Annotated in this window: 53 protein-coding genes and 1 pseudogene (1 of these 54 running past the window's edge); 27 read left to right on the top strand and 27 right to left on the bottom strand. The window is 72.6% G+C overall.

The genetic code is table 11. The annotated features are described in order from the left end of the window. Window positions 1-323 precede the first annotated feature (323 nt). The 3 genes from BMX74_RS15915 to dnaG all read right to left on the bottom strand — a co-directional run bounded on the left by BMX74_RS15915 (window position 324) and on the right by dnaG (window position 4,342). The gene (locus BMX74_RS15915; protein WP_143078672.1) at window positions 324-1,262 is read right to left on the bottom strand and encodes a YncE family protein; all 939 of its coding nucleotides are present in this window, start codon (window positions 1,260-1,262) and stop codon (window positions 324-326) included. Continuing rightward, complete coding sequence (locus BMX74_RS15910) at window positions 1,259-2,272, bottom strand: TolB-like translocation protein (protein ID WP_091101069.1); 1,014 nt, start codon at window positions 2,270-2,272, stop codon at window positions 1,259-1,261. Before BMX74_RS15910 ends, BMX74_RS15915 begins: the two co-directional genes overlap by 4 nt. 228 nt (window positions 2,273-2,500) lie before the next feature. Then, window positions 2,501-4,342: a DNA primase gene (dnaG, locus tag BMX74_RS15905; protein WP_055503419.1), complete on the bottom strand. Its 1,842-nt coding sequence runs from the start codon at window positions 4,340-4,342 to the stop codon at window positions 2,501-2,503. Between the two features lie 180 nt (window positions 4,343-4,522). On the opposite strand from dnaG, the gene BMX74_RS15900 reads away from it, so the two are divergent. Beyond that, window positions 4,523-5,398, top strand: a complete 876-nt coding sequence (locus BMX74_RS15900) for a M23 family metallopeptidase (protein WP_055504085.1) — start codon at window positions 4,523-4,525, stop codon at window positions 5,396-5,398. On the opposite strand, the gene BMX74_RS15895 is transcribed toward BMX74_RS15900, so the two are convergent. Both BMX74_RS15895 and BMX74_RS15890 read right to left on the bottom strand, forming a co-directional pair. Further along, window positions 5,361-6,524, bottom strand: a complete 1,164-nt coding sequence (locus BMX74_RS15895) for an NAD(P)/FAD-dependent oxidoreductase (protein WP_091101066.1) — start codon at window positions 6,522-6,524, stop codon at window positions 5,361-5,363. The genes BMX74_RS15900 and BMX74_RS15895 overlap by 38 nt on opposite strands. A gap of 24 nt (window positions 6,525-6,548) precedes the next feature. Continuing rightward, a complete protein-coding gene (locus BMX74_RS15890; protein WP_091101064.1) occupies window positions 6,549-7,769 on the bottom strand; it encodes a deoxyguanosinetriphosphate triphosphohydrolase in 1,221 nt (406 codons plus the stop codon). 82 nt (window positions 7,770-7,851) lie between these two features. Here BMX74_RS15890 and BMX74_RS15885 point away from each other — a divergent pair, with 82 nt between their 5' ends. Next, window positions 7,852-9,393, top strand: a complete 1,542-nt coding sequence (locus BMX74_RS15885; protein WP_091101062.1) for a M48 family metallopeptidase — start codon at window positions 7,852-7,854, stop codon at window positions 9,391-9,393. A 26-nt stretch (window positions 9,394-9,419) separates the two neighbouring features. On the opposite strand, the gene ppdK is transcribed toward BMX74_RS15885, so the two are convergent. Together ppdK and BMX74_RS15875 are read right to left on the bottom strand one after the other, a co-directional pair. Beyond that, window positions 9,420-12,053 carry a pyruvate, phosphate dikinase gene (gene ppdK, locus BMX74_RS15880; RefSeq protein ID WP_091101059.1) on the bottom strand — a complete coding sequence of 878 codons (2,634 nt, stop codon included), beginning with the start codon at window positions 12,051-12,053 and terminating at the stop codon, window positions 9,420-9,422. An 841-nt stretch (window positions 12,054-12,894) separates the two neighbouring features. After that, a complete protein-coding gene (locus BMX74_RS15875; RefSeq protein ID WP_055503422.1) occupies window positions 12,895-13,752 on the bottom strand; it encodes an SDR family oxidoreductase in 858 nt (285 codons plus the stop codon). A gap of 15 nt (window positions 13,753-13,767) precedes the next feature. Here BMX74_RS15875 and BMX74_RS15870 point away from each other — a divergent pair, with 15 nt between their 5' ends. Next, complete coding sequence (locus tag BMX74_RS15870) at window positions 13,768-14,187, top strand: hypothetical protein (protein WP_143078671.1); 420 nt, start codon at window positions 13,768-13,770, stop codon at window positions 14,185-14,187. Here BMX74_RS15870 and BMX74_RS46640 read toward each other — a convergent pair. The 3 genes and pseudogenes from BMX74_RS46640 to BMX74_RS15855 form a co-directional block, all read right to left on the bottom strand. After that, window positions 14,112-14,459: pseudogene (locus BMX74_RS46640) on the bottom strand (hypothetical protein); the annotation flags it as partial. The gene BMX74_RS15870 and the pseudogene BMX74_RS46640 sit on opposite strands and share 76 nt — an antisense overlap. 76 nt (window positions 14,460-14,535) lie before the next feature. Continuing rightward, on the bottom strand, window positions 14,536-15,921 hold the full coding sequence (locus BMX74_RS15860; protein WP_055503424.1) for a glycine--tRNA ligase: 1,386 nt from the start codon (window positions 15,919-15,921) through the stop codon (window positions 14,536-14,538). An 88-nt stretch (window positions 15,922-16,009) separates the two neighbouring features. After that, entirely contained in the window at window positions 16,010-16,303 is a 294-nt protein-coding gene (locus tag BMX74_RS15855; protein ID WP_091101055.1) for an antibiotic biosynthesis monooxygenase family protein, read from the bottom strand. 199 nt (window positions 16,304-16,502) lie between these two features. Between BMX74_RS15855 and BMX74_RS15850 the strand changes: the two genes are divergently transcribed. The 5 genes from BMX74_RS15850 (at window position 16,503) to BMX74_RS15830 (ending at window position 20,081) form a co-directional block, all read left to right on the top strand. Then, window positions 16,503-16,862 (top strand): DUF6703 family protein, encoded by a 360-nt coding sequence (locus tag BMX74_RS15850; protein WP_055503426.1) that lies wholly within the window; start codon window positions 16,503-16,505, stop codon window positions 16,860-16,862. Between the two features lie 279 nt (window positions 16,863-17,141). Beyond that, window positions 17,142-18,053, top strand: a complete 912-nt coding sequence (locus BMX74_RS15845) for a metal ABC transporter substrate-binding protein (RefSeq protein ID WP_055503427.1) — start codon at window positions 17,142-17,144, stop codon at window positions 18,051-18,053. Continuing rightward, entirely contained in the window at window positions 18,041-18,829 is a 789-nt protein-coding gene (locus BMX74_RS15840; RefSeq protein ID WP_082534906.1) for a metal ABC transporter ATP-binding protein, read from the top strand. Before BMX74_RS15845 ends, BMX74_RS15840 begins: the two co-directional genes overlap by 13 nt. Beyond that, window positions 18,826-19,698: a metal ABC transporter permease gene (locus BMX74_RS15835; RefSeq protein WP_055503429.1), complete on the top strand. Its 873-nt coding sequence runs from the start codon at window positions 18,826-18,828 to the stop codon at window positions 19,696-19,698. The genes BMX74_RS15840 and BMX74_RS15835 overlap by 4 nt, the downstream gene beginning before the upstream one ends. Continuing rightward, window positions 19,695-20,081: a Fur family transcriptional regulator gene (locus BMX74_RS15830; protein WP_055503430.1), complete on the top strand. Its 387-nt coding sequence runs from the start codon at window positions 19,695-19,697 to the stop codon at window positions 20,079-20,081. The genes BMX74_RS15835 and BMX74_RS15830 overlap by 4 nt, the downstream gene beginning before the upstream one ends. On the opposite strand, the gene BMX74_RS15825 is transcribed toward BMX74_RS15830, so the two are convergent. Then, window positions 20,024-20,917 (bottom strand): DMT family transporter, encoded by an 894-nt coding sequence (locus tag BMX74_RS15825; RefSeq protein WP_256256968.1) that lies wholly within the window; start codon window positions 20,915-20,917, stop codon window positions 20,024-20,026. The two genes, BMX74_RS15830 and BMX74_RS15825, sit on opposite strands and share 58 nt — an antisense overlap. Window positions 20,918-21,009: 92 nt before the next feature. Between BMX74_RS15825 and BMX74_RS15820 the strand changes: the two genes are divergently transcribed. Then, window positions 21,010-21,558, top strand: coding sequence for a CGNR zinc finger domain-containing protein (locus BMX74_RS15820; RefSeq protein WP_055503432.1), 549 nt, complete (start codon window positions 21,010-21,012; stop codon window positions 21,556-21,558). Window positions 21,559-21,685: 127 nt separating this feature from the next. Here the strand turns inward: BMX74_RS15820 and BMX74_RS15815 are convergent, their stop codons facing one another. Both BMX74_RS15815 and recO read right to left on the bottom strand, forming a co-directional pair. Next, entirely contained in the window at window positions 21,686-22,459 is a 774-nt protein-coding gene (locus tag BMX74_RS15815) for an isoprenyl transferase (protein ID WP_055503433.1), read from the bottom strand. Then, window positions 22,456-23,190 (bottom strand): DNA repair protein RecO, encoded by a 735-nt coding sequence (gene recO, locus BMX74_RS15810; protein WP_055503434.1) that lies wholly within the window; start codon window positions 23,188-23,190, stop codon window positions 22,456-22,458. The genes BMX74_RS15815 and recO overlap by 4 nt, the downstream gene beginning before the upstream one ends. 140 nt (window positions 23,191-23,330) lie before the next feature. On the opposite strand from recO, the gene BMX74_RS15805 reads away from it, so the two are divergent. Then, the gene (locus tag BMX74_RS15805; protein ID WP_055503435.1) at window positions 23,331-24,839 is read left to right on the top strand and encodes a CDP-alcohol phosphatidyltransferase family protein; all 1,509 of its coding nucleotides are present in this window, start codon (window positions 23,331-23,333) and stop codon (window positions 24,837-24,839) included. Next, entirely contained in the window at window positions 24,836-25,555 is a 720-nt protein-coding gene (locus BMX74_RS15800; protein WP_055503436.1) for a DUF5941 domain-containing protein, read from the top strand. Before BMX74_RS15805 ends, BMX74_RS15800 begins: the two co-directional genes overlap by 4 nt. 157 nt (window positions 25,556-25,712) lie before the next feature. On the opposite strand, the gene BMX74_RS15795 is transcribed toward BMX74_RS15800, so the two are convergent. Next, the gene (locus BMX74_RS15795) at window positions 25,713-26,165 is read right to left on the bottom strand and encodes a GNAT family N-acetyltransferase (RefSeq protein WP_091101050.1); all 453 of its coding nucleotides are present in this window, start codon (window positions 26,163-26,165) and stop codon (window positions 25,713-25,715) included. A 52-nt stretch (window positions 26,166-26,217) separates the two neighbouring features. Further along, window positions 26,218-28,569, bottom strand: a complete 2,352-nt coding sequence (locus BMX74_RS46490; protein ID WP_091101047.1) for a GH1 family beta-glucosidase — start codon at window positions 28,567-28,569, stop codon at window positions 26,218-26,220. 92 nt (window positions 28,570-28,661) lie between these two features. On the opposite strand from BMX74_RS46490, the gene BMX74_RS15785 reads away from it, so the two are divergent. From BMX74_RS15785 to rocD, 3 genes are all read left to right on the top strand, one after another. Further along, the gene (locus BMX74_RS15785) at window positions 28,662-29,147 is read left to right on the top strand and encodes an Lrp/AsnC family transcriptional regulator (RefSeq protein WP_055503438.1); all 486 of its coding nucleotides are present in this window, start codon (window positions 28,662-28,664) and stop codon (window positions 29,145-29,147) included. Window positions 29,148-29,269: 122 nt separating this feature from the next. After that, window positions 29,270-30,070: a dimethylargininase gene (gene ddaH / locus BMX74_RS15780; RefSeq protein WP_055503439.1), complete on the top strand. Its 801-nt coding sequence runs from the start codon at window positions 29,270-29,272 to the stop codon at window positions 30,068-30,070. Next, complete coding sequence (gene rocD / locus BMX74_RS15775; RefSeq protein ID WP_055503440.1) at window positions 30,067-31,278, top strand: ornithine--oxo-acid transaminase; 1,212 nt, start codon at window positions 30,067-30,069, stop codon at window positions 31,276-31,278. Before ddaH (BMX74_RS15780) ends, rocD begins: the two co-directional genes overlap by 4 nt. Before the next feature lie 63 nt (window positions 31,279-31,341). Here rocD and BMX74_RS15770 read toward each other — a convergent pair whose 3' ends face one another. The 4 genes from BMX74_RS15770 to BMX74_RS15755 form a co-directional block, all read right to left on the bottom strand. Further along, window positions 31,342-32,616: a CU044_5270 family protein gene (locus BMX74_RS15770; RefSeq protein ID WP_091101045.1), complete on the bottom strand. Its 1,275-nt coding sequence runs from the start codon at window positions 32,614-32,616 to the stop codon at window positions 31,342-31,344. Next, window positions 32,609-33,199, bottom strand: coding sequence for an RNA polymerase sigma factor (locus BMX74_RS15765; protein ID WP_236714710.1), 591 nt, complete (start codon window positions 33,197-33,199; stop codon window positions 32,609-32,611). The genes BMX74_RS15770 and BMX74_RS15765 overlap by 8 nt, the downstream gene beginning before the upstream one ends. An 83-nt stretch (window positions 33,200-33,282) precedes the next feature. After that, a complete protein-coding gene (locus tag BMX74_RS15760; protein ID WP_055503443.1) occupies window positions 33,283-34,002 on the bottom strand; it encodes a class I SAM-dependent methyltransferase in 720 nt (239 codons plus the stop codon). Between the two features lie 22 nt (window positions 34,003-34,024). Then, entirely contained in the window at window positions 34,025-35,596 is a 1,572-nt protein-coding gene (locus tag BMX74_RS15755; protein ID WP_063792019.1) for an alkaline phosphatase D family protein, read from the bottom strand. 245 nt (window positions 35,597-35,841) lie between these two features. On the opposite strand from BMX74_RS15755, the gene BMX74_RS15750 reads away from it, so the two are divergent. Both BMX74_RS15750 and BMX74_RS15745 read left to right on the top strand, forming a co-directional pair. Further along, entirely contained in the window at window positions 35,842-37,119 is a 1,278-nt protein-coding gene (locus BMX74_RS15750) for a Glu/Leu/Phe/Val family dehydrogenase (RefSeq protein WP_082534908.1), read from the top strand. Between the two features lie 48 nt (window positions 37,120-37,167). Further along, window positions 37,168-37,650: a cupin domain-containing protein gene (locus BMX74_RS15745; protein ID WP_091101043.1), complete on the top strand. Its 483-nt coding sequence runs from the start codon at window positions 37,168-37,170 to the stop codon at window positions 37,648-37,650. A gap of 13 nt (window positions 37,651-37,663) precedes the next feature. Here BMX74_RS15745 and BMX74_RS15740 read toward each other — a convergent pair whose 3' ends face one another. Further along, a complete protein-coding gene (locus BMX74_RS15740; RefSeq protein ID WP_055503445.1) occupies window positions 37,664-38,092 on the bottom strand; it encodes a MarR family winged helix-turn-helix transcriptional regulator in 429 nt (142 codons plus the stop codon). 51 nt (window positions 38,093-38,143) lie between these two features. Here BMX74_RS15740 and BMX74_RS15735 point away from each other — a divergent pair, with 51 nt between their 5' ends. The 4 genes from BMX74_RS15735 to BMX74_RS15720 are packed head-to-tail and all read left to right on the top strand — an operon-like array spanning window position 38,144 to window position 42,577. Further along, window positions 38,144-39,241, top strand: coding sequence for a substrate-binding domain-containing protein (locus tag BMX74_RS15735; RefSeq protein ID WP_236714711.1), 1,098 nt, complete (start codon window positions 38,144-38,146; stop codon window positions 39,239-39,241). Window positions 39,242-39,294: 53 nt separating this feature from the next. Beyond that, the gene (locus BMX74_RS15730) at window positions 39,295-40,659 is read left to right on the top strand and encodes an APC family permease (protein WP_055503446.1); all 1,365 of its coding nucleotides are present in this window, start codon (window positions 39,295-39,297) and stop codon (window positions 40,657-40,659) included. Next, entirely contained in the window at window positions 40,656-41,660 is a 1,005-nt protein-coding gene (locus BMX74_RS15725; RefSeq protein WP_091101040.1) for an acetamidase/formamidase family protein, read from the top strand. Before BMX74_RS15730 ends, BMX74_RS15725 begins: the two co-directional genes overlap by 4 nt. Before the next feature lie 56 nt (window positions 41,661-41,716). After that, window positions 41,717-42,577, top strand: a complete 861-nt coding sequence (locus BMX74_RS15720; protein ID WP_055503448.1) for a trypsin-like serine peptidase — start codon at window positions 41,717-41,719, stop codon at window positions 42,575-42,577. On the opposite strand, the gene BMX74_RS15715 is transcribed toward BMX74_RS15720, so the two are convergent. The 3 genes from BMX74_RS15715 to BMX74_RS15705 are packed head-to-tail and all read right to left on the bottom strand — an operon-like array spanning window position 42,531 to window position 44,712. Continuing rightward, the gene (locus BMX74_RS15715) at window positions 42,531-43,448 is read right to left on the bottom strand and encodes a Gfo/Idh/MocA family protein (protein WP_091101036.1); all 918 of its coding nucleotides are present in this window, start codon (window positions 43,446-43,448) and stop codon (window positions 42,531-42,533) included. The two genes, BMX74_RS15720 and BMX74_RS15715, sit on opposite strands and share 47 nt — an antisense overlap. After that, a complete protein-coding gene (locus tag BMX74_RS15710) occupies window positions 43,445-44,356 on the bottom strand; it encodes an NAD-dependent epimerase/dehydratase family protein (protein WP_055503450.1) in 912 nt (303 codons plus the stop codon). Before BMX74_RS15710 ends, BMX74_RS15715 begins: the two co-directional genes overlap by 4 nt. Before the next feature lie 2 nt (window positions 44,357-44,358). Beyond that, entirely contained in the window at window positions 44,359-44,712 is a 354-nt protein-coding gene (locus BMX74_RS15705) for a YrdB family protein (RefSeq protein ID WP_091101034.1), read from the bottom strand. A 120-nt stretch (window positions 44,713-44,832) separates the two neighbouring features. Between BMX74_RS15705 and BMX74_RS15700 the strand changes: the two genes are divergently transcribed. Next, on the top strand, window positions 44,833-45,537 hold the full coding sequence (locus BMX74_RS15700; protein ID WP_055503452.1) for a TetR/AcrR family transcriptional regulator: 705 nt from the start codon (window positions 44,833-44,835) through the stop codon (window positions 45,535-45,537). Here the strand turns inward: BMX74_RS15700 and BMX74_RS15695 are convergent. Together BMX74_RS15695 and BMX74_RS15690 are read right to left on the bottom strand one after the other, a co-directional pair. Next, entirely contained in the window at window positions 45,524-46,114 is a 591-nt protein-coding gene (locus BMX74_RS15695) for a TetR/AcrR family transcriptional regulator (protein ID WP_055504091.1), read from the bottom strand. The two genes, BMX74_RS15700 and BMX74_RS15695, sit on opposite strands and share 14 nt — an antisense overlap. 10 nt (window positions 46,115-46,124) lie before the next feature. Next, entirely contained in the window at window positions 46,125-48,533 is a 2,409-nt protein-coding gene (locus tag BMX74_RS15690; RefSeq protein WP_091101032.1) for a PEP/pyruvate-binding domain-containing protein, read from the bottom strand. Between the two features lie 226 nt (window positions 48,534-48,759). On the opposite strand from BMX74_RS15690, the gene BMX74_RS15685 reads away from it, so the two are divergent. From BMX74_RS15685 to BMX74_RS45620, 3 genes are all read left to right on the top strand, one after another. Then, the gene (locus BMX74_RS15685) at window positions 48,760-50,301 is read left to right on the top strand and encodes an endonuclease/exonuclease/phosphatase family protein (protein WP_055503454.1); all 1,542 of its coding nucleotides are present in this window, start codon (window positions 48,760-48,762) and stop codon (window positions 50,299-50,301) included. A 333-nt stretch (window positions 50,302-50,634) separates the two neighbouring features. Continuing rightward, window positions 50,635-50,922 carry a hypothetical protein gene (locus BMX74_RS15675; RefSeq protein ID WP_055503456.1) on the top strand — a complete coding sequence of 96 codons (288 nt, stop codon included), beginning with the start codon at window positions 50,635-50,637 and terminating at the stop codon, window positions 50,920-50,922. Then, window positions 50,919-51,041: a hypothetical protein gene (locus BMX74_RS45620; protein WP_256256967.1), complete on the top strand. Its 123-nt coding sequence runs from the start codon at window positions 50,919-50,921 to the stop codon at window positions 51,039-51,041. Before BMX74_RS15675 ends, BMX74_RS45620 begins: the two co-directional genes overlap by 4 nt. Window positions 51,042-51,116: 75 nt before the next feature. Here the strand turns inward: BMX74_RS45620 and leuA are convergent, their stop codons facing one another. Beyond that, entirely contained in the window at window positions 51,117-52,823 is a 1,707-nt protein-coding gene (leuA, locus tag BMX74_RS15670; protein WP_055503457.1) for a 2-isopropylmalate synthase, read from the bottom strand. 187 nt (window positions 52,824-53,010) lie between these two features. Further along, entirely contained in the window at window positions 53,011-53,757 is a 747-nt protein-coding gene (ddaH, locus tag BMX74_RS15665) for a dimethylargininase (RefSeq protein ID WP_055503458.1), read from the bottom strand. Between the two features lie 38 nt (window positions 53,758-53,795). Here ddaH (BMX74_RS15665) and BMX74_RS15660 point away from each other — a divergent pair, with 38 nt between their 5' ends. The 3 genes from BMX74_RS15660 to BMX74_RS15650 all read left to right on the top strand — a co-directional run. Then, window positions 53,796-54,041, top strand: a complete 246-nt coding sequence (locus BMX74_RS15660) for a DUF2630 family protein (RefSeq protein WP_055503459.1) — start codon at window positions 53,796-53,798, stop codon at window positions 54,039-54,041. Between the two features lie 53 nt (window positions 54,042-54,094). Continuing rightward, window positions 54,095-55,072, top strand: coding sequence for a GNAT family N-acetyltransferase (locus BMX74_RS15655; protein WP_091101029.1), 978 nt, complete (start codon window positions 54,095-54,097; stop codon window positions 55,070-55,072). 135 nt (window positions 55,073-55,207) lie between these two features. After that, a protein-coding gene (locus BMX74_RS15650) for an MFS transporter (RefSeq protein WP_218153963.1) crosses the window boundary here: on the top strand, window positions 55,208-55,579 show its 5' portion. Its footprint extends 948 nt past the window's final position; 372 of the gene's 1,320 nt are visible here — the first part of the coding sequence; the start codon lies at window positions 55,208-55,210; the stop codon falls past the right edge of the window.

The following is a 55,579-nucleotide window of genomic DNA, read 5'->3' as shown; positions in this document are numbered from 1 at the left end:
TCAACCGATGGCGGTCCGCTTGGCAGCACCGATGCACCCACGGGAGACAGTCTGCAGTATTGGTTCCATCAAATGGCAGACCCATTTTTGTCACCGAAGGTAAGACCACCGCCCTTACCGAATTGAGATCCATAAAAGGTTTGGCCGGAGTTTGATCAGGAAAGTAAAGCCAATTACGCGAACCTGTTTCCCGCGCCCGGAGAGCCCCCCGGCCGGACGCGCCCCTTTTCCTGCCCGGACCGCCCCGGAGATCACCGCCGCACGGCCCGGGATTCCCGCTCGGCCCCTCGGAAACGCGGCCTGACAACGACGCCGAACTGTTATCAACCGCCGGCGTGGTAGACCCGTCCCGAGCGGGGCGCGCGATAGGTCGAGACCGTCCGCGCGGTGCCCGCCGCGACGTCCACCGCGACCGTCGTCACCAGGCCCGCCCGCTCCGCGCGCACGGTCACCTCGTCCGCGCCCGTCCAGGTCGCGGCCACCGGCACGACGCCCGCGGGCAGCGGCACCCGCGTCACCTGCGCGCCCGAGGCCACGTCGTACACCAGCACGCCCGGGTCGTCGCCAGGCACGTACACGGCGAGCCTCCTGCCGTCGGCGGCCAGCGCCGCCACCTTGCCCTCCGCGCCGTCCACCGGCAGGTTCGCCCCCACCACCTGCGGCGGGACGACGCGACGCAGCGTCCTGCCGCGCAGGTCGGCGACCACGGCCTCGCGCACGTCGTACCCCCGGACGAGCAGCACCTCGCCGCCGTCGCCGCTGAAGCCCACCGTCCACGCGCCGGAGGCCGCGGGCAGCGTGCCCGCCTTCCTGCCGGTCGCCGTGTCGAAGACGCGCACCCGGTGTTCCCCGTCGTTGGGGACGTAGGCGAGCTTCCCGCCGTCCGGGGAGAGCAGCAGGCGGGTCTCGTCCACGCCGGCCTCGTTCCTCGGCTGCCGCACGCCGCCCACCGCCCGCGCCCGGCCGTCCGCGCCGCGCACGACCAGCCGCCGGTCCTTCTTCCTGAAGTACGCCACCCTGCGCCCGTCGGCGCTGACCGCGACCGGGACCGCCCCCTCGTCCGACGACGTGTCGCCGAGCGTCCGCGCCGACCCGTCAGCGCGGACGAGCCGCAGTGCCGGGCAGGCCCGTCCTTTCTCGCAACTTTTCTGAACCGCATAACGGATCACACCGGCCTGCGCCGCCGCCGGGGCCGCCGTCGCCGAGAATGGCAGCATCACCACGGGAAATACCGCGACCGCCGCCGCCCATTTGCTGATCATCGCTTCTCCGGCACTCCGCTGTGAATGGTGTATTCGTCGATCCGCCTGGCCGATCCGGTGGCGGGGTCGAGCGCGTAGATCCACGTGCTGGACCTGCCCTCCTCAGCGACGCTCTCCGTCGCGACCAGTTCCAGCCGGCCGCCCGGCCCCCACCGCAGCGACGGCCAGAGCCGCTTGGGCCGCACCCGCCTGGCCGGGCCCGTCCACGCCCCCGCCTCCAGGTCGTACGGCCGCAGCCCCGACGGCAGGCCCTCGGCCGTGAGCGACAGCGCCAGCACCGTGTGGCCGTCCGCGGCCAGCGCGAGCGCCGTGCCACGGGCCACGACCTGCTGCGGCGGCGTGGCCGACACCGAGGAGCCGTCCAGCGCGTGGGCCACCACCTTCACCGTGTTGTCGCGCTCGGCCCGGGTCGCGAGCACCTCGTCGCCGTCGGCGCTGAAGCCCAGCGGCACGTTCCCGGCCGGGACCTCGGCCGCCCGCTCGCCCGTCGCCACGTCCACCACCAGGCTGGGACGCTTTCCCGTGCCGCCCTCGAAGACCACCAGCAGGCGGGCGCCGTCGGCCGAGAGCGTCAGCGCGACGTTCCGCGTGCCCACGCCCTTGCCGTACGCGGCCAGCACCCTCGGCTTCCCGCCGGGCGCCTTCCTCACCACCACCCGGCCGTCGCGGGCGCGGACGTAGGCGACGGCGCGACCGTCGGCGCTCACGGCGAACGGCGCTGGAGAGTCCTCCACCTCGTCGGCGCGCGAGCCGTCGGCCCTGGTGGCGTACCTGGCGGCGTCGCGGAACGGCACCCACCGGCCGTCGCGCAGCAGGAGGTGCCAGGGGGCGCCCTTGCACGGCATGAAGTAGTCGGCGCCGCAGTTCGGCAGGTACGCCTCCCTGACGGTAGCCCCCTTCGGGAGCCAGGGCGCCTGGACGGTCAGGGGAGGCTGTGCGGCGGCCGCCGGCGCGGCGGAGAGGGCCAGGGCGAGCACCGCCGCCGCGCAGGCCGTGATCTTGACCTTCATGCCCGGGTTAGACCGGCCCCCGGCCGCAAAGGTTGATCACAAAAAGGTCACGCAGGAAAGAGCCGGACAGACGGCGGTCGCCGTGCAGGAGCAGAACGGCAGGCGCAAGGGCCGGCGTCTCCACGCTTCCCGGCCAGCCACCGGCCGCGCGGTCAGCCAGCGGCCGCGCGGTCAGCCAGCAGCGGCGGGGTCAGCTGCCGGCCGTGCGGCCAGCCACCAGCGGCGGGGTCAGCTGCCGGCGGCGCGGTCTCTCAGGACGCGGCGCTGCTGCTCCAGGGCCACCAGCTCGCCGAACAGCCGGTTGTACTCCTGCTGCTCGTCGACCGGGTTCAGCCGCTGGATGCGGGACTTCACCTGGGCGATGGCCCGGTCGACGGCGATCGCCTCGATGGCGGCCAGCATGGCGCCCGCGTACCGCTCCTCGGCGTGCGCGTCGGCCTGGATGGGATCCACCGCGAACCTGGTGACCAGCGTGCGGGTGGCGTCGTCGTGGGCGTGCTCCAGCAGCCGGTCGACCCACTCGCGCCCCCCGGGACCGGCCGACCCGGCGCCGCCGGCCGCCGCCACCACCTGCTGCAGCGTCACGTGGTCGGGCGCGGTGAACGCCTGCGCGTCGAGCGCGTCGAAACGGGGCCCGAGCAGCGCCGGACGCTGCACGGCCAGCTTGAGCAGCTCGCCCTCCACCCGTACGGCGGGATCGACCGGAGCCGGGCGCGGCGCCTGCCGGGGACGGCCCTGCTGGGCGTGGCCCGCCTCGGCGATGCGCTGCATCACGAACCGCTCGTCCATGAACCCCAGCCAGCGGTCGAGGTCGATGGCGTAGCGCTTGCGCAGGCCGACGTCCTTGATGCCGGCCACGATGGGGGCGGCGGCGTCGAGAGCGGCGATCTTGCCCTCGTTGCTGCGCAGGTCGTAGCGGGAGATCGTGCTGCGGATGGCGAACTGGAACAGCGGCTCCCTGCTCGCGATCAGGTCGCGCACGGCCGCGTCGCCCTGCTTGACGCGCAGGTCGCACGGGTCGAGCCCGTCGGGCTGCACGGCGACGTACGTCTGCGTCACGAACTTCTGCTCGTCGGCGAACGCCCGCAGCGCCGCCTTCTGCCCGGCCGCGTCGCCGTCGAAGGTGAAGATCACCTCGCCGCGGAACTCGGCCTGGTCGAGCAGGAACCGGCGCAGGATCTTGATGTGCTCCTCGCCGAACGCGGTGCCGCAGGTGGCGACCGCGGTGGGCACCCCGGCCAGGTGGCAGGCCATGACGTCGGTGTAGCCCTCGACGATGACGGCCTGCGCCCGCTTGGAGATCTCGCGCTTGGCCAGGTCGATGCCGTAGAGCACCTGGCTCTTCTTGTACAGCGGCGAGTCGGGCGTGTTGAGGTACTTCGGGCCGTCCTCGGCGTCGTTGAGCTTGCGCGCGCCGAACCCGATCACGTCGCCCGTCGCGTCGCGGATCGGCCAGATCAGCCGCCCCCGGAACCGGTCGATCGGGCCGCGCCTGCCCTCCTTGGCCAGGCCGCCCTTGACGATCTCGGCGGCGGTGAAGCCGCGGGCGAGCAGGTGCCGCGCCAGGGAGTCCCACTCGGCGGGCGCGTAGCCCACCCCGAACAGCTCGGCGTCGGCCCGCTCGAACCCGCGCTCCGACAGGAAGCGCCGCCCGGGCGCCGCCTCGGGCGCGAACAGCTTGGCGGCGTAGAACTCGGCCGCCGCCTTGTGCGCCTCGATGAGCCGCGCCCGCTCGCCGTGGTCGCGCCGCGGGACGTAGCCGCCCTGCTCGTACTGCAGGTGCACCCCGGCCCGGGCGGCCAGCCGCTCGACCGCCTCGCCGAAGGTGAGATGCTCGATCTTCTCGACGAACGTGATGACGTCGCCGCCCTCCCCGCAGCCGAAGCAGTAGTACATGCCGCGTTCGGGGGTGACGTTGAAGGAAGGGCTCTTCTCATCGTGGAACGGGCACAACCCCTTGAGGTTGCCGCCGCCGGCGTTGCGCAACTGGATGTGCTCGCCGATCACGTCGGCGATGGGGGATCGCTCGCGTACGAGCGCGATGTCGACGTCACGGATGCGGCCAGCCACGCGGCGAGTCTAATCCGCCCCACCGACTGTTCTCCGCCCCTCTCCCTCCCGGCCGCCTCACGGAGGGGGAAGCCCGAGGTTGCCCAAGGGTGTCTAAAGGGGGAAACGGGTGATGCGGGAGCCCCCGGTCGGCTAGAAAGGTAAAGGCTGTCGGTGGATGTGGTGACACGGGTGGAGATCATGCGATCGGGGCATATCGGACGTTGGGTGGCCGTGGCGGGCGCCCTGCTGGTGACCGGCGCCTGCGCCCCGGCGAACGGGGCGTCGAGCGTCGCCGCGCCGTCCACGCCACCGTCCTCCTCCTCTTCCCCCGGCGGGTCACCGGACGCCACGCCCGTGCCGTCCCCCGAGCAGCAGGCGGCCGAGCAGCCGCCGAAGGGCGACGACCCGGTCAGGGTGCCGCCGCCGAAGCTGTCGAAGTTCACCTACACGTTCCCCGTGCGCGGCTGCTCGACGACCTACCAGCGCAGGCTGCTCACCCTGCCCAAGACCACGATCTGGGCGGCCAAGGGCTGCGCCTTCGTCGCACCGGTCGGCGGCGTCGTGGACGAGGTCAACATCAAGAACAGGTGGAAGCCGTCCACGGACGTCGGCGCCGACCGCGAGGGCAGGTTCGTCACGGTCCTCGGCGACGACGGCGTGCGCTACCTGGGCGGGCACCTCGACTCGGTCGCCGACGGCATCAGGCCGGGCGTGCGGGTGAAGGCGGGGCGCCTGCTCGGCCGCGTCGGCAACTCCGGCAACGCCCGCGACACCGCCCCGAACCTGTACTTCGCGATCTCCTGGAAGGCCGGACCGTCCTTCTGGTGGGTGCGCAGGGGCATGGTCGAGCCGTGGGACTACCTCGACGCGTGGCTGTCGGGCAACCGCACGTTCTCGCCCAAGGAGGAGACGCTGGCGCTGCGCGCCAAGGTGGGCGAGACGCCGCGCTGCTCCGTGCAGTGCGCGTCGAGGACGGCGCCGCAGCCGAGCAGGACGCCCAGGCGGCCGTCGCGGCCGTCGTCGCCGGAGCCCACCGTCAGCTCCGACCCGACGGCAACGTCGTGGGGTCAATGACCCTGCCGGACCTGATGAGCTCCTGGATGTCGTCCACGACGTCCCAGACGTTGACGTTCATGCCCGCGACGACCCGGCCCCCGCGCAGCCAGTACGCGATGAACTCCAGGTCGTCCACCGACCCCCGGTAGACGACCTGGTCGTGGCCCGCCACGTCGCCGGAGAACTCCATGCCCAGCTCGTACTGGTCGGTGAAGAAGTACGGCACGAGGTCGTAGGTGACGTCCATGCCGAGCATGGAACGCGCGGCGGCGGGGCCGCCGTGCAGGGCGTTGGCCCAGTGCTCGACCCGCAGCGGACGGCCGTAGAGCGGGTGGAACGGCTCGGCCACGTCGCCCGCGGCGTGGACGTCGGGGTGCGAGGTGCGCAGCGCCGCGTCGGTGAGCACGCCGCGGCCGACGTCGAGCCCGGCCTCGCGGGCGAGCCCCGTCTCGGGGACGACGCCCACGCCGACGACGACGAGGTCGGCCTCCAGCCGCTCGCCGGTGTCGAGGAGGACGGCGTTCTCGCCGATCTCGGCGGCGGAGACGCCGAAACGCAGGTCCACGCCCTTCGAGCGGTGCAGCCGGGCGAAGACGTCGCCCAGTTCGCGCCCGAGCGCGCGGTGCAGGGCGGTGGGCTCGGGTTCGACCACGGTCACGGCCCGGCCCGCCTGGCGGGCCGCCGCGGCCGTCTCCAGCCCGATCCAGGACGCGCCGATGACGACGACCCGTTCCGCGGTCGTCAGGCGTTCCCTGATGGCCTCGCTGTCCGCGACGGTGCGCAGGTACAGCCCGGCGCCGGGCAGCCGCCTCGGCGTGGCGCCCGTGGCGAGGAGCAGCCTGTCGTACGGCTGGACGGTGCCGTCGGCGAGGGCGACGACCCGTTCGGCGAGGTCGAGGCGGGTGGCGGCGACGCCGGTGTGCAGTTCCACGGCGTGGTCGGCGTACCAGCCGGACTCGTGCACGAAGATGGCCTCACGCTCGCTCCTGCCCTGCAGGTAGCCCTTGGACAGGGGCGGCCGCTCATAGGGGCGTTCGTCCTCGGCGCCGATCAGCACGACCTCGCCGTCGAAGCCCTCTTCCCGCAGCGTCTGAGCGGCCTTGGCCCCCGCGAGGCCGGCGCCGACGATCACGTATCTCGCCATGGGCGCAGTATGCGACGCCTGGGGTCATCGGGAAAGCAGGCGACGCCATGCCACGGCGGACGTGTCGGTGAGCGACGCGATCTGGTCGATGACGACGCGGACCCGGGCGGCGTCGTCGCGCGCCTGCAGGTAGGCGGGGCGGAAGGCGGGTTCGAGGGTGCGGGGGGCGCCGAGGGTGATGAGCGACGCCAGTTCGGCGATCAGCTCCCGCTGCCTGGCCTGGGTGGCGTGGTGGTCCTCGGTGGCCATGACGTAGTGCGCGGTGATGCCCTTGAGCAGGGCGCACTCCAGCCTGATGGCCCGCGGGACGACCAGGTCGGCGCGGTGCCGCGAGCCGTACGCCTCCTTGGTGGCGGTCTGGGCGGCGCGGCAGAAACGGCCGATGAGCCCGCTGGTGAGGGCCTTCAGCCCGGCCAGGTCGGCGAGGGTCGCGTCGAAGTGGTGCGGCCAGAGCGGGTCGGCGAGCAGCTTGGCGAAGACCTCCTCCAGCTCGCCGGGGTCGGCGTCGGGGGCGTACCAGGTGCGGGTGATCGCGCAGACCTGGCGGCGCTCCTCGGGCGACTGCAGCGCCTCGGGGGTGACGTGGCCGGAGTGCAGGGCGTCTTCAAGGTCGTGGACGGAGTAGGCGACGTCGTCGGCCCAGTCCATGATCTGCGCCTCGAAGCTGACGCGGCCGTCGGGCGCGCCGTCCCTGATCCAGGTGAAGACGGGCAGATCGTCGTCGTACACACCGAACTTGGGCGAGCGGTCGCGGGTCCACGGGTACTTGACGGAGGCGTCGAGGACGGCCCTGGTGAGGTTGAGCCCCGCGCTGGTGCCGTCGTCGGCGAGCACCTTGGCCTCCAGCCTGGTGAGCAGCCGCAGGCTCTGCGCGTTGCCCTCGAACCCGCCGCAGGAGGCGGCCAGCTCGTTGAGCGCCACCTCGCCGTTGTGACCGAACGGCGGGTGGCCGAGGTCGTGGGCCAGGCAGGCGGTCTCGACGAGGTCGGGGTCGACGCCGAGCACGGCGCCCATCTCCCTGCCGACCTGGGCGCATTCGAGCGAGTGCGTGAGCCTGGTGCGGGGGATGTGCTGGCCGCCGCCGACCGCCTCGATCGGGCCGACGACCTGCGTCTTGGCGGCCAGCCTGCGCAGCGCGGCGCTGTGGAGCACGCGGGCCCTGTCGCGTTCGAACGCGCTGCGCTCGGGGTTGCCGGGTGGTTCCGGAACCCAGCGGGCGAGGTCGTGCTCGGTGTAGCGGGCCATACGTTCAGCGATTTTATCCAGTTTCGGGTCTCCGCTAGGGTCGTGCCTCCCGAGAACCCCCCTTCCCCGGGAGCCCTCCCCCATGACCACAGCGTTCCGAGCGGTCCTCGCCTTCGCCCTGCTCGCCGGCTTCTACGTGCTGGTCGGCCTGGTCCTCGGGGCGGCGGTGTTCTTCGACGTCCTGCTCTTCGTCGACTTCCACGCCCGCGGGGTGCAGGTCGCGATCGTGCTCACGCTGGCCGCGGGCGCGCTGGTGCGGGCCCTCGTGATGGTCGGACGGCTCGGCGGCGGCGAGCAGCCGGGCGTGGCCGTGGGGCGCGAGCACGAGCCGGTGCTGTGGCAGACGGTGGAGGAACTGGCCCGCCGCGTGGGCACCGCGCCGCCCGACGAGATCCGGCTGGTGGCCGAGGTGAACGCGGCCGTCTCGGAGGAGACGCGGTTCCTGGGGCTGCGGGCGGTGCGGCGGCGCATGTTCGTCGGGCTGCCGCTGCTGCAGACACTCACCGTGGACGAGGCACGCGCCGTGCTCGGGCACGAACTCGGCCACTACAGCGGCGCGCACACCCGCCTGGGCGCGCCGGTCTACCGGGGCAGGGTGTCGCTGGTCGCGACCGTGCGGAGCCTGGACGACCACCCGTTCATCCGCCGCCTGTTCACCCTGTACGCCACGCTCTACCTGCGGGTGTCGCAGGCCGTGTCGCGGCGGCAGGAGCTGGAGGCCGACGCGATGGCGGTGTCGATCGCGGGCCGGCGGGCGATGGCGGCGGCCCTGCGGAAGATCGAGGCCGCGGCGCTCGGCTGGGACGTCTACGCCTCCTCCTACCTGTCGATGGCGGGGCTCGGCGGCGCGCGGCCGGCGTCGGTGTTCGGCGGGTTCCACGCGCTCATGAGCGACCCCGGGCGGCAGACGGAGATCTCGCGGCAGGCGGCGGAGCCGCGCGAGGTCTCACCGTACGACTCGCATCCGAGCGTGGAGGAGCGGCTGGCGGCGATCGAGCGGCTGCCGGAGCCGCCGCTGACGCCCGACCCGCGCTCGGCGCTGGCGCTGCTGCGCGACCCCGACGTGGCCGTACAGGCCGTGGAGCAGGCGATGTGGACGCCGGAGGCGCTGGCCACGCTCCGGCCGGTGCCGTGGGAGGAACTGGTCGCGGAGGGGATGTTCCACGGGCGCAACGAGGAGGCGCTGCACGACCTCGCGGTCGCGGGCGGGCGGGTGATGGGCACGGACCTGCCCTACCTGGACGCGGCGTTCGAGGCGATCGCCAGGGGGCGGCAGGCCGAGCTGGAGGCCCGGCTGCGCGAGCTGGGCTGGAACCCGTCCGAGACGCTGCTGGCCGGGGTGCTGGGCCAGGCGCTGGAGGGGGTGCTGGTCCGGCTGGGGCAGGCCCGCTGGACGCTCTCGTGGTCGGGCCCGGCCAGGCTGCTGTTCGGCGACGGCGAGGAGGTGGCGCTGGACGCCTACGCCGCCCAGATCGCGGCCACCCCCTCTGCCGTCGCGGGGCTGCGGCGCTGGCTGGGCAACCTGGGCATGCGTCCCGACTTCGTGCCCCTCCAGGCACCGGCCGGGCCGGCGCCTGGGCCGGTCCCGGGTCAGGCCGGAGGGCCGGTGGCCTCCCCAGCCTGACCCGTGCGCCGGTCAGCGGGTGCCGGTCAGCGGGTGTCGGAGTCGTTCTGCTCCAGTGCCGCGCGACCGGCCTCCAGCCGGGCGACCGGGATGCGGAACGGGGAGCACGAGACGTAGTCGAGCCCGACCTCGTGGCAGAAGTGCACCGAGTCGGGGTCGCCGCCGTGCTCGCCGCAGATGCCGAGGTGCAGGTCAGGACGGACGGCCCGGCCCTCCTCCGCGGCGATGCGCACCAGCCGCCCCACGCCCTCCCTGTCGAGCGTCTCGAACGGCGAGACGCCGAAGATGCCGAGGTCGAGGTAGCGGGAGAAGAACGCGGCCTCGACGTCGTCGCGGGAGAAGCCCCAGGTCATCTGCGTGAGGTCGTTCGTGCCGAAGGAGAAGAACTCGGCGGCCTCGGCGATCTGCCCCGCGGTCAGCGCGGCCCGCGGCACCTCGATCATGGTGCCGATGAGGGCCGCCACGCCCACCTCCTCAAGGATCTTGACGGCCTCCTCGCGGACGGCCTCCAGCTCCTGGACGGCGGCGACGAGCGGGATCATGATCTCGGGCCGGGCGCCGGGCACCTCCTTGGCGGCCTGGGCGATGGCGCGCACCTGCATCGCGAACAGGCCGGGGATGACCAGGCCGAGGCGCACGCCGCGCAGGCCGAGCATGGGGTTCTGCTCGTGCAGCCGCTTGACGGCGGCGAGCAGCCTGCGGTCCTTGTCGGAGGCGCCCTCGGTCGCGACCTTCACCGACAGCTCGACCAGGTCGGGCAGGAACTCGTGCAGCGGCGGGTCGATGAGGCGGATGGTCACCGGGTTGTCGCCCATCGCCTGGAAGATCCCGATGAAGTCGGACTTCTGGAGGGGTTCGAGCGCGTCCAGCGCGGCCTGCCGCTCCTCGTCGGTGGACGCGAGCACGAGGTCCTCGACGAGCTGCCTGCGCTCCCCCAGGAACATGTGCTCGGTACGGCACAGGCCGATGCCCTGCGCGCCGAACCTGCGGGCCCGCGCGGCGTCCTCAGGCGTGTCGGCGTTGGCGCGCACCTTGAGCCGGCGCACCTCGTCGGCGTGCCGCATGATCCGGTCGACGGCCGTGACCAGGCCGTCGGACGGCTCGGCGCCCTCGAAGTACTCGACGACCGCGGAGGCCACCACGGGCACCTCGCCGAGGTACACCTCGCCGGTGGTGCCGTCGATGGAGATGACGTCGCCCTCGGAGACGACGACGCCGTCCGGCGCGGTGAACCGGCGCTCGGAGGTGGACACCTCCAGCTCCTCCGCGCCGCACACGCAGGTCTTGCCCATGCCGCGGGCGACCACGGCGGCGTGCGAGGTCTTGCCGCCCCTGCTGGTCAGGATGCCCCTGGCGGCGATCATGCCGGACAGGTCGTCGGGGTTGGTCTCGCGGCGTACGAGGATGACGTCCTCGCCCTGACCGGCCAGCTCCACGGCCCGCTCCGACGAGAACACCGCCTTGCCCACCGCGGCGCCCGGCGAGGCGTTCATGCCCTTGGCGATCTTCTTCTTCCGGGCGCCGCCGTCGAAGCGGGGGAACATGAGCTGGGCGAGCTGGCCGCCCGTGACCCGGGTGACCGCCTCGTCCATGGTGATGAGGCCCTGGTCGACGAGCTGGGTGGCGATGCGGAACGCGGCGCCCGGCGTGCGCTTGCCGACGCGGGTCTGCAGCATCCACAGCTTGCCGCGCTCGATCGTGAACTCGATGTCGCACAGGTCCCTGTAGTGGTTCTCCAGCGTCTCCATGATCTGGAGGAGCTCGGCGTACGAGCGCCCGTCGATGCGCTCCAGCTCCTGCAGCGGCATGGTGTTGCGGATGCCGGCGACGACGTCCTCGCCCTGGGCGTTCTGCAGGTAGTCGCCGTACACGCCCTGCTGGCCCGACCCGGGGTCACGGGTGAAGGCCACGCCGGTGCCGGAGTCGGGGCCGCAGTTGCCGAACACCATGGCGACGACGTTCACGGCGGTGCCGAGGTCGGCGGGGATGCGCTCCTGACGCCGGTAGAGGATGGCGCGCGGGGCGTTCCAGGAGTCGAAGACGGCCATGACGGCCAGGCGCATCTGCTCGCGGGGGTCGGAGGGGAAGTCCCTGCCCGTCTGCTCGCGCACGATCCCCTTGTACGTCTCGACCAGGCCCTGCAGCTCGCCGGCGTCGAGGTCGGTGTCCTGGCGGCCGTCCTTGAGCGCGTCGAGGGCGTGCTCGAACAGCTCGCCGTCGATGCCCAGCACGGTCTTGCCGAACATCTGGATGAGCCTGCGGTAGGAGTCCCAGGCGAAGCGGTCGTTGCCGCCCGCCTGCTTGGCGAGACCGCGGACGGACTCGTCGTTGAGACCGATGTTGAGGACGGTCTCCATCATCCCGGGCATCGAGAACTTGGCTCCGGAGCGGACGCTGACCAGCAGCGGGTCGTCCGCCTGGCCGAGCTTCCTGCCCATGCCCGCCTCGAGCGCCTCCAGGTGCGCGGCGACCTCGTCCTCGAGCCCGTCGGGCACCGTACCCTGCGCCAGGTAGTGACGGCAGGCCTCGGTCGTGATCGTGAACCCGGGGGGAACCGGCAGCCCGAGGTTCGTCATCTCGGCGAGGTTCGCTCCCTTGCCGCCGAGCAGGTCTTTGAGATTCCTGTTGCCCTCGGTGAAGTCGTAAACGTACTTGGCCACCACAGCTCCAATCAACGCCTCTAGGTGGGACTCTACCGGCGAAAATCATGACGAAACTGCACTCATGGGTTAAGAGACTGTTTCCCCAGGTAGGCGGCAGCTAAGAGGTCTAATCCACTTATTTCCCGTGGGGGGATCGAATGGTTTATACCAATTGGTGTAAACCAATTTTGGAGAAAGATTCGGGCAGCTCCGGAATCACCGGGGCGATGCCCGAGAACCGGCTTCCGGGGAGCCGCTCCACGCCGACTGCCGCCCGGGGCGCGGCCTTCCGGAGCCGTACGAGAACCACCACAAGCCCGCGCCCGACCAGGATCCCGGCCCCACCCGAACCGAAGAAACCAAGCTCCGGGCACCACCCGAACCGAGGCACCGAGCCGCCCCGGAAGGCACACCGCCGCACCGCCCGAGCCGAAGGCGGCGGGCCGTCCCGCCGTCCGAGGCGGAAGGAACCGAGCCACCGCGCCGCCCCAGGCGAAGGAACCGGGCTGTCGGCGTACACAGGGGAGTGCACCACCCGGTACACGCGCATGAGATGTGGGACTCCACAGCGCCGAAGCCACCTGACGGCCGGCCGGCTCGTGCCTCGCCCCCCGAGACCGGGGGTGGCCCCGGCACCCTCAGCTTCTGAGGCGCGGAGCTCCCTGGGTTCTGGCGCACTCACTGCTCACCGGGGAGCGACAGCGCGCCGCGACGAAGGCGCCGGATCACGGGCGTCGCGGGCGGGCGTCGCCGACGGAAGGGGCGGTGCGGCAGGCCGATACGCCCGCCGCCCCGCCCAGCGCCGCCTCGCGCCGCGCCGCCTCGCGCCGTCGGCCGTCAGGCGGTCGTCAGGCGGTCGTCAGGCGGCCGGGGCCAGTTCGGCGGCGTGGTCGGCCGCCCACTGCGTGAGCGTCCGGCCCTTCCTGCCCGTCACCTGCTCGAACGTGGGCGAGACCGACGGCGGCTCCTCGGCGTACTCGGCCTGGTAGCCCAGGATGAACTCGGCGATCTCCGCCGGGAACCCGGCCTCGATGTAGGCCCGGCGAGCCTGCCCGTACGTCAGCCCCTCGAACGCGATCGCACGGCCGAGCCCCGCGCCGATCGCCTCCGCCTGCTGCCGGTGAGTGAGCGCCTCCGGCCCGGTCAGGTCGTACGCCCGGCCCGCGTGGCCGTCCTCCAGCAGGGCGATCGCGGCGACGTCGGCGATATCGGCCTCATGGATCGGCACGCCGACGCCGTCGGGGTAGGCGTTGCGGACCACGTTCTCCCTGCGGATGGACTCGCCCCAGACGTCCAGCTTGTTGACGGCGAACTCGCCGGGCCGCACGTGGGTCCAGGCCGCCCCGGACTTCTCGACGACCTGTTCCACCGCGTGCAGCACCTCGTAGTGGCCACCCCGCCCGGTCGTGACGCCAGAGCTGGTCAGGGACACGATCCGGGCGACCCCGGCCGCCGCGGCGCGGCTGACGAAGGCTTCCGCGAGGTCGGCCGCGTGCTCTGGATCGAAGATGCCGGGGATGAGGAACACGCCCTGCACCCCGTCGAACGACAGGTCGCCCGGACGGTTCAGGTCACCCTGCACGATGTCGACACCGCCGTGCAGCCCGGCGGCCTCCGGGTTGCGGGTGAGCGCCCGCACGGGCCGTCCGGCCGCGACAAGCCGATCGACCACGTGCCTGCCCACGGCGCCGGTCGCTCCGGTCACGAGGATGGTCATGGAGAACCTCTCTCTGTGAAACGAACGATGGGTGCGGGCCCGCTGCCGAGGACAGTAGGACAGGTCCTGCCGACCTCGCACATGGAACGTTCCCACCTGGGCGTTCGCGGCCGTTCGATCGGAGGTCTCAAGGGCAAGGGTTACCGGGTCGACTCACTGAAGCCGTCGGACATCGGCACGCAGGTCGCGCACCAGTTCGAGGAGCAGCTGAAGCGGACAGCCCTGAGCGACGACATCCCGGAGAAGGGCATGCGCGACGGGGAGTACTTCATGCCGCACCTCGCGCCGGCCATGGCCAGGCAGTACGCGACCAAGGAGATCAAGGCGGCCCTGGACGACCTGGAGTGCGGCAGAAACTTCTACGCCGCGTACGAGCCGAGGAACAAGGAGATCAGCGAGCGCGTCACGCAGCTCTTCGGAGGAGGACCGCTGTGACGCCGGCTCCACCGCCCCGTGGACGCCCTGGGCCGCTGGGCGACGCGGACGGCGACGCCCAGCGGGCTGCGTCCGCCGTTGCGGTAGGACGGGCGTAGGAGCCGCACGCCTCGTTCGGCGAGGTAGGCGCCGAGCTGGGCGGAGACGTGGCCCTTGCCGGCGGTGATCAGCAGGCCGGGCCGTTCGGCGAGCAGGTGCGGGTCGTGGCCGGGTACGGCCGTCAGGACCTGACGTTCACCCAGCTCGGGAGTGGCGAGGGCCCAGGTGAAGGGTGTTGAGGTCTGTCTTCACGAACCGATCCTCAACACCCTTCGCCATGCCCGCAGCCTGGACTAAGGAATTACTCGCCTAGTCGTTCAGGTGCCGGCGCAGGTACTGCTCCACCTGGTCGATGGAGATGCGCTCCTGGGCCATCGAGTCGCGCTCGCGGATGGTCACCGCGTGGTCCTCGAGGGTGTCGAAGTCGACGGTGATGCAGAACGGCGTGCCGATCTCGTCCTGGCGGCGGTAGCGGCGGCCGATCGCGCCCGCGTCGTCGAACTCGACGTTCCACCGCTTGCGCAGCTGGGCGGCGAGGTCGCGGGCCTTCGGCGACAGGTCGGCGTTGCGCGAGAGCGGCAGCACCGCGGCCTTGACCGGGGCGAGCCGGTGGTCGAGGCGCATGACGGTGCGCTTCTCCATGACGCCCTTGGCGTTGGGCGCCTCGTCCTCGGTGTAGGCGTCGAGGAGGAAGGTGAGCGTCGCCCGGTCGACACCGGCCGCGGGCTCGATGACGTAAGGGATGTAGCGCTCGCCGGTGTCCTGCTCGAAGAAGCTGAGGTCGACGCCCGACGCCTTGGAGTGGGACGTCAGGTCGAAGTCGGTGCGGTTGGCGACGCCCTCCAGCTCACCCCACTCGGAGCCGGTGAAGCCGAAGCGGTACTCGACGTCGACCGTGCGCTTGCTGTAGTGGGACAGCTTCTCTTTCGGGTGCTCGTAGAGCCGGAGGTTGTCCTTGTTGATGCCGAGGTCGGTGTACCAGCGGTAGCGCTCGTTGATCCAGTAGTCGTGCCACTCCTCGTCGGTGCCGGGCTTGACGAAGAACTCCATCTCCATCTGCTCGAACTCGCGGGTGCGGAAGATGAAGTTGCCCGGGGTGATCTCGTTGCGGAACGACTTGCCGATCTGGCCGATGCCGAACGGGATCTTCTTGCGGGCCGACTGCTGCACGTTCTGGTAGTTGATGAAGATGCCCTGCGCGGTCTCGGGGCGCAGCCAGGCCAGGCCCGACTCGTCCTCGACCGGGCCGAGGAAGGTCTTGAGCAGGCCGCTGAACTGCCGGGGCTCGGTGAAGGAGCCCTTGTTGCCGCAGTTGGGGCAGGTGACGTCCGCCAGGCCGTTCTCCGGCTCCCTGCCGTTCTTCTCCTCGTACGCCTCGACGAGGTGGTCGGCGCGGAAGCGCTTGTGGCAGGACAGGCACTCGGTCAGCGGGTCGGTGAACGTCTCGACGTGGCCGCTGGCCCGCCACACCTCGGGAGCCAGGATGACCGAGGAGTCGAGGCCCACCACGTCGTCGCGCGACTGGACCATCGAGATCCACCACTGGCGCTTGACGTTGTTCTTGAGCTCGACGCCCAGGGGGCCGTAGTCCCACGACGCGCGCAGACCGCCGTAGATCTCGCTCGACGGGTACACGAGCCCGCGGCGCTTGGCGAGGCTGACGATGGTGTCCATGACGTCTGTGCGTCGTGCCATGTTGGTTGCGTCTCTTTCCGGCTGGAGGTCGGCGAGGATTATCGGTGAGATCCCAGCTTAGGGGACGCGGGAAGGGCTTCGCGCGCGACTATTGCAACGCCCTGTCCTGGGTGTAGACGTCCTCGAACGCACTGGGTTCGTTGAGCATGAGAATCATCAGCGGATACATCGCCATCCGGGCGGCGGAGAGGGCTCTGCGGTAGAAACCGGCGCCCTCCCACTCGCTGACCAGGGCCCACAGGTTGGGCTCGTCCACGGAGCGGGCCAGCCGGCCGCGCAGGTAGCCGGGCTGGGCGGCGAGCGTGTCGAGGGTCGCGTGGGCCTGCTGGGCGAACTCCTGGGCCTGGGCCTCGGGGACGGTGTATCGGATCACGGCGAGCACGCGACCAGCCTAGGCCCCGCGGGTCAGGGAAACCGCCCCACCCGTGACCCCACCGGGTGCTCCACCTCCCTCCCCGCGGAAGCAGGAAGCCCGCCCGATCCCCGGCCCGAGCCCCCTTCTCCCCTCCGCGCCCGGGCGGGGGCCGGGCTGTTGCGCGCAGGGCCAGCGGTGACGGCGGTGCTGCGCGTAGGCTCACGACGTGGCCACACGTGACAACCGCCCGGGGCGGCGCCGTCCGCTCCCGCAGGGCGAGCAGTTCTTCACTCCAGGGGCGACGGGGCTGCGCAAGGCGGTCGAGGAGCGCAGCGCCGTGCCGATGGCGTTCCTCTACACGCAGGTGCCCAGGTGGGTGGCGCCCGCGGCGCTCGTGATCCTGCTGCTCGTCGCCTTCGCGGTGCCGGGCTGGGGCGGCGGGCTGGCGGCGCTGGTCGTGCTGGCGTTCGTGGCGTGGCTGGCGTACCTGTCGTGGCCGTCGCTCGGTCCGGGCGGACGGCTGCTGCGTGTGGCGATGCTCGTCTTCCTGATCGTCCTCACCGCCGACCGCTTCGGCGCCTTCTGACCCTCCCGCACCCGAGCTCCTCCCGGAGGGGACCCCGAGCCCCTCCCTCGCCCGCGGCCCGAGGCGTGCCCGCCTTCCGCCATCGCCCCGCGGGCCGCCGCGTCCTCGGCCAGTCATGGCGCTCCCCGTCCCGGCCGGGAACATCCCCGCGCGCCCCGGGGTTGGCGGGGAGGCGTCCCGCCGCCACCTGGACGGGATCCCCGCACCACCGCCGGACCCGGCCCGGCCCAGCGCGGGATTTTGACAATCATTTTCATTTTCCCCATAATGAAGCGTGTGATGTCCATAACGCCCCATTTGCGAGTCGCCACCCTCCTGGCTGGAGCCGCCCTGCTCGCCTCGGCCTGCGGATCGGGCCAGGCGGAGAGCTCGGCGAGCGGCAAGCCCGCCGTGATCGCCGCCTTCTACCCGCTGCAGTGGCTCACCGAACAGGTGGGCGGCCAGGACGTCCAGGTGACGACGCTGACCGCGCCCGGGGTCGAACCGCACGACCTGGAGCTCGGCGTCAAGCAGGTGACCGAGATCCAGGACGCCGCGCTCACGGTCTACATCAAGGGCGTCCAGCCCGCCGTGGACGAGGCGGTGGCGGAGGACAGGAGCTTCGACGCGGCCACGGCCGTCAAGACCATCCCGGCCGGCCACCACGAGGAGGGCGGCGAGGAGGCCCACGACCACGAGGTCTCCTACGACCCGCACCTGTGGCTCGACCCGTCGCGCCTGGCCGCGGTGGCCACCAGGCTCGGCGAGCGGCTGGCCGCCGCCGACCCGGCCCACGCGCAGGGCTACAAGGACCGCGCCGCGAGGACGGCGGGCGCCCTCGGCGCGCTCGACCAGGAGTTCGCGAAGGGCCTGTCCACCTGCACGTCGAAGACGCTGGTGACCGGCCACGAGGCGTTCGGCTACCTGGCCGACAGGTACGGGCTCAAGCAGGTCGGCATCACCCTCGACCCCGAGAGCGAGCCCTCGCCCGCCCGCATCTCCGAGGTCGCCAAGGTGGCGAGGGCCGAGAAGGTCACCACGATCTTCACCGAGTCCCTGGTCAGCCCGAAGGTGGCCGAGGTGCTCGCCTCCCAGGTGGGCGCGAAGACGGCGGTGCTCGACCCGCTGGAGAGCAAGCCCTCGGGCGACTACCTCTCGGCGATGCGCGACAATCTCACCACCCTGCGATCTGCACTCGGATGTACGACATGAGCGAAACGGCCTTCGCGATGACCGGCGGCCAGGTCACCTTCGACGGGAAACCGATCCTGCGCGGGGTCGACCTCACCGTCCGCCCCGGCGAGGTCGTCGCACTGCTCGGCGCGAACGGCTCCGGCAAGTCCACGCTGGTGCGCGCCCTGCTGGGCCTCACGCCGCTCTCGGGCGGCCAGACCCTCCTGTACGGCACGCCGCCCGCGCGTTTCCGCGACTGGTGGCGCATCGGCTACGTCCCGCAGCGGCTCCAGGTCGGCGGCGGCGTGCCCGCCACCGTCGGGGAGGTCGTGGCGTCGGGACGCATCGCCAGGCAGAGCCGGCTGCGCCGCACCAGCCAGGCCGACCGGGCGGCGGTGGCCGAGGCGCTGGAGGCCGTGCGGCTCTCCGACCGGGCCGGCGACCCGGTGCAGTCGCTGTCGGGCGGGCAGCAGCAGCGCGTCCTGATCGCCCGCGCGCTGGCCGGGCAGCCCGACACGTACGTGATGGACGAGCCCACCGCCGGCGTGGACGCCGGCACGCAGCAGCTCCTCGCCGACACGCTGGCCGGGCTGGTGCGCGGGGGCAAGACGGTCGTGCTGGTCGTGCACGAGCTCGGCCCGCTTGAGCCGATCATCACGCGCGGCGTGGTGATCCGCGAGGGGCGGGTCGCGCACGACGGCAGGCCGCCCAGGCCGGAGGGCGAGTGCGCCAGGCCCGGCCACGAGCACGTCCATCCGCACGCCGCAGAGACCACGGCCGGGCCGCTCACCGGCTGGCAGGGGGACCCACGATGATCGAGTTGCTGCAGGAGGAGCTCTTCCAGCTCGCGCTGGTCGCGGCGCTGCTGGTGGGGCTGTGCGCGCCCGCCGTGGGCACGTTCATCGTGCAGCGCAGGCTGGCGCTGCTCGGCGACGGCATCGGCCACGTCGCGCTGACGGGCGTCGCCCTCGGCTTCCTGACCGGCACCACGCCCGTGCTCACGGCCGTGCTGGTGTCGATCGCCGGCGCCGTGGCCATCGAGCTCGTACGGGCCCGCGGGCGCACCAGCGGCGACGTGGCGCTCGCGCTGCTGTTCTACGGCGGCATCGCGGGCGGCGTCATGCTCATGGCCATCGCGCCCGGCGGCAGCAACGCCAAGCTGAACTCGTACCTGTTCGGCGCCATCGCGAGCGTCACCCGCGAGGACATCGTGGTCATCGCCGCGCTGGCGCTCGCGGTCATCGGCGTGGTCGTGGTGTTCGGCAGGGAGCTGTTCGTGCTCTGCCAGGACGAGGAGATGGCCAGGGCCAGCGGCCTGCCGGTGCGCTTCCTCAGCCTGCTCGTCGCCGTCACGGCGGCGCTCACCGTCGTCATCGCCATGCGGGTGGTCGGCCTGCTGCTGGTCAGCGCGCTGATGGTGATCCCGGTGGCCACCAGCCAGCAGCTCACGAGGGGTTTCCGCGCCACGATGGCGCTCGCCATGCTGTTCGGCGTGCTCGCGTCGGTGGGCGGGCTGCTCGCCTCGACGCTGTCGGCGAAGGTCCCGCCCGGCGCCGCGATCGTCCTTCTCGCGCTCGCCGGCTTCGTCCTCGCCCTCGGTGTGGGTAAATTCGTACGGCGAAGCAGGACCCAGGAGTCGACGATGAGCGAGCGACCGCGGGTGCAGGTGAAGGAGGTCGCATGACGACGAGGCGCGACGCCGTGCACGACACCCTCCGCCAGAGCGAGGGTTTCCGCAGCGCCCAGGACGTCTACGCGGAGATGCGCAACCACGGCGCCAAGATCGGCCTGACCACGGTCTACCGGGCGCTGCAGGCGCTGGCCGACGGCGGCAAGGTCGACGTGCTGCGCACCGACGACGGCGAGTCGGTCTACCGCGCCTGCGCCACCGAGTCGCACCACCACCACCTGGTGTGCCGCCGCTGCGGCCACACGGTCGAGGTGGCCGGCCCGGCCGTCGAGCGCTGGGCGGAGATGGTCGGCAGCGAGCACGGCTTCACGGAGATCACTCACACGGTCGAGGTGTTCGGCACCTGCTCGTCCTGCTCGGCCACGCCGGCCGGCTGAGCGCGGCGCGAGCCGTACAGCACGCCGAGCACGATCACCGCGCACCCCGCGAACTGCAGCGCCGACGGCCGCTCCCCCAGCGCGAGCGCGGCGATGGCCATGGTCGTCATGGGCTGCACGAGCAGCAGCAGCGCGGTGAGCGCGGCGGGCTGGCGCGGCAGCGAGAACGTGATGAGCGTCCAGCCGATCACCTGGGGTCCGAGCGCGAGCAGCAGCAGCCAGCCGTGCGCCGGCCAGGAGGGCGCGAGGTCGGCGCCGCCCGACAGCGGCGCGAGCGCGGCGATCACCGCCGTGGCCACGACGGTCGCGTGGGCGAGCGGCTCGGCCGGCCGTTCCGGGCCCGCCTTCATCAGCAGCAGGAACGCCGCGTACGTCACCGAGGTGGCGAGCCCCGCCAGCACCCCGAGCACCGGGTCCGCCCCGTACGCGGCCCCGTCGAACGCCCCGGAGATCAGCACGACGCCCGCGAACACGACGGGCGTGGCCACCATGAGCGGCTTCGAGGGCCGTTCGCGGAAGAGCGCCCACGCGGCGAACGCCACGATGAACACCTGCAGGTTCCCCAGCACGGTGGCGAGCCCGGCCCCGACGTAGTCGATGGCGTGGTGCCAGAACAGCAGGTCGAGCCCGAACGCGACGCCCGCCGCCCAGGCGGGGACGAGCGCGCGGAGCGGCGGCCGGCCGAGCCTGCGCCGTTCCAGCCAGGCGAGCAGCAGCATCGGCGGCACGGCGTACGCGCAGCGGAACAGCGCCGACGTGGCGGGCGAGACCCCGGACAGGCGCACCAGGGGGCCGGAGGTGGAGATGACGAGCGCACCCGCGATCGCGACCAGCATGATACGGCGATGTGCACCCAAGGAAACCCCCGACACTCCATGGGAGAGATACGCTGCGACCACGCTAACAAGCAGCCTGGACAGGAGTCGATATGCCGTTTGGCCATGACATGGTGCATTCGCTGGCCACCGTTGTCGAACTGGTCAACACCTCACCGTCCACGGGCGGCGACGACGGCATGGCCACGCTGGCGGAGCTGCGGGCGTTCGCGGAGTCGCGGCAGATGAGCGGCATCACGACGCTCACGCCGCGCGACCTCGTCCAGGTGCGCAGGGTGCGTGAGGCGTTCCACCGGGTGTTCACGGCGCCCGACCTGCCGACGGCGGTGCGCATACTGAACGGGCTGCTCGCCGAGACCCGCATCACGCCCAGGCTGACCGAGCACGACGGGCATCCGCTGCACGTCCACTACTTCGCTGCCGACGCCTCGCCGGCCGAGCACCTGGCGGCCGACTGCGGGGTGGCGCTGGCCCACCTGCTGGTGGAGGGCGAGTGGGAGCGGCTGCGCACCTGCTCGGCGCCCGACTGCGAGCACGTGTTCGTGGACGAGTCGCGCAACCGCTCCCGCGTCTACTGCGACAGCCGCACGTGCGGCAACCGCATGCACGTCGCCGCCTACCGCGCCCGCCGCCGCGCCTGACGGCCTCCACGGGGGCCTCGCGGCCCGGAGCGGGTCCCCGGGGCCGGGGACCGCGTCATGATCGCCTCTGGGGCCGCTCAGGCCCCCTGGGACGCGGAGGGTGCCGGCGCTCGCCGCGGCCCCGCGGTCAGACCTGGTTCGGCACCGCGCCGCCGTAGCGCCTGTCGCGCTTGGCGTAGATCTCGCAGGCCTCCCACAGGTCCCTGCGGTCGAAGTCGGGCCAGAGGCGGTCGAGGAACACCATCTCCGCGTACGCCGACTGCCACAGCAGGAAGTTCGAGAACCGCTGCTCGCCGGAGGACCGCACGAACAGGTCCACCGCCGGGATCTCGGGCTCGTCGAGGTAGCGGGCGAACACCTTCTCGTCGACCTTCGAACGCTTCACGCGCCCGGCGGCGAGGTCGTCGGCCAGCCTCAGCGCCGCCTCGACGATCTCGGCCTGGCCGCCGTAGTTGACGCAGAACTGCAGCGTGAGCGTGCGGTTGGCGGCCGTCATCTCCTCGGCCGTCTGCAGCTCGGAGATGACGCTCCGCCACAGGCGGCCCGGCTTGCCCGCCCAGCGCACGCGTACGCCCATGGCGTGCAGCTCGTCGCGGCGGCGGCGGATCACGTCGCGGTTGAAGCCCATGAGGAAGCGGACCTCCTCGGGCGAGCGCTTCCAGTTCTCGGTGGAGAACGCGTACGCGCTGAGGTAGGGGACGCCGAGCTCCAGCGCCCCCTCGATGACGTCGAACAGCGACGCCTCGCCCGCCTTGTGCCCCTCGGTGCGCGGCAGGCCGCGTGACTTGGCCCAGCGGCCGTTGCCGTCCATGACGACGGCCACGTGCCTGGGCACCAGGTCGCGCGGGATGGGCGGCGGCGTCGCGCCTGACGGATGAGGTGACGGAGGTCGGACGTTCACGCAAGCTCCCTTTCGACGTGTCGGAGAGAGCGTATTCCGTGTTCCAGGTGCCATTGCAGGTAAGCGGCGACCAGCCCGCTGCACTCGCCGCGGTGGCGCGGCTCGGAGGCGTCGGCGGCGGCCCAGTCGCCGCGCAGCAGCGCGACCATGAGCCCGATCGTCTCGGGGGCGGGCACGGCCGAGCCCGCGGGGCGGCACGCGCCGCAGACGACGCCGCCCGCGACGATGGCGAACGCCCTGATCGCCGGGGCCCGGCACTTGGCGCACGCCTCCAGCGCGGGGGCGTAGCCGGCGACCGCCAGGGAGCGCAGGAAGTACGCGTCGAGCACCAGCCTGGCCTCGTGGGCGCCTTCCGCCAGCGTGCGCAGCCCGCCGACGAGCAGCAGGAACTGCCGCAGCGCCGGCTCCTTCTCGCCGTGGGTCAGCTTGTCGGCGGTCTCCAGCATGGCGCTGCCCGCGGTGTAGCGCGGGTAGTCGGACGCCAGCGACTCGCCGTACGGCCTGATGGTCTCGGCCTGGGTGACCACGTCGAGGGTGCGGCCGGTGTGCAGCTGGAGGTCGACGTGGGTGAACGGCTCCAGCCTCGCCCCGAAGCGGGACGTGGTGCGGCGCACGCCCTTGGCCACGGCGCGGATCTTGCCCGTGCGCCTGGCGAGGAGGGTGACGATGCGGTCGGCCTCTCCGAGTTTCTGTGTCCGGAGGACCACGCCTTCGTCACGGTAGAGACTCACTCGCACATCTTACGGCCCGCATGGCCGACGTTTACGGGCATGCTCAAGTGACTCGACTTTGCGTAACCCTCACTAGACTTTGACGTCTGTCCCCGCATTACCCGTTGTTCAACCCCCCGCTACTGCCTCGAAAGGGAGTCATGACCCGCGTGGTCCTGCTGGGCTCTTCGCCCGGCCCCGACACCTCTCCGACCGGCCTGAGGCTGGCCGCGCTGCCCGGCAACCCCTCCGTGGCCGAGCGGCTCCACGGCCAGCTCACCTCGTATGATCCGCGGCCGGCCAGGATCGAGACCTCCGACGTGGCGGCCGCCCTGCGAGCCCTGGCCGACGTCGCGGAGTCGGCGACGGAGAGCCTCTTCATCATTCCGGAGAACTCGGTCGTCCACGACGAGCTGATCTACCAGATCAGCAAGGCCAAGCGCGGCGCGCTGGCGCTCATCGCCAAGGAGCCGCGTCCGGACATGCCGGAGGAGGCGCCGGAGGACGTCGTCCCGATCGACGAGGCCGAGCCCGAGATCGGCATGAGCCGGCTGGAGGGGCTGCCCGTGCGGGCCCGCGCCGGCAAGTCCCGCATCGTCTCGGTCGGCACCGCGAGCCACGCCGTGACCAGGCCGAACGCGGTGCTGCTCGGCCCGCTGCACATCAGCGCGCGCAACGCGCCGACGCTCGCGCAGACCTGCCGCGAGCTGGCGGCGATGGCGCACACGTTCGGCCCGGACGACGACCTCGTGCAGATCGTGGCGTTCGGCCTGGTGCGCAACGGCGTGTCGCTGGGCGTCAGGGGCCGCCGCGACCTCTTCTACCGCAGGGTCACCACCCAGGAGGAGGTCAACGAGGCGGGGGCCGAGATGGCCGGCATGGACGAGGACCGCGCCAGGCTCAACAACGCGGTCAAGGGCGCCGACGGCTTCTTCACCACGTACTTCGTCTCCACGTACTCGCGTTTCATCGCGCGGTGGGCGGCCAGGCGGGGGCTGACGCCGAACCAGGTGACCCTGATCTCGATCACGCTCGGCGTGGCCGCCGCGGCCTGCTTCGCCACCGGCAGCAGGCCGTGGATGGTCGCGGGCGGGCTGCTCATCTACTTCGCGTTCGTCTTCGACTGCGTCGACGGTCAGGTCGCGAGGTACGCGCGCAAGTTCGGCGTGCTCGGAGCGTGGCTCGACGCCACCTTCGACCGGTTCAAGGAGTACGTCGTCTTCGCCGGCCTGGCCATCGGCTGGGTCGTGTCGGGCAACGGCGACGACATCTGGATCCTGGCGCTGGCCGCCATCGGCCTGCAGTCCGTACGCCACCTGCTCGACTTCTCCTTCGGCATCGCCAACCGGCGCAAGCCGCCGTCGCCCCTCCCGACGCTGCCCCTCGACGCCCCCTCCGACCGCGACCTGCGCAGGGCGCTGGAGCGGCGCAAGGTCGAGCGCAGCCACGGCGTCCGCGGCGTGCTGAAGATGTGGACCAAGGCCGGCCGGTTCCGCGCCGTGCACTGGCTCCGCAAGATGATCGTGTTCCCCATCGGCGAGCGGTTCGCGGCCATCGCGATCACCGCCGCCCTCTTCGACGCCCGCATCACCTTCCTCACGCTGGTGATCTGGGGCACCGTCGCCGCCGCCTACACCCTCACCGGACGCCTCATGAGGTCGCTCGTATGATCACCCAACCGCAGGCCGCCGCCACCCCCACGCCGGATCCCGACGAGGAACGCCGCCGCATCCAGACCGCCCGTCTGCTCGCCTACCGCGACGACGGCCCCCTCGTCCAGGCCCTGGCCGGCAAGCTCGGCAAGGGCCTGCCTCCCGTGCCCATGACGTTCGCCGCCCTGCTGGCGGTCGCCGTCGTGGGCGCCGCGGGCCTGCTCGAACCCGGCCCGATCCTGCTGCTGCCCGTCCTGATCGTGCTGGCGCTGGTGCTGCCCACCGCCCCGCGCGACCACCTGGGCCGCTTCGACTGGCTGACCCCGCCGCTGCTGCGCGGCGCCGAGTTCCTCACCATGATCCTGGTGGGGCTGGCGTCCGACGCGCCGAAGTGGCTGCTGTTCGTCCTCGTGTACGTCGTGGGCTACCACACGTACGACACCGTCTACCGCACGCGGCAGAGCATCTGGCCGCCCGCCTGGGTGTTCCACGCGGGGCTCGGCTGGGAGCTGCGGCTGCTGATCATCGGCGTGGGCGCGGCCCTCGACCTGGTCACGCCGGTGCTCGCGGTGCTGACGGCGTACCTGTTCGTGCTGTTCGCCGTGGAGAGCGTGACGAGCTGGGTGCGCCTGGACAAGGCGTCCGCGCAGGCGAGCGCCGACTCGGAGCAGGACCTCGAGGCGTCCCCCGAGGACGTTCTCGAGCAGGCCACGGGCGAGGCCGACAAGGGCTGACCGGCCCGCCGCCCGACGGCGCCGCGCGGGGCTCACGACGAGCCCGGCGCGGCGCCGTCGCCGTTTCCCCGGCCTTCCCCGGCCTTCCGCGGCGGGGCGGGCACGGGGCGGGCACGGGGCGGGCACGGGGCGGCGCGCCCCGGAAGGCCCCGCGGGCTCAGGCGGGTGAGAGGCGGAGTTCCATGACGGTCTCGTCGCCGAAGACCTGGCCGGTGGGGACGAACCCGGCGGAGGCGTACAGGGCCGTGGCCGCGGCGTTGTCGGCGCGGACGCCGAGCCGCAGCACGGGCGCGCCGAGCTCGTCGCGTACGTGGGCGATGACCTGCCGCAGCGCGGCCCGGCCCAGGCCCTTCCCCTGGTGGGCCCGGTCGATCATGAGGCGGTACAGCCACACCTCGCCGTCGTCGGGGTCGGGGCCGTACATCGCGAAGCCCACGGCCTGCCCGTCGTGCATGACCGCCCTGGTCAGGAAGCCCGGCAGGAAGCGGCTCTCCGCGATGGAGTACAGGTTCGAGGCGACGAGGTGGCGCTGGTCGTCGGCCACGGCCAGGTCGGCCACGTCCTCCCAGGTCTCCCGGCACAGATCGTCAAGGCTTACCCGAATCGTCATGAGGCATGACTAGCGGATCGCGGCCCCGGCCGTCATGTGGATTTCCGGGCGGTCAGCCGGTGGACGCGCGGACGACGAGGCGCACCGGCAGCACCACGGAGGTGGTGTGGCGGCCCTCCATCCGCGACAGCAGCAGGCGGGCCAGCGCCAGCGCCTGGTCGGCCACCGGCACCCGCACCGTGGTCAGGGCCGGCGTGGTGGCCGACGCGACGTCGCCGTCGCCGAACCCGGCGACGGCCAGGTCGCCGGGGACCAGCTGGCCGGCCTCGCGCGCGGCCCGCAGCGCCCCGACGGCGAGCCGGTCGCTCGCCGCGACGATCGCGTCGAGCCCGGGGTGGTCGTCGAGGAGCCGCGCGGCCGCCGCCGCCCCCGACCCGGGGGTGCCGTCGGCGGGCACGACGACGGGCTGCAGCCCGGCCGCCAGCGCCGCCTCCCGGTAGCCGGCGATGCGCTCCTGCGTGGCGGGCAGGTCCATCGGCCCGCACAGCATGCCGATGCCCCTGCGCCCGGTGGCCAGCAGGTGCCGGGTGACGGCCGCCGCGCCGCCCGCGTGGTCCACGTCCACGTACGGCACCAGCGACGCCACGGGTGGCCTGCCCAGCAGCACCATGGGCACGCCGGTGCGGGCGAGCCGCTCGGTGAGGGGGCCCGGCCGTTCCGGCGGGAGCAGCACGACGCCGTCGGCGAGCCCGGCCTCGACGTGGGCGGTGACCCGCCGGTGGCTCTCGGCGGTGTCGGCCAGCATGAGGGTGATGCGCTTGCCCGCGGCCTCCAGCACGCTGGTGACGTACTGGACGACCGCGGAGACGAGCGCGTCGCCGCCCTGGGCGGGCACGGACAGGACGAGCGCGACGGAGTCGGTGCGGCGGGTGACGAGGCTGCGGGCGGCGGCGTTCGGTACGTAGCCGAGCTCGCGCACGGCCCGCATGACCTCGGCCCTGACCTCGGGGCTGACGGACGCCTCTCCGTTGACGACGCGCGAGACCGTGGCCCTGGAGACGCCGGCGCGGGCGGCGACGGTCTCCAGGGTGGGCCGCTTCGGGCGGGACTCGGGCAGGCCGTTGCGCCTGACCAGGTCGCGGTACCACAGGGCGCTGTCCTTCAGCCTGCGCCGCTGGGTGGCGAAGTCGACGTGGACGAGCCCGAACTTGCGCTGGTAGCCGTCGGCCCACTCCAGGTTGTCGAGGAGGGTCCAGACGAGGTAGCCGCGCACGTCGGCGCCCTCCTCGACGGCGGCGTGCACGGCGCGGACGTGTTCCTCGACGAAGCGGGCCCGCTCGACGTCGTGGATGCCGTCGGGGGTGACGGTGTCGGCGAAGTCGGCGCCGTTCTCGGTGATCATGAGTTCGAGCCCGGGGTACTCGCGGGTCAGCCGCCGCAGCAGCGGCGGGAGCGCGTCGGGCACGATCGGCCAGCCCATGGCGGTGACGGCCGTCGGCACGGTGCAGAAGAGCACGCCCTCGCTGCCGGGGAAGGCCGGGTCGGCGGGCTCGCTGGGCTGCGCCTGGACGACGGACGGCGTGTAGTAGTTGACGCCGAGCAGGTCGAGGGGCTGGGCGATGGCGTCGAGGTCGCCGTCGCGCAGGTGGCCGAGCCCGGCGTGCCGCTCCACGACGGGGAGCAGGTCGGCCGGGTAGGCGCCGCGCAGCATCGGCTCCAGGAACTGCCGGTGCACGAGCGCGTCGATCCTGGCCACCGCCTCGGCGTCCTCGTCGGACAGGGCCCTGCCCGGGTCGCGTACCTGGGCGGGGGTCATGACCGGGGTGAAGTTCAGCACCGCGCCGATGTCGCGCGCCCCTGCCTCGCGCATGACGCGGGCGGCCAGGCCGTGGCCGAGCAGCAGGTGGTGGGCGGCGCGGAAGGCGTCGGCGGCGGAGCGGCGGCCCGGCGCGTGGATGCCGGAGCCGTAGCCCAGGAACGCGGCCACCCACGGCTCGTTGACGGTGAACCAGGTGCGCACCCGGTCGCCCAGCCGGGCGTGGACGGCGGCCGCGTAGTCGGCGAACCTGTACGCGGTGTCGCGTTCGGGCCAGCCGCCGCGGTCCTCCAGCGCCTGCGGCAGGTCCCAGTGGTAGAGCGTCGCGTACGGGGCGACGCCGGCGGCGAGCAGTTCGTCCACGAGCCGGTCGTAGAAGTCGAGGCCCGCCTCGTTGACCTCGCCCGAGCCCTCGGGCAGCACGCGCGGCCAGCTCACGGAGAACCGGTAGGCCGCCAGGCCGAGGTCGCGCATCAGGCGGACGTCCTCGCGGTAGCGGTGGTAGTGGCCGCAGGCGTCGCCCTGACCTGTCGAGAAGGTGTCCCAGATGGACGGGCCGCGGCCGTCGGCGGAGGCCGCCCCCTCGATCTGGTAGGCGGACGTGGACACTCCCCAGACGAAGCCCTCGGGGAAGCTTGCTCTGCTCATGCGGCGACGGCCCTCCGGCGTGCGATCAAGGGCCCAGTCTCCCCCGCGTGCTCGTCGCGCGCCAACCTGGCTCCAGGCTGTATACAGGGCGCGTGGAACTGGACCGGCTCGATCGTGACATCATCGCGGCGCTCGTCGACGACGCCCGCGCGACCTACGCGGACATCGGCCAGCAGGTGGGGCTGAGCGCGTCGGCCGTGAAGCGGCGCGTGGACCGCCTGCGCGAGACCGGCGCGATCACCGGCTTCAGCGCCAGGGTCGCGCCGCAGGCGCTCGGCTGGACCACCGAGGCGTACGTCGAGCTGTTCTGCCAGGGCAAGACGAAGCCGTCGGACATCGCGCTGGCCGTGGCCAGGTACCCCGAGGTGGTGGGGGCGGCCACGATCACCGGCGAGGCCGACGCGCTGCTGCACATCAGGGCGACCGACGTGCGGCACGTCGAGCGGGTGATCGAGCGCATCGCGGCCGAGACGTTCGTGGTGCGGACCAAGAGCTCCATCGTGCTGTCCAGGCTGGTGGAGGCCCCTCCGGGGGCGGCCGTGCCGGAGGCGCGCAACGGATCGCCGGTTCCGAGCTGAAACGCGCAACAGAACTGCGCCAACACGCAACGCCAACCGCTTGGCCTGCGGAAACGTCGCTTCTTAGGCTGTGTCCGTCCCGGTTCGCGGGATACATCCACGCCACGTTGACGGAGTTCTGCATGCCCAAACACTTCCTGATGTGCCCCCCGGAGTACTTCACGGTCGAGTACGCGATCAATCCGTGGATGCGTCCCGAGGACGGCGCCGACCGGGACGTGGCGCTGCGCCAGTGGGAGGGGCTGAAGTCGGCGTACGAGGAGCTCGGGCACGAGGTCAGCCTGATCGACCCGATCGAGGGCCTGCCCGACATGGTGTTCGCCGCGAACGGCGCGACGGTCGTGGGCGGGCGGGTCTACGGCGCCCGGTTCGCGTTCCCCCAGCGCGGCCCCGAGGGCCCGGCCTACCTGCGCTGGTTCGCCGAGCGCGGGTACCCGACGAAGGAGGCCGAGCACGTCAACGAGGGCGAGGGCGACTTCCTCACCCTGGACGACGTGATCCTGGCCGGCACCGGCTTCAGGACGCACCTCGTCGCGCACCAGGAGGCACAGGAGTACCTCGGCCGCCCGGTGATCTCGCTGACGCTGGTCGACCCGCGGTTCTACCACCTCGACACGGCGCTGTTCTCGCTGGACGGGAAGAACGTCGCCTACTACCCCGGCGCCTTCTCCGCGGGCAGCCTGGAGGTGCTGCGCAGGCTGTTCCCCGACGCCGTGCTCGCCACCGCCGAGGACGCGGAGGTCCTCGGGCTGAACGCGGTCAGCGACGGCACGAACGTGCTCGTCAACGCCGAGGCGACGGCCCTCCAGCTTGAGCTCAAGCGGCGCGGGTACGAGGTCATCCCGCTCGACCTGTCGGAGCTGCGCAAGGCGGGCGGCGGCCCCAAGTGCTGCACACTGGAGATCAGGGGGGAGAACTCATGACGACGAGCGCCGAGCTGATCGAGGTCAGCGAGCGCCGCAGCGCGCACAACTACCATCCGCTGCCCGTGGTGATCCACGAGGCTCACGGCGCGTGGGTCACCGACGTCGAGGGCAGGCGGTACCTGGACTTCCTGTCCGGCTACTCGTCGCTCAACTTCGGCCACGGCCACCCCGCGATCATCCAGGCGGCGCAGGAGCAGCTGAAGAACCTCACCCTGACCAGCCGCGCCTTCTACCACGACCAGTTCGCGCGCTTCTGCTCCGGGCTCGGCGACCTCACCGGCAAGGACATGATCCTGCCGATGAACACCGGCGCCGAGGCCGTCGAGACGGCGCTCAAGGTCGCCCGCAAGTGGGGCTACCAGGTCAAGGGCGTCGCGCCCGAGCAGGCCACGATCATCGTGATGGACGGCAACTTCCACGGCCGCACCACCACGATCATCAGCTTCTCCACCGACCCCGACGCGCACGACGACTTCGGGCCGTACACGCCCGGGTTCAGGATCGTCGAGTACGGCTCGGCCGACGCCATCCGCGCGGCCATCGACGACACCACCGTGGCCGTGCTGCTCGAACCCATCCAGGGCGAGGCCGGCGTGCTGGTGCCGCCGGACGGCTACCTGGCCGAGGTGCGCGAGATCTGCTCCGCCGCGGGCATCCTCATGATCGCCGACGAGATCCAGTCGGGCCTGGGCCGTACCGGGCGGACGTTCGCCTGCGACCACGAGGGCGTCGTCCCCGACGTCTACATCATGGGCAAGGCGCTCGGCGGCGGCGTGGTCCCCGTGTCGGCCATCGCGGCCGATGAGGACGTCCTCGGCGTCATCAGGCCGGGACAGCACGGGTCCACGTTCGGCGGCAACCCGCTGGCCTGCGCGGTCGCGAACGCCGTCATCGAGCTGCTGAACACCGGCGAGTACCAGAGCAGGGCCGCCAAGCTGGGCGACGTGCTGCACGCCCGCCTGGCCGAGATGGTCGGCCACGGCGTCGTGACCGTGCGCGGGCGCGGCCTGTGGGCGGGCGTCGACATCGACCCCGAGCTCGCCACCGGCCGCGAGGTGTCGAAGGCGCTCATGGAGCGCGGCGTGCTGGCCAAGGACACCCACGGCTCGACGATCCGGCTCGCGCCGCCGATCGTCATCGCCGAGGAGGACCTCCTCTGGGCGGTGGACCAGCTCGCGGACGCCATCGCCTCGTTCCGCCGCTGACGGCTTCCGCAGGCGGGTGAGGGCCCGGTCACCACGCGGTGACCGGGCCCTCTCCGGTCCTGGCTAGGAACCGGCGCCCGGTGCGGCGGGCTCGGGGGCGGTCTCCGTGGGGGCCACCGGGGGCGCGGGGACGGTCTCCGTGGCGGCCACGCCGGACTCCGGGACGGCCGGCGCGCTCTCGGACGGCGACCGCTTGACGGCCGGCGGGGCCGCGGGCGTCGCCGTCATGGTGCCGGTCACGGCCGGCTCCGGTCCCTCGGTCACGTTCTCCGGGGGCGACAGCGTGGCGGCGGGCGTCGGCTGCTCCGTCGGCGGGACAGCCGACGAGGGGCAGCCCCCGCCCGGCTCGGCGGTGGCCGCCTCGTCCGGCAGGCGGTCGGCGACGGAGACCTTCAGCTGCGCCGTCAGCGCCACCACGCTGCCCTCGGGCGCCTGGCCGGCCCGCTCGTCCACGACGGTCTGCCGCTCGCCGAGGAACATGTGGGTGGCCGGGTCGAAGATGAGCTGGGTGAGCGTGCCCCCCGCCGTCCGGCCGAGCGCCACGCCCTTGCGTCCCGCGGAGTCCTCGACGCCTTCCGCCACCTGGGTGCCGGGGATGCCCTTGACCGCCTCGAACAGCGCGTCTCGCTGCGCCTTCGGCAGGTACGTCTCCCTGACCAGGTCACCGGCCGCCCCGAAGGCGCGCTCGTCCCTGTCCACGTCCTTCTCGTCCGCGGCAGTGTACAGGCGCTCGCGCAGCGCGGCCGGGTCGGTGGGGAGCGTGCTCAGATAGGTGTAGTCGCTGCGGTGGGGCGCGCCGGGGCAGGCGGCCAGGGTGGTCCAGAGGGAGCTCTGCCGGCCCTCGGCGTCCTTCGGCAGCTCGCGCTGCCCCGGCCACGGCCTGGGCTCCCTGCCCTCGATGAGGAGCAGCCCGTCGGCGCTGCCGTCCACCGACTGCCAGATCTTCCTGTGGGTGCGGTAGAGGTGGCGCGACTCCTCGCCGTTCCTGCCCATGGTCATCGAGCCGTACATCGTGTCCGACTCGACCAGGATGAACTGGCCCGGCCTGGGTTCCAGGTCACCGGCCGGCGGCTCGGCGACGGCGGCCGACTGCGTCGCGCCCGCGGCGGCCGCCAGGTGCTCCTGGGGCCGGCCGGACAGGGCCGCGGCCACGCCGCCCACGAGGGCGACGGTCACGCCGAACGCCGCCACCGCCTGCCAGCCGAACCGCGGCAGGCGGAAGCGGCCCCCGCCGCGCGCCTCCGCCAGCAGCAGCTCGCGGGCCCGCGCCCGCGCCTCAGGCCGGTACGCGGGCGCCGGGGGCCGGCCCTCCGCGAACTGTCGAATCTCGTCATCCATGCTGGGGCTCCTCTGCGAAGGGATCGTTGCCACCGAGCGCCCTGCGCACCTTGGCGCGCAGCCGGTGCAGCCTGGAGCGGACGGTGCCCACGGGCACGCCGAGCGCGAGGGCGGCGTCCTCGTACGTCAGGTCGGCCCACGCCACCAGGAGCAGCAGGTCGCGCTCGGCGGCGCTGAGCCGGGTCAGGGCCCTGGCCAGCCTCGGCTGGAGCTGCTCGGCGGTGACCCGGTCGGCGCTGCGGTCGTCGAACGTGGCGGGCCGGTCCACGCTCATCCTGGACAGCGCGTGGGTGCGGCGCCGTTCGGCCCTCCTGTGCTGGCTGACGACCCTGGTGGCGATGCCGTACAGCCAGGGGCGCGCGTCGGGCCAGCTGCGGTCGTAACGCGCCCGGCCCCGGAAGGCGACGAGGAACACCTCGGCCGTGACGTCCTCGGCCAGTTCGGGGCCGAGACGCCTGGCGGCGTACCGGTGGATCTCGTCGGCGTGCCGGTCGAACAGCGCCGCGAACGTCTCGGGCTCGCTCAGCGAATGCCCGATCAGCGCTGAGTCGTCCAGCGTTTCGGGGATATCCCGCACACTCACCACGTGCCGGTCCTCTCTCATGCGGTCACCCTGTTGTTGGCCGCACCGCGAGGCCCGGTTCCCTGAAATTTCGGGTTATGGGGTCAGGAGGCGGACCGCCGCCACGCGCGCAGCCCCTCGGGCGCGCTCTCCGGGACGAACCCGGCCGCCTCCACCTCGGCCGCCAGCCGCGCGCCCGTCACCCCGTGGTAGACGCTGACGACCTCGTCCTCGCTGATGACGACCCCTCGCTGCCTGATCCGGTACAGGAACCGCGACCTGACCGTCTCGCCGTCCACCTCCAGCGTCTGGCCCCAGATCTCGTACGCGTGCCTGCCGACCCGGTACGAGGCCAGCCGCTCCGGCTCCCCGGGCCGCGGCGCGGGCCGCTCGCGGTGGTTGAGCACGAGCAGGCCGCCGGGCCTGAGCTGCCTGGCCAGGGTGGGCCAGAGCCGTTCGCGCCCGGCGGGCGTGAAGGCGTGCAGCACCGAGATCATCACGACGGCCCCCACGGGCTCGTCGAGATCGACGTCGAGCGCGCCGTACGGCAGCACGGTCACGCGGGAGCGCAGCTCGGCGTCGGCCGCGAGGCGGGACAGCAGGACGGAGCGCATGCCGAGCGACGGCTCGACGGCGAACACCTCCCCTTCCGTCTCCCGGGCGATGACCTCGGTGACGAGGCCGGTGCCCGCGCCGATCTCCAGGACGCCGTCGCTCACGTCCTTGATGAGCGCCGGGAGCCCGGCTCTGATCTGGGGGACGTGGCCGTCCTCGTGCCAGAGGTCGTAGAAGGGGACGGCGAGGGAGTAGTTGTCGTTGGTCACGAGAACCGAACGATAATGGTTTTCACCGTAATTGCACAGAATCGATGCGTCTGACGCCGTCGCCTGCCGCCTCGTACCAGGTGACGACGTCGGGGAACGTCAGGGTGGCCAGCGCGTTCTGGAACCAGGGTCCCTTGGTCACCCGCCAGCGGAACGGCGGCCTCGGGATGCCGGCGAGCCGGGCCAGGCCCGCTCCGACCAGCGTCGCCAGCCCGAACTGGGTGACGACGTTCGCCCAGCGCAGCACCCTGCTGAGCGGGTTGCGGATGGGCGAGCAGACGATCTGGTGCACCGGCGCGCGGTCGGCCCGCGCCAGGTAGGAGTAGTGGACGTCGCCGGAGAGGATCAGCACCGGCCTGCCCGCCCGCACGAGCAGCCGGGCGAGGTCCTCGAACGAGCGGCGGAAGGCCGCCCAGTGCTCCAGGTCGAAGGCCTGCCTGAACGCCTCCGACAGCCGCCGCGCCAGCGGGCCCCAGCGGCCGTCGCACAGGGCCTCGTTCCAGTTCTGCACCCCGTGGACGCCCTCCGGCAGCAGGAACGGGATGGACGAGCCGATGACCAGCCGTTCGGCGGGCGCGGCTACCTGCTCCTGCAGCCAGGCCCACTCCTCGGGGTCGAGCATGCGCCGGTCGCCGGGCGTGAGCTGCCTGGCGCACCTGGTGTCGACCATGACGAGCCTGGTGTGACCGAGGTCGCGGGCGTAGCTCCAGCGGTTGCTGCCGGGCTCGGCGTCGGCCTTCTCGGCGAACGCGTCGAGCGCGCCGCCGCCGTCGCCGCCCTCGCCGAGGGTGCGTAACAGCGGGTCGGCCGCGCGCTCGTCCGGGGACATGTTGCCGAGGTGCTGGTAGATCCAGTACGCCCCCAGCCCGGCCACGACGCGCCGCCGCCACCAGGGCGTTCTGGCCATCCGCTCGCGCCAGGGCTGCGAGGTGTTCCAGTCGTCGCGCAGGTCGTGGTCGTCGAAGATCATCGCGGTGGGCACGGTGGACAGCAGCCAGCGGATGTCGGGGTCGCTCCACGCCTGGCGGTACAGCTCGGCGTACTCCTCGAAGTCGGCGATCTCGTTCCGCGGCGCGGTGTCCCTGCGGGCGCGGATGAACTCCAGCATCTGCGGCGAGGGACTGTCGGCGTAGACCTGGTCGCCGAGGAGCAGCAGCAGGTCGGGCCACTCCCCCTCGCGCCACTTCCCCTCCGGGCTCTGCAGGGCGCGGGCGTAGGCGCGCAGGACGTCGTGCCCGTGGGTCAGCACGTACGCCGGGTCGTGCGGGACGCTGGTGCGGCACGAGCCGAACGCGAGCCGCCGGGGGCCCTCGGCGGGGAGCAGCCTGACCCGGCTGGGCGGCCGGCCCTCCAGCGGCCAGACGGCCTCGTCGTCCAGCCTGACGGTGTAGGAGTCGATATCCTGGCCGAGCTCGACGAGATCGACCAGATCGACGATCGCGTAGTGGTGCCCGTGCACGGTGAAGGTGGGCGACCGGTAAGCCCTGCCTGCGGCCTCGACGGCGACGGTGCAGGGCGCGGAGGTCTCCACCCAGATCGACGCACTGCGGGAATCGGCGTAACGCAGCATCGGCCCCAGCACGAGCGCGGGCATGCCACCCCCTGTTTTGGACGTTCCGGCGCGTTCAGGGAACCAAGCGTGCCAGAGTGGCACGTTCCCAGCACATTGATCACCGGCTTGGATTCATGAGACCAGATCGGCTTGGTCAGGACAACTGAAAAGCCTAGGCAACACCAAACGCCGCGCTCTAGGCTGATCACGACAAGAACGCCTAAATGGGATGGGCAATGGCGCCCGTCCCGCTGTTTCAGGCGTCCACACCAGGAGGATTTCCTGCCATGAGCATCATGGTGCCGTCAACGACGCCGGCGCTGACCACACCGGGGCGACAGGCCCTCGACTCCGCACTCCAGCAGCTCCACCAGGCGGCCGAGCACCTCGGCCTCGACGACGGGCTGCGGACCATGCTGGCCACGCCCCGCCGCTCGCTGACCGTCTCGGTGCCGGTCCGCCGCGAGGACGGCCGCATGGACGTCGTCCAGGGCTACCGCGTCCAGCACAACGTCTCGCGCGGCCCCGCCAAGGGCGGCCTGCGCTTCCACCCCGCCACCGACATCCACGAGGTCACCGCCCTCGCCATGTGGATGACGTGGAAGTGCGCCCTCGTCGGCATCCCGTACGGCGGCGCCAAGGGCGGCGTGGCCGTGGACCCGACCGCGCTCACCACCCGCGAGCTGGAGCGGCTCACCCGCCGCTACGTCAACGAGATCCTGCCGCTGATCGGCCCGGAGAAGGACATCCCGGCCCCCGACGTCGGCACGGACGAGCAGACCATGGCCTGGATCATGGACACCTACAGCGTCAACGCCGGCTACTCGGTGCCCGGGGTCGTCACCGGCAAGCCCATGACGCTCGGCGGCTCGCTCGGCCGCAAGGGCGCCACCTCGCGCGGCGTCCAGATCGCGGCGCTCGCCGCGCTCGGCCGCTCGCCCGAGGGCGTCACCGTGGCCGTGCAGGGCTTCGGCAAGGTGGGTGCGCTCGCCGCGCAGTACCTGGCCGACGCCGGCTGCCGGGTCGTGGCCGTCTCCGACGTCACCGGGGCCGTCCACGCGGCGTCCGGGCTCGACGTGGCGGCCGTGCGCGCCTGGGTGGAGGAGAGCGGCGGCGTCGCCGGGTACCCGCACGCCGACGCCCTCGGCCACGACGAGCTGTTCGAGCTGGACGTGGACGTCCTCGTCCCGGCCGCGCTCGAAGGCGTCATCACCGAGGAGAACGCGCCGAGGATCCGCGCCCGCCTCATCGTGGAGGGCGCCAACGGCCCCACCACCCCGGCCGCCGACGAGATCCTCGCCGCGAACGGCACCACCGTCGTGCCGGACATCCTGGCCAACGCGGGCGGCGTGATCGTGTCGTACCTGGAGTGGGTGCAGAACATGCAGGCGTACTCCTGGAGCTCCGACGAGGTCGAGGTGAAGCTGCGCGACCTCATGGAGGGCGCGTTCCGCGAGGTGAAGTCGCTCGCCACCGAGCGCGGCCTCACCCTCAGGGAGGCGGCGCACGTCATCGGCGTGGGCAGGGTGGCCGACGCGCACCAGATGCGCGGGCTCTACCCCTGATCGGCTCCTGACCGGCGGGAAGGCGGCGGCGCCGGGGATGATGGGTCCATGACCTACCCGGAACCCCGGTACCACGGCGACACCGGCCTCGTCGCCGCCACCTACCGCCCCGCGGGCCACGGGCCCGAGCTGACCTACGCGAACGGCAACACGGTGCACTACCTCGCCACCGGCGCCACCACCGACGGGCGGTTCGGGCTCTACCGCTGGGTGATGGGCCCCGAGCCGTCGGGCCCCTCGCCCCACTTCCACCGGTCGATCTCCGAGTCCTTCTACGTGCTGGAGGGCTCGGTGCGCATCTACGACGGCGCCCGGTGGATCGACACCGAGCCCGGCGACTGGGTGCACGTCCCCGAGGGCGGCGTGCACGCCTTCCGCAACGAGTCGGGCGCCCCCGCCACCATGCTCCTGCACTTCGCCCCGGGCGCGCCCCGCGAGGGCTACTTCGAGGGGCTGCCCGAGCTCGCGGGCAGGAGCGAGGAGGAGAAGGCGGAGTTCTTCATCCGCCACGACACGTACTGGGTCTCCTAGCCCGTCACCGTCCTCAGCCGATGGCGTCGACCAGGCTCTCCAGCTCGCGCATGAGCTGCTGAGTGCGTTCGGGGCCGAACGCGGCGGCGATCAGGCGGTGGTGCTCGGCCGCCGCGCCGTCGACGCGCGCCAGCAGGTCGGCGCCGCGCGCGGCGAGGAAGACCGCCACCCGCCGCCGGTCGCCCGCCGAGGGGCCGCGGTAGACCAGCGCCCTGTCGATCAGGCGGTCGACCGCCTTGGTCAGCGTGGGGTGCGGCATGAGCACGGCCTCGGCCAGCTCACCCATCGAGTGGCCGCGCCCGTCGGCCAGGGCGCGCAGGATGCGCCACTGCTCGACGGTGACGTCCTCGCCGGCCAGCGCCGCCGCGAGCCCCCGGTTCACGCTGCGCTCGGCGCGGCTGAGCAGGTACGCGAGGGAGGACCCGAGCCCGGTAACGGTCATTGTCGATCAGGTCCTTTCACCCGGGAGCCTCCCAGGAGGATACTCGTCGGCGTGGCGGCGATCGTCGATCCCTTCGAGGCGCGGCTCATCCCCTCGCGGGCGGTCAGGATCGGCCTGGTCGTCCCCGTGTCGGGAGTGCTCGGCCTGGTCGGCCCCTGCGCGATCAACTGCGCGGTGCTGGCGGCCGAGGAGCTCAACGCGCGCGGCGGCGTGCTGGGCAGGCCGGTCGAGCTGGTGCTGGTCGACGGCGGGCGCCCGGCGCGCGAGGTCGCGGCCGAGGTGGCCGGTCTCGTGGGCGACGGCGCCGTGCAGGCCGTGGCCGGCACGCACGCGAGCGACGTGCGGGTCGAGGTGGTCGCGGCGGTCGCGGGCCGCGTCCCGTTCGTCTACGCGCCGCCGTACGAGGGGGGCGGCCACGCGCCGGGCGTCTACTTCCTGGGCGAGACCCCCGGCCGGCAGCTCGCCCCCGGCCTCGCCTGGCTGACGCGGGCCCGCCGGGCCAGGCGCTGGTACCTGCTGGGCAACGACTACGTCTGGCCGCGCCTGGTCAGCGCCGGCGCGCGCAGGACGCTGCGGGCGCACGGCGCGACCGTGGTCGGCGAGGACTTCGTCCGCCACGGCGAGGCCGCCGACCGGCTCGACTGGCTCGACCGTCTCGACCGGGTGGCGGCGGCCCGGCCGGACGCCATCCTGTTGACGCTGATCGGCAGCGACCTGGTGGCCTTCAACCGGGCGTACGCGGCGAGCGGGCTGGGCGCGGCGCGGCTGTGCGGCGCGCTGGAGGAGCACGGCCTGCTCGGCATCGGCGGCGACGGCACCGGCGAGCTGTACGCGTCGATGGGCTACTTCCGCGACCTGCGCACCGACGCGAGCCTCCGCTTCGCCGAGCGGTACGCCGCCAGGTTCGGCCCGGACGCGCCGATGCTGAACGCGCACGGCCAGGGCGCGTACGAGGCGGTCGCGATGCTGGCGGCGCTCGCGGCCCGCGCGGGCTCGCTGGCGGTGCCGGAGCTCGACGGGGTGGCCGACGGCACGACGATCACGAGCGCGCGCGGCCGCCTCACGCTGACGGGCCGGCACGTCCACCACCCCGTGCATCTGGGCCGCGCGGACGGCCTCAATTTCTTGCTACAGAAACCTTTTCACTAGAAAGCAACTGGCTCTAAGGTGCGTAGCGCCCCCCACCCCATCGAGGAGCCTGCATGAGCAGCGTCGAGCAGTTCGGCTACCGCCAGGAGCTTCAGCGTTCCCTCGGCTTCGCCGACCTGATGATCTATGGCTTGATCTTCATGGTGCCGATCGCACCGTTCGGCATCTTCGGCACCGTCTTCTCAAGTTCCGGCGGGATGGTCGCGCTGGCCTACGTCATCGGGCTGGTCGCCATGGCCTTCAGCGCGCTGTCGTACGCGCAGATGGCCCGCGCCTTCCCCATGGCCGGCTCGGTCTACACGTACGCGGGACGCGGCATCGCCGCCCCGGTCGGCTTCCTGGCCGGCTGGGCGATCCTGCTGGACTACCTGCTCGTCCCCACCCTGCTGTACCTGGTCGCGAGCACGGCCATGAACTCGTTCGTGCCCGGCGTGCCGACCTGGGCCTGGCTGATCGCGTTCGTGCTGCTGAACACCGTGGTCAACTCGCGCGGCATCCAGATGACGGCGAGGATCACCAGGATCATGCTCGCCGCCGAACTGGCCGTGCTCGCCGTCTTCCTGGTCGTCGGCGTCGTCGCCCTGACCCAGGGCAAGGGCACCGCGGGCCCGCTCGCGCCGCTCTACGACTCCGGCACGTTCTCCTGGACGGTCGTCTTCGGCGCCGCCTCCGTCGCCGTGCTGTCGTTCCTCGGCTTCGACGGCATCTCGACGCTCGCCGAGGAGAACCGCGAGGACGCCGGCCGGCTCGGCCGGGCCATGATCGCCGCGCTGGCGCTGGCCGCCGCGCTGTTCGTGGTGCAGACCTGGGTCGCGGCGCTGCTGGTGCCCGACAGGGCGGCGCTGCTCGCCGGCCAGGGCCTGGACGACGCGTTCTACGACACCGCCTCCTACGCGGGCGGCGCCTGGCTCGGCGTGCTGTGCGCCGTCGCCACGGCCATCGCGTGGGGCTTCGCCAACTCGCTGGTCGCGCAGGCCGCCACCTCGCGGCTGCTGTTCGCGATGGCCCGCGACCGGCAGCTCCCCTCGTTCCTCGCCCGCGTGCACCCGCAGCACCGGGTGCCGGTCAACGCCACGTTCGCCGTCGCCGCCGTCTCGCTGGTGCTGGGCGTGGGCTTCACCTTCTACGCCGACGGCATCGCCCTGCTCAGCTCGCTGGTCAACTTCGGCGCCATGACCGCGTTCCTGCTGCTGCACGTCGCGGTCGTGGTCCACTACGCGGTGCGCGGCCGCAGCCGCGCCTGGCTGCCGCACGTCGTCGTACCCGTGATCGGCTTCGCCGTGCTCGCCTTCGTCGTCTACAACGCGAAGGTCGCGGCGCAGTGGCTCGGCGGCGTCTGGCTCGCCGTCGGCCTGGTCATCCTCATCGTCCTGTCCAGCCGGGGCCGCAAGCCGGTCCTGCCGAAGGAGGTTTCGTGAACGTCGTCTCCTACCGTCCCGCTCCGGAGGAGCTCAGCTACACCTTCGGGGGCCGCGCGCCCGTGGGGAAGGTACGGCCGGGCACGATCCTGGAGCTGTACACCGAGGACTGCTTCGGCGGGCGCGTCCGGACCGTCGACGACCTGCCGTCGGTGGTGTGCGAGTTCCCCTACCTCAACCCGGTGACCGGGCCGTTCCACGTCGAGGGCGCCGAGCCCGGCGACACGCTGGCGCTGCACTTCGTCTCGATCACCCCGGCCAGGGACTGGGCCGTGTCGACGACGTTCCCGCACTTCGGGGCGCTGACCGGCACCCACACCACCGCCATGCTCCAGCCGCCGCTGGAGGAGCGGGTGTGGCGCTACGACATCGACGCCGACAAGGGCGTCGCCGTCTACCACGCCCGCCGCAGCGACTTCAGCGTCGAGCTGCCGCTCGACCCGATGCACGGCACCGTGGGCGTGGCGCCCGCCGCCGGCGAGGCCCGCATGACGATCACCCCGGACGCCCACGGCGGCAACATGGACACCCCCGAGCTGCGCGCGGGCGTCACCGTCTACCTGGGCGTCAACGTCGAGGGCGCGCTGTTCTCGATCGGCGACGGCCACGGGCTGCAGGGCCACGGCGAGGTGTGCGGCACGGCGGTGGAGTCGGCCATGAACACCGTCGTGGCGGTCGAGCTGATCAAGGGCGTGGCCACCCCCTGGCCGCGGATGGAGGACGACCTGCACCTGATGTCCACCGGTTCGGCCAGGCCGCTGGAGGACGCCTACCGCATCAGCCAGCACGACCTGGTGACGTGGACGGCGTCGCTGACCGGCCTGGAGACGCTGGACGCGTACCAGCTCGTCAGCCAGGCGGGGCAGGCGCCCGTCGGGAACGTCTGCGACACCAACTACACCATGGTCGCCAAACTCCCCAAGACCTACCTGAACGGCCCCACCGTGTACGAATCCGCGCACGAGCGGCTGCGCGGCCTCGCTGCCCGGTACAGAGCTTAGGTAAACCTTGGTGTTGCAGGTCAAACCATTGATCATCTTCCCCGTACAGTGGGGACGTGCTCAGGTTGGTGCTGTCCCTCGTCCTGCTCGATCCGACCGGCATCGCCGAGGTGCCGCAGCGTAGCGTCCCCGTCTCCCGCGTGCTCACGCCCGACGGCGACCGCCTGGGCTACGCGCCGGTGCCGCGCCCCTTCACGGGGGCGCGGCGCCTGACCGGCGTGCTCGTCGGCCACGACCCCGTCAGCGGCACGGCCGTGCTGTGCGGAGGCGCGGTGATCGGCTCACGCAGCCGCAACCTGGTGCTCACCGCCGCGCACTGCCTGTTCCACGAGGGCAGGCCGCTGCAGGGCCTGACCTTCCTGCCCGGGTACGACCAGGGGCGCTCCCGGCTCGGCGCCTGGCACGCCGTGCGGACCTGGGTGCCGCCCCGGTGGCGCGACGGCACGTACTCGCCCGACCTGCTGCCGTACGACGTGGGGCTGGTCGGGGTGACCCGCGCCAAGGGCGAGGCGACGCTGGAGTCGGTGACCGGGCGGGGGCTGCGCCCGCTGCCCACGGCGAAGGGCACCGGGCTGCGCGGCCTCGAACTGCTCGGCTACCCGGCCGGCCCGCGCTACCCGGGCAGCCGGATGTACCGCTGCCTCGGCGACGCCGTCGAGGGCGGCGCCGACGGGCCCGGCGTGCTCGTCACGCACAACTGCCACGCCGCGGCGGGCGGCAGCGGCGGCCCCGCCGTGTACGGCGGGGCGGTGGCCGGCGTCGTGTCGTCGTCCAGCCCGCTCGGCCGCGCCGCCGGCTACACCGTGCTCACCCGGCTGGGCGGGCCCGCCTTCGACCGGCTGCTCGCCAGGGCCGACCGGTCGATGCGGCTCATGACGCGGACCCCGGCTCCCGGCCTCCCCCAGCGCAGTCTCTGACGATGTCCTCGCAGATCGCGTGGCTGACCAGGGCGTCGTCCGCGCCGATCCTGCGGCCCTCGCGCACGGCCCCGAGGAACTCCGCGCAGACCTGCTCGATGCCACGCTGCCTGGCCACCGGCACCCAGTCGGGCCGCCTGACCAGCGTCTCGCCGCCCGCGTAGTCGACGACGTCGCCGAGGTTGACCACCCGGCGCTTGACGCCGTCGCCCATCACCTCACAGCTCTCCTCGCTCGCGCCGCTGACGCGGTTCATCACGCCGAGCGCGGTGAAGCCGTCGCCGGTCAGCTCCAGGACGACGTGCTCCAGCAGGCCGTTTCTGACGCGGGTCCTGAACCTGGTGCCGGTGACCTCGCCGGGGGCGAGGAAGCGCAGGGTGTCGACGACGTGGATGAAGTCGTCGAACACCGCCCGGCGGGGGGCGTCGGGATGGTTCTCGCGGTTCTTCTGCATGACGACGAGGTGGCGGGGCAGCCCCGCCAGCGCCGCGTAGCCGGGGGCGTGCCGCCGGTTGAAGCCCGTCATCAGCGTCCTGCCCTCGGCCTCGGCCAGCCGGGCCAGGCGCTCGGCGTCGGCCAGGTTGTCGGCGATCGGCTTGTCGACGTACACGTGCACCCCGGCCCGCAGGAGCGGCTCGACGATCTCGGGGTGCGCCGGGGTGGCGGCGTGGACGAACGCCGCCTCCACCCCCGCCTTGACCACGTCGTCGACGCTGGTGAACCGGTGGGCCACGCGGTAGGCGTCGCCGAGCCTGTCGAGCCTGGCCCTGTCGCGTGTGCACAGGTGGAGGTCCAGGCCAGGCTGGGCGGCCAGCACGGGAAGGTACGCCTTCTCCGCGATGTCCCCCAGCCCGATCATCGCTGTCTTCATCCGTCGAGCGTAGCCTTCAGCGCCTCGTCCATCGGCGTCGGCGTGACGCCGAAGGTGCGCTGGAAGGCGGAGGAGTCGAGCACGAACGGCTCGGTGAACTGGTAGCGGGTGTGTCCGAGCTCGCCGAGCATCGGGGAGAACAGGCCCGCGGCGCGGACGAGCGGCCACGGGATGCGCGTGATGCGCGGCGCCGGCCGGCCCAGCAGCGCGGCCATGCGCTCGCCGACCTCTCGGAAGCTCAGCGGATCGCTCGTGGGGACGTGCCACGGCCGGCCCCAGGCCCGCTCGTCGGTGCCCGCCACCACGAGGGCGTCGGCGACGTCGGGCAGGTACGTCCACGAGTGCGGGACGTCGGCCGGGTACGGCAGGGCGATGCTCCTGCCCGCCCTGAGCGGCCCCTGGAAGCGGTCGCCCAGGTACGACTGGTCCGTCGCGCCGGGGCCGAAGTAGTCGGAGCCGCGCACCTCGGTCGCCCTGACGCGGCCGGCCCGGTGGGCGGCGAGCGCGTCCTCCCACATCCTGGCCCTGACGGCCGCCTTGGCGCTGCTCGGCCGGAGCGGCAGGTCCTCGGTCATCGGCCCGGTGACCGGCCCGTACGGGTAGAGGTTGCCGAGGATCACCAGCACGGCGCCCGTCGCCTCGGCGGCGGCGAGGAACGAGGCCGCCATGGGCGGCCAGTCGGTGAGCCAGCGGTCGTACCGCGGGTTGACGCAGTTGTAGAGGGCGTCGGCCCCCTCTGTGACCTGGACGAGGCGGCGCCGGTCGGTGACGTCGGCCGCCACCCTGACGGCGCCCTCGGGTCCCGAGCCCGACCGGGTGACGACGGTGACGTCGTGGCCCCGAGCGAGGAGCTTGGCGGCCAGGTGCGTGCCGACCTGGCCGGATCCCACGATGACGTGCTTGCCCATGTTCAGACCTGCTTCCAGATGACGCGGAGCACCGCGTTGACGACGAAGACGGCGGCGAGGACGGCGGCGGGTGCGGGCCGTCCCGCGGCGAGGAGCGCGAGCGCGCCGCCGCCGAACCAGACGATCTCCAGGGCGGCGCGGGCGAGGCCGGTGAGGGGGTAGGTGGCGTTGGCGCCGCCGCCGGCGCCGAACAGCGCCCAGACGACGATGAACAGCGCGGGCGCCGCGATCCCGGCCGCCAGCCTGAGCGGCCACCCGGCGTTCAGGGTGAAGCCCCAGTAGCCGGCGGAGGCCAGCACGCCGAGTTCGAGGACGAACATGAGGGCGGCGTTCGCGCCCTTGGCGATGGCGAGCATGGGGGGCCTCCGGACTTTCGTGACTGCCGTTCGCTTACGAGAGCAATGCTCTCTGATGAGGGCGCCCCAAGTCAAGAGCGGTGCTCTCGTTTTTTCTCAGCGCTCTGGTAACCTGCTGGCATGACCGCGAGCCGAACCGCCAGAGAACGCGTCAGGGCCGAACTGACCAGGGAGATCACCGACATCGCGCGCCGCCAGCTCGCCACCGAGGGCGCCGGCGGCCTCTCGCTGCGCGCCGTGGCGCGGGAGATGGGCATGGTCTCCTCCGCCATCTACCGCTACTTCCCGAGCCGCGACGACCTGCTCACCAGGCTCATCATCGACGGCTACAACGCGCTGGGCGAGGCCGTCGAGCAGGCCGAGGCGCCCGTGCCCCGCGGCGACCACCTGGGGCGCTGGCTGGCGGCCTGCCACGGCCTGCGCGACTGGGCGGTGGCCCACCCCCACGAGTACGCGCTGCTCTACGGCTCCCCGGTGCCCGGCTACCAGGCGCCCGTGGAGACCGTCGCCGCCCGCGCCCGCGACGTGACCGTGCTCGGCGCCATCGTCTCCGACGCCCACGCGGCGGCCGCGCTGCGCCCCGCGGGCGACACGCCCCCTCCCCCCGCGGAGGCCGCGGCCGACGCCGGGAACCTGCGCGGCCTCATGCCCGGACTACCCGACGAACTGGTGTGGCGGGCCATAACCGCCTGGGCCACGCTCTACGGATGGGTCAACCTCGAGGTGTTCGGTCAACTCAACAACACCGTCGAGGCGCGGCAACCGGTCTTCGAGCACGCGATGCGCGTCGCCGCCACCACGCTGGGCCTCGTCAGCACCGAGTGAACAGCGGCACGAGCACCTCGTCCACGATCTCCGTGACCAGGCTCTCGGGGATCGGCGCGCCCTGGAACAGGAAGTGCTGGCGCAGCAGCGCCTGGCCGACGTCGAGGCGGCACGGCGTGACCGCCTCCTCGCCCACCTCGCCCCGCGCCACCGCGCGCCGGACGATCTCCCGCATCAGCCTCCTGCCCGCGCCCTGCGAGTGGGCGCGGAACGCGGCCGCCCGCGACTCGTCGCCCAGCGCCTCACTGAGCAGCCCGCGCAGCGCCTCACCCGCCGGCCCCGCCAGCGTCCCCGCCGTACGTCCCAGCATGGCGAGCAGGTCGCCGCGCAGCGACCCGGTGTCCGGCGGGGAGTCGGGGTCGGGCAGCGCGTGGTAGACGGCGTCCATGACCAGCTCGACGCGCGACGGCCAGCGCCGGTAGAGCGACGCCTTGCTCGCCCTGGCCCGCTCCGCGACGCGCTCCATGGTCAGGCCCGCGTAACCGGTCTCGGCCAGTTCCTGCAGCGTGGCCTCGTAGATGGCGGCGTGCAGGGCCTCGCCCCTGCGCCTGGGCAGCTTGCGGTGGTCGGTGACCATGCCGTGCATCCTAGGGAGCGGCCCGGACCGTGCCGGCGTCGCCGTCCACCAGCACCCTCTGGCCGTCGCGCAGCACACCGGTGCCGCCGCCCGTGCCCATGACCGCCGGGATGCCGTACTCCCTGGCCACGATGGCCGCGTGCGAGGCGGAGCCGCCCGTGTCCACCACCACGGCCGCCGCGCGCTGGAACAGCGGCGTCCACGAGGGGTTCGTGTAGGGGCAGACGAGCACGTCGCCGGCGTCGAGCCGGGCGAACTCGGCCGGGCCGCGCACCAGCCGCACCGGGCCGGTCGCCGTGCCGCCGCTCGCGGGCGTGCCCGCGACCAGCGCGTCGCCCGCGTGCCTGGCGGGGAAGAGCTGCGCCGGATCGACGAGCCGCACGCCCGCCAGCTCCTCGCGCCTGGCCGCCCGCGCCCGCACCGCCTCGCGCAGCGCCTCCGCGTACGGGCCCGCGTCCGGCCCCGGGAGCCGTTCCAGTTCCTCCAGACGCAGGTGGAAGACGTCCTCCGGGCGGACGAGCACGCCCGCCCCCGCGAGCCTGCGGCCGATCTCCAGCAGCGAGCCGCGCAGGATCGGCAGCGGCATCGTGAACGTGAAATGGGTGTCCTCGCGGAAGGCGACGCCCGCACGGGCGGCCTCCACCCAGCGCCGCACCCTCGCGCGGGCGGCGGGCGAGCGCAGCAGCGGGTGCGCGAGCAGGCGGTCCAGCGCGTCGCCGCCCGGCCGCTCCCGCGGTCGTCCCGAGGGTGGCACCCGGATCAGGGCGAGCACGGTCTCCGGGGAGTCGGCCCAGGTCGGCGAGGTGACGAGCAGCGGCGTCGCGGTCTCGCGGTGGCCGTACTCGGCCAGGAACGCCTCCAGCTTCGCCGCGAACGACGGCGGCGGCGGGTCGCGGTCGAGCGCGCCGGTCCGCCGCGCCTCCTCGGCCAGCTCCGCGAGGGCCCGGTTGGCGTCGGAGGTGCGGGTGCGGGCGCCCGCCAGCAGGTCGCCCAGCAGCCTCCCGCGTCCCAGCAGCGCGGTGACGAGGAGGAGCCGCAGCACGGCCAGGCCGCTCCCCGGCAGGTAGTCGATGCGCAGGCCGGTCACGGGACGCACCAGGTCGAGGGCGCGGCCCGGCATCCGCACGAGCTCGTCCCAGGGCAGCATGGCGAGGTCGAGCGCCGCCGTCTCGCGGCAGCGGCGCAGGAAGTCGCGGTGGCGCGGGTCGTCCGTCCAGCGGGCGGGGTCGTACCGTCTGGCCTTGGCGACGAGCCTGAACGGCGTGGCGAGCAGCCGGAGGCTCGGGCGGGGCGACGGCGGCACCAGCCGGCGGACGACGCCGTCCTCCTCCTCCAGGAAGCCGTCGAAGGCGTGCAGGAGGCCGTACTCGGTGGTCAGCTCCGCCATCAGCCCGGCGGGGCCGTGCGGGATCCACGTGCTCACGTCGATCGGGTACGGACGCTCGGGCAGGTACTCGAGCAGGACGCCGCCGAGGCGGCGGCGGAGCGGGCCGAGCCGGCCCAGCGGGGGCGGCGGCACCGCCGTCATGGGCCGGGCCTGCAGGACGTGCACCCGCCCGCCCGCGTACGCCCACTCCATGTCCTGGGGGCGGCCGAAGTGGGCCGCGGCCCTGACGCCGAGCGCGGCGAGCTCCCGCAGCACCGGGCCGGGCAGCCGCCCGGCGGGCCCGTCCGCGCCGGGGAGGCCGCCGCGCAGACCGCCAGGGACGCCACCGGGGAGGTCGCCGCGCTCGTGGACGACGCCGCCGCCCTCCGCCGCGCGCACCACCACCTCGCGCCGCCCCGGCGTGAACCGCAGGAGCGCGCCCGACCGGTCGAGCACGTAGTGGTCGGGCGTGACCAGCCCCGACACGACGGCCTCGCCCAGTCCGTCGCTCGCGTCGAGGACGATCTCGCCGCGCTCGCCCGTGACCGGGTCGGCGGTCAGCATCACGCCCGCCACCTCCGCCTCCACCAGGCGCTGGACGACCACCGCGATGCGCACCCCGGCCGGGTCGAGCCCGAGCCTGGCGCGGTAGGCGACCGCGCGCTCCCCCCAGAGCGAGGCCCAGCAGCGGCGCACCGCGTCGAGCAGCGCCTGCTCGCCGACGACGTTGAGGTAGGTGTCCTGCTGTCCGGCGAACGCCGCGCCCGGCAGGTCCTCGGCCGTCGCGCTCGACCGCACGGCGACCGGTCCGCCGCCGAGTTCCGCGTACGCGCGGGTGACGGCGGAGCGCAGCTCTTCCGGGAGTTCGACCCGCTCGAAGTGGCCGGGCGTGACCTCCCCCGCGGCGACCAGCCGGTACGCCTCCGTGGTGATCACGAACCCGTCGGGCACGGGGAAGCCGTTCCTGACCAGCTCCCCCAGGTTGGCGCCCTTGCCCCCGGCGAGGGGCAGGTCCTCGTGGCCGAACGCGGCCAGGGGCGCGACGAGCTTCACGTTCCCTCCTCGGCCGTTAGAGAACTGAACGTTCTCTAACGAGCATACGAGCCACCCCCACGAAACGCAACGTTCACTGTCGTCGGCGGGACAGCCGTCCAGCCTGTACAGACAAGCCCTTCACCTCCGAGCAGGTGAACGCGCACTCCAACCGTCAATGTGCGTACACCTGCTATTCGCTCTGGCACGCCATGCTGCTCGCGATCACCCCGTACAAGGATCACCCATGCGCTGGACTGTCCCGATCGCGGCCGCCGCGATCGCCGCCCTCGCCCTCCCCGCCGCCCCCGCCGCGGCCGCCCCCGACGGAGCACTGGCCGTGGCCGCCGCCCGCGTCACGAGCGGCCAGCCGATCACGTTCACCTACTCCACGCCCAGGCCCGACCCCAAGAACTGGATCGGCCTCTACACCGACCCCGGCGACGGCCCCGCCGAGGAGAAGTACGTCGGCCCGTCGCTGCGGTGGGTCTACATCCCGCAGTCCTCCGGCACCGCGACCCTGCCCACCGACGGGCTCGAACCCGGCGACTACGTCGCCTACGCCCTCGCCAAGGACGGCTATGCCTGGCTCTCCGCCCCCGTCAAAGTGAAGATCGTGAGCAACGAGCCTCCCCGCTTCGTCACCGGCACCTTCACCCTCCGCAACGCCCGCGCCGGCAGCCCCTACGCCGCCTCCGTCAAAGGCCTGGCCCGCGGCAGGACCGAGAGCTTCGCCAAGGTCTCGGGTCCCGCCTGGGCGCAGGTCGGAGCCGACGGCTCCGTCACCGGCACCCCGCCCGCGTCGGCGTCGGCCAAGACCGCCGTCCTCACCGTCGAGGCGCGCGGCGCCGACGGCGAGCGCGCCACCGCCACCGTCCGCGTGCGCGTCAGGCCGCCCGGCGCGCCGCTCGTGCCCGAGCTGAAGGCGCTGAGCTGGAACCTGTGGCACGGCGGCAGCCAGGTCAGGAACGGCAGGGAGAAGCAGCTCAGGTTCCTGCTGGAGCAGGACGTGGACGTCGTCGGCGTGCAGGAGAGCTCCGGTGTCGCCGTCAGGGAGCTCGGCGAGGCCCTCGGCTGGGACTACTACCAGGCCGGCGCGGACGTCGGCATCCTCAGCAGGTACCCGATCACCGCCCGCGGGCCCGAGCCGTCGGCGTCCGGCCTGCCCGTCTCGAACGTCCGGGTACGCCTCGACGAGCGCCGCGGCACCGAGCTCGCCGTCTGGAACGCCCACCTCGGCTACACCCCGTACGGGCCGTACGACGCCTGCTTCGGGAAGATGCCGGTGGAGCGGCTGCTCGAACGCGAGGCGCAGTCCAAGCGCACCGGGCAGATCGAGGGCATCATGCGGGCCATGGCGCCCGAGCTGGAGGCGGCCGGACGCAGCCCCGTCCTGCTGATGGGCGACTTCAACGCGCCGTCCCACCTCGACTGGACCGACGCGAACCGGCGCTGCGGCCACGGCGCCGTGCCCTGGCCGACGTCCACGGCGCCCGCCGCGGCCGGCATGCTCGACACCTACCGGGTCGCCCACCCCGACCCCGCCGCCGACCCCGGCATCACCTGGTCGCCGATCTACAAGACGTTCACCGGCGGGTACGGCCACGACTCGCACGCCGGCGAGCCGGAGCCGCAGGACCGCATCGACTTCATCCACGCCAAGGGCGACCTGAGCGTGCTCTCGTCGGAGGCGGTCGTGGAGGGCACGCCGCGCCCGATCCCCGGCCACCAGGACAACGCGTGGACCTCCGACCACGCCGCCGTCCTGACCGTCTTCAAGGTCGGCTGACCCGCGCGGCGGCCCCGCGCCTCACCTGCGGGGCCGCCCTCGAAACCCGCCATGCCCTTCATGACGGTCACGCTTGTTGCCGCAGGGCGACGCTGATTACGGTGTGACCACGCGCGGCAGACGTCGCCTCCCGATCTGTTCCGGTGCGGCGGGCCGTACGAGGGGATCACCGTGGCCGATCTCGACCGCCAGGCGATGCAGGACGTGGCCGAGCGGATCCAGCGGCGACCGGTTCGGCGCCCAGGTCCACGCCGACCAGCGGGAGCTGCGGGACCTGCTCACGCAGGCCGTCCACAGCGCCAACCGGAAACCGGCCTCCCTCCCCGACCCCTCATGAGCGAGTTCACCGGGGTCAAACCGGCCGAGTTCGACGCGATGACCAGCAAACACGCCGAGGCCGCCAGAAGGCTGGAGGAGCTCGCGCGAGCCCTGCACGGCGAGCTGCGCCGGGCCGGGCTCGACACCTCCCCCGCGGCTCGGCTGCGGCAACTGGCGGGACGCGTCACCACCCAGGCCGAGGACCTGCGGCAGCGGCAGGCACTCGTCCACGAGCTGCAACGGCAGAAGGTCGTCTTCGGCATGTTTACGCAGCGCACCGCTGCGACGACGAAGAGCGCTTGATCGACATCTACCTGGCGCAGGTCGCCAGAGGCAGGGAGGGGATCAAGGATCTCACCGAGTTGATGCGCATCGCCCAGAAGCGCTATGGCCTGCTCCATCACTGCACTCCCGGCGCGTGAGAACCCCGATGGCGAAGCGGCTCGGCCGCGCCGCCCGTGGTGCAGGGGGCGCGGCCGAGCCTCTGCCACAGTGCCTCAGTGGGCGGCGCGGTTGATGGCGGAGATGATGGCCTTGAGCGAGGCGGTCGTGGTGTTGGCGTCGACGCCGACGCCCCACAGCACCTTGCCGTCGACGTCGCACTCCAGGTAGGAGGCCGCCTTGGCGTCGCTGCCCGCGCTCATCGCGTGCTCCACGTAGTCGAGCACCCGTACGTGGATGCCGGCCTGCGCGATGGCGTCGATGAACGCCGAGATCGGGCCGTTGCCGACGCCCTCGATCTCGCGGATCTCGCCGTCGAGCCGCACGTCGGCGCTGATGCGGTCCTTGTCGTCGACCGTGGACTCGTGCCGGTGCGCCATCAGGCTCAGCCGGCCCCAGCGGTTGGACGGGTTCGGGAGGTACTCGTCGCGGAAGATCTCGTACATCTGGGCCGGGCTGATCTCGCCGCCCTCGGCGTCGGTGCGCGCCTGCACGACCTTGGAGAACTCGATCTGCAGCCGCCGTGGCAGGTCGAGCTGGTGGTCGGCCTTCATGATGTAGGCCACGCCGCCCTTGCCCGACTGGCTGTTGACCCGGATGACCGCCTCGTAGCTGCGGCCGATGTCCTTGGGGTCGATCGGCAGGTACGGCACCGCCCAGCGGAACTCGTCGACCGGCACGCCCTCGGCGGCGGCGTCGCGCTCCAGGTGCTCGAAGCCCTTCTTGATGGCGTCCTGGTGGGAGCCGGAGAAGGCCGTGTAGACCAGCTCGCCGCCCCACGGGTGGCGCGGGTGCACGGGGAGCTGGTTGCAGTACTCGGTGACGCGGCGGATCTCGTCGATGTCACTGAAGTCGATCTCGGGGTCGACGCCCTGCGAGAACAGGTTCATGCCCAGGGTGACCAGGCAGACGTTGCCGGTGCGCTCGCCGTTGCCGAACAGGCAGCCCTCGATCCTGTCGGCTCCGGCCAGGTAGCCCAGCTCGGCGGCGGCGACGGCGGTGCCGCGGTCGTTGTGGGGGTGCAGCGACAGGATGATCGAGTCGCGGTTCTTCAGGTGGCGGTGCATCCACTCGATCTGGTCGGCGTACACGTTGGGCGTGGCCATCTCGACCGTGGCGGGCAGGTTGATGATCACCTTGCGGTCGGGGGTGGGCTGCCACACCTCGTTGACGGCGTCGCACACCTCGACGGCGTACTCCAGCTCCGTGCCGGTGAACGACTCGGGGGAGTACTGGAAGCGGATGTCCGTGTCGGACTGCTCCGCCAGCTTCTTCACCAGCTTGGCGCCCTCGACGGCGATCGCGGTGATGCCCTCCTTGTCCAGGCCGAACACCACGCGGCGCTGCAGGGTGGAGGTCGAGTTGTACAGGTGGACGATGGCCTGCCTGGCTCCGCGCAGCGACTCGAAGGTGCGCTCGATCAGCTCGGGCCTGGCCTGGGTCAGGACCTGGATCACCACGTCGTCGGGGATGCGGCCCTCTTCGATGATGGTGCGGATGAAGTCGTAGTCGGTCTGCGACGCCGCGGGGAAGCCGACCTCGATCTCCTTGTACCCCATGCGTACCAGCAGCTCGAACATCTTGAGCTTGCGGTGGGAGTCCATCGGGTCGATCAGCGCCTGGTTGCCGTCGCGCAGGTCGACGGCGCACCAGCGGGGCGCCTTGGTGACGACCTTGTCGGGCCAGGTGCGGTCGGGCAGCCTGACGGGCTCGAACGGCGCGTAGCGATGGAACGGCATCGGGCTGGGCTGCTGGGCGGTCATGACGAGGGCTCCTCGGTGTCGGTCGGGAAGAAAGCGGCCGACGCGCATGACTCGCTCCGCGACGAGGGAGCCGGCCTTAGAGGCCCTCGCCGCGGCAGCTAAGAAGGAGCCCGCGCAGCATGCCTTGCACGCTACCAGACGGCACGCCGTGCACCGTCCTCGATCTCACATGCCGAGAAGATCCCGCTCAGGAGTCGATCAGGACGCTGAGGCAGGTGACGCAGCCCTCAAGCTTCTCGTACTCGGAGATGTCGACGGTGACGACGGCGAGCCCGCGCGCTTCCAGCATGGCGGCCGTCCGCGGCGCGGAGGCGGCCATGAGGACGGCGTCGCCGCCCAGCGGCACCACGTGCGCGCCCGACTCCTCGGCGGGCACCAGCAGGTCCGGCAGGTCCACGTGATCGGGCAGGCCGATCAGGGTGCCGTCGGGCAGCGCGGTGACGGCCGACTTCAGGTGCAGGACGCCGCGCAGGTCCACCGGCACCACGCGGCGGCCGGGCAGGAGGCGGGCGAGCTGGGCGATGCCCTCGTCGTTGGTGCGCGCCGACCTGCCGACGTAGACGGTGTCGCCGACCTGGAGCACGTCGCCGCCGTCGAGCGTGCCCGGCTCGGTGATGGCGGCAGGGTCGAGCCCGAGACCGCGCAGCGCGACCGCGACCGACTCGACCTCCGGCCGCCGCTCGGGCGCGCCCGGCCTGGTCAGCACGGCCCGTCCGGCGGAGACCACGACGGTGTCCTCGACGAACGGGCCGTCGGGCAGCTCGTCGGCCTCGGCCACGTGGACCACGCGCAGGCCCGCCCCGGCCAGCGCCTCCGCGTAAGCGGCGTGCTGGCGCAGCGCGAGCTCCGGGTCGACCGCCTCCCGGGGGATGTTCGTCACGATCCCCTCGGAGATCCGTGAACCAGGCTTTCTTACGAGCGCGATACCAGGCATAGGCCGTGTTCTATCACGAGGTCACTAGAGTCTTTGGCATGCGGGACGACGAGATTCTCACCAGGATCAGTGCTCTGGTCACCGAGGAGCACGAACTACGCGACAAGCTGTCCACCGGGCAGGTCACCTCCGACGACGAGCGGGCGCGCATCAAGGAACTGGAGGTGTCGCTCGACCAGTGCTGGGACCTGCTGAGGCAGCGCAGGGCCAGGCGCGGCGCGGGCGAGGACCCCGACGGCGCGGCCGTCCGCCCGCCGGGCGAGGTCGAGAACTACCGTCAGTAGCCGCCGGGGAAAACCCTTCGCCCCGGCCGGACGGCCTGCGCTTAGCTGGACGCATGCTGATCCAGCCTCTCGACACCGACCGGCCGGGCCACCTGCACGGCTTCCACCAGGCCTATCTCGCGGCCCACGCCCACGTCCCCGGCCCTAAGCTCACGCGGCCCCACTTCGTCATCGAGGTCACCGAGGGCCCGCCCGGCGGCACGGCCGAGGCGTGGGTGGTCACAGAAGGCGACGAGGTCACGGGCGGGTACGCCATGTCGTTCCCCGAGGACGACAACCGCCACATGGCGTGGCTGTTCCCCCTCGTCGTCCGGCCGGAACGCCGGGGCGCGGGGCTCGGCTCCGCGCTGTTCGAGCACGCCCTCGGCCGCGTACGGGCCCGCGGGCGGCGGCTGCTGCTCACCGAGACGCCGTCCACCGGCGTCGGCGCCCGCTTCGCCCGCGCCCACGGCATGGACGTCTCCCTCGAACAGGCCAGGCGGGTCCTCGACCTGCGCACCGCCGACTGGGCGGCGCTCGACCGCCTGACTCCCGAGGTCGAGGGCTACGACCTCGAACACTGGACCGGCCCCGCCCGCCCCGAGCTGCACCGCGACCTGGCCACGCTCATGAACGGCATGAACGACGCCCCACGCGACGCCGACGTCGAGGACGCCGCCTACACCCCGGAACGCGTCCGCGCCGCGGAGGAGAACCTCGCCCGCATCGGCGAGACCTGCCACACCACGATCGCCAGGCGCCGCGACGACGGCGCACCCGCCGGGCTCACCCGCATCTACCTCAGGGCCGACCGCTCCGACGCCTGGGGCAACCAGGGCGACACCACCGTGCTGCCCGAGCACCGCGGCCACCGGCTCGGCCTGCTGCTCAAGCTGGCCAACCTGAGATCGCTGCGCGAGCACGAACCGCACGTCGAACAGGTCATCACCTGGAACGCCGTCTCCAACCGGCACATGATCGCCATCAACGAGGCCATGGGCTTCACCGTGCTCGACCACTGGCCGGAATGGCGCCTCGACGTCACCCCGTGACCCCCGTCTCCCGGCGTGCCGACCCCGTGTTGCGGTGATGTTAACCGCAGGTTAGATATGCCGGGTTTCCTCTTGTTCGAACAACCTTCTGCGGAGAGGCTCTGGCCTGCAACTACTCCCCCCAGGAGGTATTCAGTGAGCAAACCGCGGGTGCCGTGGAAGTCCGTGGTCGGCGGCTCTATCGGCAATCTGGTCGAGTGGTACGACTGGTTCGTCTACAGCAGTTTCGCCGTCTACTTCGCCTCCTCCTTCTTCCCGAAGGGCAACACGACGGCCCAGTTGCTGAACACGGCCGGCATCTTCGCCGTTGGCTTCTTCATGCGTCCGGTGGGTGGCTGGCTGCTCGGCCGTTTCGCCGACAGGAAGGGCCGCAAGGCGGCGCTCACGCTCACCGTGACACTCATGTCGGCCAGCGCGCTGCTGATCGCCATCGCGCCCACGTACGAGTCCGTGGGCTACTTCGGCGCCGTGGTGCTGCTGGTGGCCCGCCTCCTGCAGGGTTTGTCG

The organism is Nonomuraea pusilla (genome assembly GCF_900109355.1).
In the GTDB taxonomy this organism is placed as follows: Bacteria; Actinomycetota; Actinomycetes; order Streptosporangiales; family Streptosporangiaceae; genus Nonomuraea; species Nonomuraea pusilla.
The sequence above is the reverse complement of the archived record's forward strand: the minus strand, read 5'-3'. Positions and strand labels throughout refer to the sequence as shown.

Bases quoted from the DNA above. Each gene is read 5' to 3' on its own strand.
- BMX74_RS15915 (WP_143078672.1), bottom strand. From the start codon at position 1,262: ATGATCAGCAAATGGGCGGCGGCGGTCGCGGTATTTCCCGTGGTGATG.
- BMX74_RS15910 (WP_091101069.1), bottom strand. From the start codon at position 2,272: ATGAAGGTCAAGATCACGGCCTGCGCGGCGGCGGTGCTCGCCCTGGCC.
- BMX74_RS15900 (WP_055504085.1), top strand. From the start codon at position 4,523: ATGCGATCGGGGCATATCGGACGTTGGGTGGCCGTGGCGGGCGCCCTG.
- BMX74_RS15895 (WP_091101066.1), bottom strand. From the start codon at position 6,524: ATGGCGAGATACGTGATCGTCGGCGCCGGCCTCGCGGGGGCCAAGGCC.
- BMX74_RS15890 (WP_091101064.1), bottom strand. From the start codon at position 7,769: ATGGCCCGCTACACCGAGCACGACCTCGCCCGCTGGGTTCCGGAACCA.
- BMX74_RS15885 (WP_091101062.1), top strand. From the start codon at position 7,852: ATGACCACAGCGTTCCGAGCGGTCCTCGCCTTCGCCCTGCTCGCCGGC.
- BMX74_RS15875 (WP_055503422.1), bottom strand. From the start codon at position 13,752: ATGACCATCCTCGTGACCGGAGCGACCGGCGCCGTGGGCAGGCACGTG.
- BMX74_RS15860 (WP_055503424.1), bottom strand. From the start codon at position 15,921: ATGGCACGACGCACAGACGTCATGGACACCATCGTCAGCCTCGCCAAG.
- BMX74_RS15845 (WP_055503427.1), top strand. From the start codon at position 17,142: ATGTCCATAACGCCCCATTTGCGAGTCGCCACCCTCCTGGCTGGAGCC.
- BMX74_RS15840 (WP_082534906.1), top strand. From the start codon at position 18,041: ATGTACGACATGAGCGAAACGGCCTTCGCGATGACCGGCGGCCAGGTC.
- BMX74_RS15835 (WP_055503429.1), top strand. From the start codon at position 18,826: ATGATCGAGTTGCTGCAGGAGGAGCTCTTCCAGCTCGCGCTGGTCGCG.
- BMX74_RS15830 (WP_055503430.1), top strand. From the start codon at position 19,695: ATGACGACGAGGCGCGACGCCGTGCACGACACCCTCCGCCAGAGCGAG.
- BMX74_RS15825 (WP_256256968.1), bottom strand. From the start codon at position 20,917: ATGCTGGTCGCGATCGCGGGTGCGCTCGTCATCTCCACCTCCGGCCCC.
- BMX74_RS15820 (WP_055503432.1), top strand. From the start codon at position 21,010: ATGCCGTTTGGCCATGACATGGTGCATTCGCTGGCCACCGTTGTCGAA.
- BMX74_RS15805 (WP_055503435.1), top strand. From the start codon at position 23,331: ATGACCCGCGTGGTCCTGCTGGGCTCTTCGCCCGGCCCCGACACCTCT.
- BMX74_RS15800 (WP_055503436.1), top strand. From the start codon at position 24,836: ATGATCACCCAACCGCAGGCCGCCGCCACCCCCACGCCGGATCCCGAC.
- BMX74_RS15795 (WP_091101050.1), bottom strand. From the start codon at position 26,165: ATGACGATTCGGGTAAGCCTTGACGATCTGTGCCGGGAGACCTGGGAG.
- BMX74_RS46490 (WP_091101047.1), bottom strand. From the start codon at position 28,569: ATGAGCAGAGCAAGCTTCCCCGAGGGCTTCGTCTGGGGAGTGTCCACG.
- ddaH (WP_055503439.1), top strand. From the start codon at position 29,270: ATGCCCAAACACTTCCTGATGTGCCCCCCGGAGTACTTCACGGTCGAG.
- rocD (WP_055503440.1), top strand. From the start codon at position 30,067: ATGACGACGAGCGCCGAGCTGATCGAGGTCAGCGAGCGCCGCAGCGCG.
- BMX74_RS15770 (WP_091101045.1), bottom strand. From the start codon at position 32,616: ATGGATGACGAGATTCGACAGTTCGCGGAGGGCCGGCCCCCGGCGCCC.
- BMX74_RS15755 (WP_063792019.1), bottom strand. From the start codon at position 35,596: ATGCCCGCGCTCGTGCTGGGGCCGATGCTGCGTTACGCCGATTCCCGC.
- BMX74_RS15750 (WP_082534908.1), top strand. From the start codon at position 35,842: ATGAGCATCATGGTGCCGTCAACGACGCCGGCGCTGACCACACCGGGG.
- BMX74_RS15745 (WP_091101043.1), top strand. From the start codon at position 37,168: ATGACCTACCCGGAACCCCGGTACCACGGCGACACCGGCCTCGTCGCC.
- BMX74_RS15740 (WP_055503445.1), bottom strand. From the start codon at position 38,092: ATGACCGTTACCGGGCTCGGGTCCTCCCTCGCGTACCTGCTCAGCCGC.
- BMX74_RS15730 (WP_055503446.1), top strand. From the start codon at position 39,295: ATGAGCAGCGTCGAGCAGTTCGGCTACCGCCAGGAGCTTCAGCGTTCC.
- BMX74_RS15715 (WP_091101036.1), bottom strand. From the start codon at position 43,448: ATGAAGACAGCGATGATCGGGCTGGGGGACATCGCGGAGAAGGCGTAC.
- BMX74_RS15710 (WP_055503450.1), bottom strand. From the start codon at position 44,356: ATGGGCAAGCACGTCATCGTGGGATCCGGCCAGGTCGGCACGCACCTG.
- BMX74_RS15705 (WP_091101034.1), bottom strand. From the start codon at position 44,712: ATGCTCGCCATCGCCAAGGGCGCGAACGCCGCCCTCATGTTCGTCCTC.
- BMX74_RS15700 (WP_055503452.1), top strand. From the start codon at position 44,833: ATGACCGCGAGCCGAACCGCCAGAGAACGCGTCAGGGCCGAACTGACC.
- BMX74_RS15695 (WP_055504091.1), bottom strand. From the start codon at position 46,114: ATGGTCACCGACCACCGCAAGCTGCCCAGGCGCAGGGGCGAGGCCCTG.
- BMX74_RS15685 (WP_055503454.1), top strand. From the start codon at position 48,760: ATGCGCTGGACTGTCCCGATCGCGGCCGCCGCGATCGCCGCCCTCGCC.
- BMX74_RS15675 (WP_055503456.1), top strand. From the start codon at position 50,635: ATGAGCGAGTTCACCGGGGTCAAACCGGCCGAGTTCGACGCGATGACC.
- leuA (WP_055503457.1), bottom strand. From the start codon at position 52,823: ATGACCGCCCAGCAGCCCAGCCCGATGCCGTTCCATCGCTACGCGCCG.
- ddaH (WP_055503458.1), bottom strand. From the start codon at position 53,757: ATGCCTGGTATCGCGCTCGTAAGAAAGCCTGGTTCACGGATCTCCGAG.
- BMX74_RS15660 (WP_055503459.1), top strand. From the start codon at position 53,796: ATGCGGGACGACGAGATTCTCACCAGGATCAGTGCTCTGGTCACCGAG.
- BMX74_RS15655 (WP_091101029.1), top strand. From the start codon at position 54,095: ATGCTGATCCAGCCTCTCGACACCGACCGGCCGGGCCACCTGCACGGC.